44 protein-coding genes (1 of these 44 running past the window's edge) are annotated in these 57671 nt (G+C 58.3%); 15 read left to right on the forward strand and 29 right to left on the reverse strand.

Features of this window, described 5'->3' with window-relative positions; all coding sequences use genetic code 11:
- Positions 1–54: 54 nt before the first annotated feature.
- The 14 genes from GPK42_RS00045 to GPK42_RS00110 form a co-directional block, all read right to left on the reverse strand.
- Positions 55–495 (reverse strand): DUF3990 domain-containing protein, encoded by a 441-nt coding sequence (locus GPK42_RS00045; RefSeq protein ID WP_215692638.1) that lies wholly within the window; start codon positions 493–495, stop codon positions 55–57.
- A gap of 94 nt (positions 496–589) precedes the next feature.
- Complete coding sequence (yihA, locus tag GPK42_RS00050; protein ID WP_215692640.1) at positions 590–1180, reverse strand: ribosome biogenesis GTP-binding protein YihA/YsxC; 591 nt, start codon at positions 1178–1180, stop codon at positions 590–592.
- 38 nt (positions 1181–1218) lie between these two features.
- Positions 1219–1959: a 5'-methylthioadenosine/S-adenosylhomocysteine nucleosidase gene (gene mtnN, locus GPK42_RS00055; protein WP_215692642.1), complete on the reverse strand. Its 741-nt coding sequence runs from the start codon at positions 1957–1959 to the stop codon at positions 1219–1221.
- A gap of 78 nt (positions 1960–2037) precedes the next feature.
- Positions 2038–3156: a serine hydrolase gene (locus GPK42_RS00060; RefSeq protein ID WP_215692644.1), complete on the reverse strand. Its 1119-nt coding sequence runs from the start codon at positions 3154–3156 to the stop codon at positions 2038–2040.
- A 316-nt stretch (positions 3157–3472) separates the two neighbouring features.
- Positions 3473–4291 (reverse strand): pyruvate formate-lyase-activating protein, encoded by an 819-nt coding sequence (pflA, locus tag GPK42_RS00065; protein WP_195362210.1) that lies wholly within the window; start codon positions 4289–4291, stop codon positions 3473–3475.
- A gap of 186 nt (positions 4292–4477) precedes the next feature.
- Positions 4478–5332 carry a DegV family protein gene (locus tag GPK42_RS00070; RefSeq protein ID WP_252199991.1) on the reverse strand — a complete coding sequence of 285 codons (855 nt, stop codon included), beginning with the start codon at positions 5330–5332 and terminating at the stop codon, positions 4478–4480.
- A gap of 276 nt (positions 5333–5608) precedes the next feature.
- A complete protein-coding gene (locus GPK42_RS00075) occupies positions 5609–7051 on the reverse strand; it encodes a glycoside hydrolase family 32 protein (protein WP_215692648.1) in 1443 nt (480 codons plus the stop codon).
- Positions 7052–7152: 101 nt separating this feature from the next.
- Positions 7153–8604 (reverse strand): PTS transporter subunit EIIC, encoded by a 1452-nt coding sequence (locus GPK42_RS00080; RefSeq protein ID WP_040358954.1) that lies wholly within the window; start codon positions 8602–8604, stop codon positions 7153–7155.
- A gap of 45 nt (positions 8605–8649) precedes the next feature.
- On the reverse strand, positions 8650–10032 hold the full coding sequence (locus tag GPK42_RS00085) for a family 43 glycosylhydrolase (RefSeq protein ID WP_215692650.1): 1383 nt from the start codon (positions 10030–10032) through the stop codon (positions 8650–8652).
- A gap of 184 nt (positions 10033–10216) precedes the next feature.
- On the reverse strand, positions 10217–11227 hold the full coding sequence (locus GPK42_RS00090; protein WP_225093894.1) for a LacI family DNA-binding transcriptional regulator: 1011 nt from the start codon (positions 11225–11227) through the stop codon (positions 10217–10219).
- A gap of 411 nt (positions 11228–11638) precedes the next feature.
- Entirely contained in the window at positions 11639–11890 is a 252-nt protein-coding gene (grcA3, locus tag GPK42_RS00095; RefSeq protein ID WP_006234861.1) for an autonomous glycyl radical cofactor GrcA3, read from the reverse strand.
- Between the two features lie 85 nt (positions 11891–11975).
- Positions 11976–14027 carry a formate C-acetyltransferase gene (gene pflB, locus GPK42_RS00100; protein WP_035137643.1) on the reverse strand — a complete coding sequence of 684 codons (2052 nt, stop codon included), beginning with the start codon at positions 14025–14027 and terminating at the stop codon, positions 11976–11978.
- Positions 14028–14494: 467 nt separating this feature from the next.
- A complete protein-coding gene (locus tag GPK42_RS00105; RefSeq protein WP_195240566.1) occupies positions 14495–15511 on the reverse strand; it encodes a 2-keto-3-deoxygluconate permease in 1017 nt (338 codons plus the stop codon).
- A 110-nt stretch (positions 15512–15621) separates the two neighbouring features.
- Complete coding sequence (locus tag GPK42_RS00110; RefSeq protein WP_006234857.1) at positions 15622–16371, reverse strand: SDR family NAD(P)-dependent oxidoreductase; 750 nt, start codon at positions 16369–16371, stop codon at positions 15622–15624.
- 248 nt (positions 16372–16619) lie between these two features.
- On the opposite strand from GPK42_RS00110, the gene GPK42_RS00115 reads away from it, so the two are divergent.
- The 4 genes from GPK42_RS00115 (at position 16620) to GPK42_RS00130 (ending at position 22897) form a co-directional block, all read left to right on the forward strand.
- On the forward strand, positions 16620–17069 hold the full coding sequence (locus tag GPK42_RS00115; protein WP_050766108.1) for a MarR family winged helix-turn-helix transcriptional regulator: 450 nt from the start codon (positions 16620–16622) through the stop codon (positions 17067–17069).
- Entirely contained in the window at positions 17066–19432 is a 2367-nt protein-coding gene (locus tag GPK42_RS00120) for an ABC transporter ATP-binding protein (RefSeq protein WP_215692652.1), read from the forward strand. Before GPK42_RS00115 ends, GPK42_RS00120 begins: the two co-directional genes overlap by 4 nt.
- A complete protein-coding gene (locus GPK42_RS00125) occupies positions 19432–21288 on the forward strand; it encodes an ABC transporter ATP-binding protein (protein ID WP_215692654.1) in 1857 nt (618 codons plus the stop codon). The genes GPK42_RS00120 and GPK42_RS00125 overlap by 1 nt, the downstream gene beginning before the upstream one ends.
- 577 nt (positions 21289–21865) lie before the next feature.
- A complete protein-coding gene (locus tag GPK42_RS00130) occupies positions 21866–22897 on the forward strand; it encodes a 3-deoxy-7-phosphoheptulonate synthase (protein WP_117821377.1) in 1032 nt (343 codons plus the stop codon).
- A 541-nt stretch (positions 22898–23438) separates the two neighbouring features.
- Here the strand turns inward: GPK42_RS00130 and GPK42_RS00135 are convergent.
- Complete coding sequence (locus GPK42_RS00135; RefSeq protein ID WP_215692655.1) at positions 23439–25661, reverse strand: ABC transporter permease; 2223 nt, start codon at positions 25659–25661, stop codon at positions 23439–23441.
- Positions 25651–26436, reverse strand: a complete 786-nt coding sequence (locus GPK42_RS00140) for an ABC transporter ATP-binding protein (RefSeq protein WP_275950409.1) — start codon at positions 26434–26436, stop codon at positions 25651–25653. The genes GPK42_RS00135 and GPK42_RS00140 overlap by 11 nt, the downstream gene beginning before the upstream one ends.
- A gap of 148 nt (positions 26437–26584) precedes the next feature.
- On the opposite strand from GPK42_RS00140, the gene vsr reads away from it, so the two are divergent.
- The gene (gene vsr, locus GPK42_RS00145; protein ID WP_215692657.1) at positions 26585–27574 is read left to right on the forward strand and encodes a DNA mismatch endonuclease Vsr; all 990 of its coding nucleotides are present in this window, start codon (positions 26585–26587) and stop codon (positions 27572–27574) included.
- A gap of 709 nt (positions 27575–28283) precedes the next feature.
- Here the strand turns inward: vsr and GPK42_RS00150 are convergent.
- Positions 28284–29141: a class II fructose-bisphosphate aldolase gene (locus GPK42_RS00150; RefSeq protein ID WP_022095149.1), complete on the reverse strand. Its 858-nt coding sequence runs from the start codon at positions 29139–29141 to the stop codon at positions 28284–28286.
- A 334-nt stretch (positions 29142–29475) separates the two neighbouring features.
- Here GPK42_RS00150 and GPK42_RS00155 point away from each other — a divergent pair, with 334 nt between their 5' ends.
- Positions 29476–30279: a DeoR/GlpR family DNA-binding transcription regulator gene (locus GPK42_RS00155; protein ID WP_215692659.1), complete on the forward strand. Its 804-nt coding sequence runs from the start codon at positions 29476–29478 to the stop codon at positions 30277–30279.
- A gap of 74 nt (positions 30280–30353) precedes the next feature.
- Here GPK42_RS00155 and GPK42_RS00160 read toward each other — a convergent pair whose 3' ends face one another.
- Positions 30354–31514, reverse strand: coding sequence for an FprA family A-type flavoprotein (locus tag GPK42_RS00160; protein WP_252199992.1), 1161 nt, complete (start codon positions 31512–31514; stop codon positions 30354–30356).
- A 129-nt stretch (positions 31515–31643) separates the two neighbouring features.
- Complete coding sequence (locus GPK42_RS00165) at positions 31644–32630, reverse strand: LacI family DNA-binding transcriptional regulator (protein WP_195503300.1); 987 nt, start codon at positions 32628–32630, stop codon at positions 31644–31646.
- A gap of 383 nt (positions 32631–33013) precedes the next feature.
- Between GPK42_RS00165 and GPK42_RS00170 the strand changes: the two genes are divergently transcribed.
- Together GPK42_RS00170 and GPK42_RS00175 are read left to right on the forward strand one after the other, a co-directional pair.
- On the forward strand, positions 33014–34219 hold the full coding sequence (locus GPK42_RS00170; RefSeq protein WP_215692663.1) for a galactokinase: 1206 nt from the start codon (positions 33014–33016) through the stop codon (positions 34217–34219).
- Complete coding sequence (locus GPK42_RS00175; protein WP_252199993.1) at positions 34210–35838, forward strand: UDP-glucose--hexose-1-phosphate uridylyltransferase; 1629 nt, start codon at positions 34210–34212, stop codon at positions 35836–35838. Before GPK42_RS00170 ends, GPK42_RS00175 begins: the two co-directional genes overlap by 10 nt.
- 366 nt (positions 35839–36204) lie before the next feature.
- Here GPK42_RS00175 and GPK42_RS00180 read toward each other — a convergent pair whose 3' ends face one another.
- From GPK42_RS00180 to GPK42_RS00205, 6 genes are all read right to left on the reverse strand, one after another.
- On the reverse strand, positions 36205–37140 hold the full coding sequence (locus tag GPK42_RS00180; protein ID WP_215692665.1) for a hexose kinase: 936 nt from the start codon (positions 37138–37140) through the stop codon (positions 36205–36207).
- A gap of 198 nt (positions 37141–37338) precedes the next feature.
- A complete protein-coding gene (lacB, locus tag GPK42_RS00185) occupies positions 37339–37863 on the reverse strand; it encodes a galactose-6-phosphate isomerase subunit LacB (protein WP_006234831.1) in 525 nt (174 codons plus the stop codon).
- A gap of 63 nt (positions 37864–37926) precedes the next feature.
- The gene (gene lacA, locus GPK42_RS00190) at positions 37927–38355 is read right to left on the reverse strand and encodes a galactose-6-phosphate isomerase subunit LacA (protein ID WP_215692668.1); all 429 of its coding nucleotides are present in this window, start codon (positions 38353–38355) and stop codon (positions 37927–37929) included.
- 307 nt (positions 38356–38662) lie between these two features.
- Complete coding sequence (locus GPK42_RS00195) at positions 38663–39634, reverse strand: hypothetical protein (protein WP_215692670.1); 972 nt, start codon at positions 39632–39634, stop codon at positions 38663–38665.
- Positions 39635–39901: 267 nt separating this feature from the next.
- Positions 39902–40240 (reverse strand): PTS lactose/cellobiose transporter subunit IIA, encoded by a 339-nt coding sequence (locus tag GPK42_RS00200; protein ID WP_055252615.1) that lies wholly within the window; start codon positions 40238–40240, stop codon positions 39902–39904.
- Between the two features lie 214 nt (positions 40241–40454).
- Positions 40455–41459, reverse strand: a complete 1005-nt coding sequence (locus GPK42_RS00205) for a LacI family DNA-binding transcriptional regulator (RefSeq protein ID WP_215692672.1) — start codon at positions 41457–41459, stop codon at positions 40455–40457.
- 357 nt (positions 41460–41816) lie between these two features.
- Between GPK42_RS00205 and GPK42_RS00210 the strand changes: the two genes are divergently transcribed.
- Together GPK42_RS00210 and lacG (GPK42_RS00215) are read left to right on the forward strand one after the other, a co-directional pair.
- Entirely contained in the window at positions 41817–43592 is a 1776-nt protein-coding gene (locus GPK42_RS00210) for a lactose/cellobiose PTS transporter subunit IIB (protein WP_215692674.1), read from the forward strand.
- Between the two features lie 66 nt (positions 43593–43658).
- A complete protein-coding gene (gene lacG / locus GPK42_RS00215; RefSeq protein ID WP_215692676.1) occupies positions 43659–45098 on the forward strand; it encodes a 6-phospho-beta-galactosidase in 1440 nt (479 codons plus the stop codon).
- Between the two features lie 270 nt (positions 45099–45368).
- Here lacG (GPK42_RS00215) and GPK42_RS00220 read toward each other — a convergent pair whose 3' ends face one another.
- Positions 45369–46397 (reverse strand): LacI family DNA-binding transcriptional regulator, encoded by a 1029-nt coding sequence (locus GPK42_RS00220; RefSeq protein ID WP_040358938.1) that lies wholly within the window; start codon positions 46395–46397, stop codon positions 45369–45371.
- Positions 46398–46747: 350 nt separating this feature from the next.
- On the opposite strand from GPK42_RS00220, the gene lacG (GPK42_RS00225) reads away from it, so the two are divergent.
- On the forward strand, positions 46748–48190 hold the full coding sequence (gene lacG, locus GPK42_RS00225) for a 6-phospho-beta-galactosidase (RefSeq protein WP_195361262.1): 1443 nt from the start codon (positions 46748–46750) through the stop codon (positions 48188–48190).
- 176 nt (positions 48191–48366) lie between these two features.
- Positions 48367–50127 carry a PTS lactose transporter subunit IIBC gene (locus tag GPK42_RS00230; RefSeq protein WP_215692680.1) on the forward strand — a complete coding sequence of 587 codons (1761 nt, stop codon included), beginning with the start codon at positions 48367–48369 and terminating at the stop codon, positions 50125–50127.
- Positions 50128–50460: 333 nt separating this feature from the next.
- On the opposite strand, the gene GPK42_RS00235 is transcribed toward GPK42_RS00230, so the two are convergent.
- Positions 50461–51462, reverse strand: a complete 1002-nt coding sequence (locus tag GPK42_RS00235) for a LacI family DNA-binding transcriptional regulator (RefSeq protein ID WP_215692682.1) — start codon at positions 51460–51462, stop codon at positions 50461–50463.
- Positions 51463–51746: 284 nt separating this feature from the next.
- On the opposite strand from GPK42_RS00235, the gene GPK42_RS00240 reads away from it, so the two are divergent.
- The 3 genes from GPK42_RS00240 (at position 51747) to GPK42_RS00250 (ending at position 56621) form a co-directional block, all read left to right on the forward strand.
- On the forward strand, positions 51747–53525 hold the full coding sequence (locus tag GPK42_RS00240) for a PTS lactose transporter subunit IIBC (RefSeq protein WP_161194359.1): 1779 nt from the start codon (positions 51747–51749) through the stop codon (positions 53523–53525).
- 75 nt (positions 53526–53600) lie between these two features.
- On the forward strand, positions 53601–55022 hold the full coding sequence (lacG, locus tag GPK42_RS00245; RefSeq protein ID WP_197032106.1) for a 6-phospho-beta-galactosidase: 1422 nt from the start codon (positions 53601–53603) through the stop codon (positions 55020–55022).
- Positions 55023–55388: 366 nt separating this feature from the next.
- Positions 55389–56621 (forward strand): Fic family protein, encoded by a 1233-nt coding sequence (locus GPK42_RS00250; protein WP_215692684.1) that lies wholly within the window; start codon positions 55389–55391, stop codon positions 56619–56621.
- Here GPK42_RS00250 and GPK42_RS00255 read toward each other — a convergent pair.
- Positions 56618–56998, reverse strand: coding sequence for a sugar phosphate isomerase family (locus GPK42_RS00255; RefSeq protein WP_338404299.1), 381 nt, complete (start codon positions 56996–56998; stop codon positions 56618–56620). The genes GPK42_RS00250 and GPK42_RS00255 overlap by 4 nt on opposite strands.
- A gap of 162 nt (positions 56999–57160) precedes the next feature.
- Positions 57161–57671, reverse strand: partial view of a PTS lactose transporter subunit IIBC gene (locus GPK42_RS00260; RefSeq protein WP_215692686.1) — the end only. Its footprint extends 1184 nt past the window's final position; 511 of the gene's 1695 nt are visible here — the last part of the coding sequence; its start codon lies off the right edge, out of view; its stop codon occupies positions 57161–57163.

Raw genomic sequence — 57671 nt, forward strand, 5'->3', positions numbered from 1 at the left:
TCAGATTCTAGGACGAAGGCCGTTCTTCGTTAAACGGGCGCTAGAGCGTCACCCTTACACCAACATTTTCGACGCGATCCGCCTGAGCGAGATCATGCCGTTGACAAACTGTCTTGCAAACGAGAAATAGGAATCGTCTGCACGATAGCCTCGAATAACGTCATAGGGAGAAATATCAATCAGGCAGTTATCCAGCAGATAACGAAGCCCCTCGCGTGCTACTGGCGTTGAAACATTGAACTCTCTGTTATTCGCCAGAATTGCAAGCCAGTTGAGAATCGAGAACTCACCTGATTCCAAATCCAAAATCGCAAGGCCATCTAAATCAAGCTCATATCGATTGGCAATGCCATCAGACTCGGTCCGACATGCCCACTCCATTGCCATTTCCTCATGCGGTGTGCAATAAAACCCGCGCCCATAGTCATTGAATTGCCTGCATTTATCCAACGATGGATGCTCGACAACAACCTCCGACCCGTGCCAAAGCTCCATATCGACCTCCTAAAAAATATCACCCCAGCGATAGTTTACCAATAACTATCACTGAGGTGATATAGATAGGAGCTTTTGAAGGGCTGCAGCCTGACTAGAGGCAGGCCTCGGCGATGCGCTTTTTTAGTTCGTCGATGCCGGTGCCGGTTTGGGAGCTTGTGATGATTACGTTTTCGGCCGGGACGTTGAGCTGCTTTTTGATGGCTGCTGTCTGGCGGGCCTGCTGGGTGCGGCTGAGCTTGTCGGCCTTGGTGAGGCAGACGATAAAGTTGAACTCGTTGCCCTGTAGGTAGTCGATCATGTCGTGGTCGAGCTTGCTGGGGTCGTGGCGGATATCCACCAGAGAGACGACCAAGTTAAAGCTGCGCTCGGAGTCAAAGAAATCGCCAATGAGCTCGGCCCAACGGTCGCGCTCGGCCTTGGAACGACGGGCGAAACCGTAACCCGGCAGGTCCACGAAATGCACGTCGTCGGCCTCAAAGAAGTTGATGTTGCTCGTCTTGCCCGGCGTGCTGGAAACCTTGACCAGGTTCTTGCGGCCAAAGAGCTTGTTCATAATCGACGACTTGCCCACGTTGGAGCGGCCGACGAAGCTCACCTCGGGACAGGTTGACTCGGGAATCTGCGAAACCTTGCCGTAGCTGGCAACGAACTTGGCAAGCTGATAGTTAATGGAATCGGCCATGGACACTCCTTGGTCGTAGGTTCTTACAAATAGACGCGCTATTGCGCAGCGGCAATGCGGCGGACGATATCGAGCGTGATGTCACTTGCGACACGCGCGTACTCGAACAAATCGAACTCGCGCTCGCAAATTGCATCGTACGCCTCGTCACAATTATCGCTGATAGCGCGCAACACCAGGCAATCGACACCATTTTTGGTTGCGACATGGGCAATTGCCGCGCCCTCCATGCCGACACAATCGGCATGCGTCGCCTCGATAGCGTCGTTGCGCATGGTGACGCCCGTCACAAAGCGGTTACCCGTGGCAATCGTGCCAACCAGGAACTGCTTGGTGCCCTCGTTCGAAGCGACTGCATTTTTCGAAGCGTCAACAAACCCACGCTCAGCAAGCACGTCGGCGGCAATATCGACCAGCGCGGGCGTCGAGCCAAACTCCTCGAGCCCCGGTGCGGACTCGGCGATAAGCGCGGTATCGGTATCCAGATAGCGTAGGCGTTTGCCAATGACCACATCGTCGATATGGAGCTTGGGGTTCAAACCGCCCGCAATGCCCGAAAACACAACAGCCTGCGGAGCATACTTGCTAATGAGGTGCTGTGTTGCAGCGGCGGCGTTCACCGTGCCCATGCCCGCCGTTGTGGCGACAACTGTCAGGCCGTCGAGCTCACCGCTCACAACGGTCAAGCCTGCCTCCCGTGCCTCGCAAACGTCGCTCAGCTCTCCCTTAATCTGCATGATCTCTTTTTCGAGCGCACCGATAATCGCGATGGTAGTCATACCATTCCCCAAACCTATTCGAAATTCTCAACCACGGTATGGTACCAGCATTTTGTTTGACCTCGTCAAACGAACACGCTAAGCCAGTGCAGCTCGCGTATCAAACAGAGCCTTTGCAATCGCAGCCGTAACCTCGCTCGAACGGTCACTCCATGGCATCGATGTCATGACGCTCATGACATAGGTACGGCCATCGATGTCGATGAGGCCTGCATCGCATGTCGAATAGTAACCATCCTCGCTAATCCAGCCTGCCTTGTTGCGCACCAAAACCTGCTCGTCCGCAATGCCATCGCGAATAAACGAGCGCGATGTTGATGCCAGAAGGCCCGACAACCACTGTGAAGTCTCGGTATCCATGCTCAGATACTCGCTCATCTCACGCCATAACCTCGCAGAAGTGCGCGGGCAGTAGGTCGGAAAATCACTCATCGGATCCAGTGCCGTTTCGTCATCAACACCCAGATTGGCAATCCAATCCTCATAGCCATCATGGTCAAACGCCGCGCGTAACGCGATAAACGAATCGTTGTCTGAGTTGACGACGGCATTCTCGATAAGGTCGCGCACCGTCTGCCAGCCCATGCTGTAACCACCATACGTGGCTAAAGGCCCATCGAGCGGCACCTGCCCCGATTCGACCAACGTCTCGCAAATATAGAGCGCATACAGCGCTTTGTAGCTGCTCGCTCCATACACCTCGACATCGGCGTTATACGTCACGCCCTTACCGCTCGACAGGTCGTAAAACACCACGCCCGCATCGCCCAGCTCCTGCGCCTGGTCAAGCGCATTCTGGAGTGCGGCGAGGTTCTCATCCTCCAGGGCGAGGATCTGGTCATCAACCAGTGAGAAGGTCTGCACGGTATCGCCTGAGGGAATATCGTTAAAGTCCGGCTTCGAAAGCCCCGTCTTGAGGTTCGCTGTCGACAGGGTTTGACTTGCGGTGACTTTAGATTCAGGGACCTTTTTGTTTTGCGTCTGTACCGTTGACGCATCTGAATGTGCCATTCGCTCCGACGCGTAGATTTTAGCGGTAATTCCGAGGATAATGACCGCTAACGCTAACATTCCTATGGCGGCAATCTTCGCCCCGCGAATGCGAGCGTCGGCAAGGCCACGCAAAGACGTGCCCTTCGTCTCATATCTGCTGCTATGCTGCGGCACATACTCATCCCGCGATGCGATGTTTCGCACGTGGTCTCCTGACTGCCACCGTTAATATACGAGCAGCATGATACCGAGCAGGCATTTCTTTCCAAAGATATTCAGCGGCGTTTAAGGTGTCTTTAAAGAAACCACAAGCGTATTTATCCAAATGGCACGATTCTGTCGCGCATCTCTACCCAAAACGAAGTTGCGGTGAAATGGTTCCTGTTTGGGCGACATGGGCCTAAAAACAAGAACTATTCCACCGCACCTTGACGGGGCTCTTTAGCAATCAACTAGGTGCCCGGGGGCGCTCATTTAAGTCTGTCCCCAATGAGTGCCCTTGGAGAGCGAAAATGGCTCGCTAGCCGATGGCGTTTTTGAGTTCCGCGCGGCGCTTTTTCATGCCCGTCATGACAGCGTTGCGCAGCTCGGGCATGCGCGCGGTATCCATCTGGGGCACGCCCTCGAGCTTATAGGGAATCCCCAGCTGCTCGTACTTGACGACACCCATCGTGTGATACGGCAGCATTTCCAAGCCCACCACGTTATGCCACGGGGCAATCAGGCGACCGAGTGCCTCGCACTCCTCCACCGTGTCGGTAATGCCCGGCACCACCACGTGACGGATAACGACCTTGATCCTGCGTCGCGCCAGCTCATCGCCAAACGCCAGGATACGTGCAGGATCGCAGCCGGTCAGCTTTTTATGCTCAGCCGGATCGGCATGCTTGATGTCGAGCAGCACCATGTCGGTCTCGTTGAGAACGGCATCGAACTTCTCGGGGTGGTTGGGATCGAACGCATAGCCGCAGCTGTCCAAGCAGGTATGCACGCGGCCATCGGGGTTGTTGTGCATTGCACGGAACAGGTCGGCCAAAAACTCAGGCTGTAGGAGCGGCTCGCCGCCGGACACCGTAATTCCGCCGCTGCGATAGAACTCGTGGTTACTCTGGAACTCATCCATGAGGTGCTCGACGGTCACCATCGTGCCGCCGTTGACCGACCAGGTATCGGGATTGTGGCAATACGCGCAGCGCATGGGGCAGCCCTGAACAAACACCACAAAGCGGATGCCGGGTCCGTCGACCGTTCCCATCGTCTCAATCGAATGTACGCGGCCCAGGGCAAACGCAGAGTCCTCGGGACGAGCGTCCACACCCTCGAGCGTCATCTCAGCCATTCCCGCTACCTTGCCTCTCTTTGGTTTTAGCTACATAAATGCCAGAGACATTCTATCCCATACGCATGATGACAAAACGGTTTAGCGGTCAATTGGGTTGTCCTATTTGACTCCACGCAAAAGCGGCGGGAAGGTTGTCACAACCCGCCCGCCGCCGAGGCAATAGATATCGATAGACGCCAGACCTTATGCCCTAAGCGTGAGCACCGCGCCGAAAGCAGTAGGGCCGCAGTGGCTCGAGATGACGCCGCCGACCTGAGTCCAGGTAACGTCCTTAAAGCCAAGATCGTGTGCATAGACTTCCATGTCGTCGCGCAACTCCTCGGAAAGACCCACCGAATACGCCAGGCCAATATGCGAGTAGTCGATCTCGCCCTTCTCTACCATATGATCAATAAAGGCACGGGCGCACTTAAGCATAGAACCGCGGAACTTCTTGGTCGCCACGAACTTACCACCCGTCACCTCAATGCAGGGCTTAATCTTGAGCAGATGGGCACCGAGGAATGCCACGTTGGACAAACGACCGCCGGCCTTAAGGAAGGCGAGATCGGTTGGGACAAAGCCCAACAGCACGCGGTCCATGACGAAATTCGTAAATGCAAAGATCTCGTCGACGGTGGCATCGGGGTGAGCCTCGATGTATTTGGCGGTCTCGACGACAACGAGCGACTGGCCTACCGAAACAAAGCGCGTGTCCATGGAGTAGACGTAATCGCGACCCTTGGCGGCGATCTTCGATGATTGATGCGAGCAGGTCGTGGCCTCGGAGTACGCAAGATGCAGAATGGTCGCATCGGGCTGCTCGGCATGGATGCGGTCATATACGTGCGCAAAATCCGCAGGCGCGCAGCCACTGGTCTTGGGCATTACGCCAAACTCGTTGCAGCGCGAGTAAATCTCGAGCGGATCGATCGAGCCGTCCTCGACGGTCTCGTCACCAATCGTGACATGCATAGGCACGCGCACGATACCGTAGCGTTCGCAAAGCTCCGGCGTCACATCCGAACCAGACTCAACCACGATTACGTACTTGCTCATTAATATCACGACCCATCTCAACATTGGCTTTTCAATACATGGCACGCGCCGCCGCACTGTTGCACAACAGCGTCCAAGCGCCAAAGAGACGCCGTCCCTTGCACACAACAAAGGACAGCGTCTCCCTGGAAAACTCCGTGCTAATCTGAGATTCTACACGGTTTATTAAGGAGTGTTACTTATTCCGCAAACGGTCACTATACGCGATAAACGGTAGTTGGCCGCGGCAACTGCGACACATTCCGCCCAACAAGTCCAATCGTGCTCCATGCACGGTTAATGAGCGAGGCGGTAGAAATCCATCGACGCCGCACCCTCGGCGTGCAGCGCCATCGCCGGAACCGCCGACGAATAGGTACGGCTCGTAAGTGCCGCCTCACCGCCGTTGGCAAAAATCTCGACCATCGTAGTGTCCGAAAGCACGCGCAGGTCGCGAAGCTCGCCGAGCTCAATCGACCTCTGGTCGCGCCCATAGCCTTCGTCACCCATGTCGAGGGTAAGCATCCCGTCCGCATAGCGCACAAAGACACCCTTGCGAATCTCGAGCTCAACCATCTTGGCGCCCTCACAGGAAACCACGAGATCAAACAGGCGGCCCGGCTCCTCAACGGTTTCACCGCCTGTCGTGCGAACGCAGTCGCCGCGCATCCTCTCAATCTCGTGCGCCGGCTGCTGGCAGAGCTTACCATCGCGCATGCTCAGCTCTCGCGGCACCGTCAACGCGCACTGCCACCCGCGCGCCACCGTCGGGTTTTCCGCCGTCGCATCGGGGCAACCCGACCATCCGATCATCAATCGCCGGCCTGCAGCATCCTCAAAGGACTGCGGAGCATAGAAATCAAAACCGGCATCGACCATCGGGGGCATGCCCTTCCCGACGATTTTAAAGCTCGGCGCCTCCCAATCGGCCTCGATGGGGAACCACACGCACTGATGCGGATTGCGGTAACGCCAACCATCGGCAGGCACACCCTGCGGACAGCAAACGAGAATAAGCTCGCCATCGAGCTCAAACAGATCGGGGCACTCCCACATAAAGCCAAACTTCTCGCCTAACTCAATGCGCGTCGCATAGCTCCAGTTCTCAAGATTGCGCGAGGTATAGACAAGCACGCAGCCACGGTCGTCTTTCGTACGAGCGCCCAGAACCATGTAGTAGATACCGTCGTGTTCAAGGATCTTGGGGTCGCGCACGTGCGTACCGATATCGTCGGGGTAATCGACCGGCCCAACAGCTATGCGCTTCTCGCCCAATTCGTCGGGATTCTCGGCAACCATATGAATCTGGTTTTGCTCACGGCCCGTCAACACGTAGTCGTAATCATCACGGTCAAAATGCTTAACGTTGCCGGTATAGAAGTAGTGAATCTTGCCATCACGTACAAAGGCAGAACCAGAATACGCTCCACTCGAATCCAAATCGGAATCGGGGAACAGCACGGGACCGTGATTCTCGTACGTCACAAAATCCTTTGTCGTCAGATGGTTCCAAAGCACTGGACCGCCATGCGCAGCATCGAACGGATCGTATTGATGATAGATGTGATACGTATCACCAATCTGAACCAAACCATTGGGGTCGTTGAGCCAACCAAGCTCAGGCTCCACATGGAACAAAAGCCTATCGGGGTCGGACGCGATGCGAGCCGCCGTCTCATCCTGTCCGGCACGCCACTGCTCATAGTCCGCACGCATCACCTTGTTTTTTTGATTAAACATCGCCATTGACCTTCTCGTCTATAGGAAAGGACGCTCGACTCACACGAGCCGAACGCCCTTCCCCAAATGGACTTATCCGCACATTACGCTGAACGGCCCAACTAGAAGCTAACGTCGAAGCCAGCGCCAGCGCCCTCTTCATCGGTGGTCGGCACGCCCTTTGCCTTGTTGTAGGCAAAGATCAAGACGATCGGCACGATGAAGGCGATGAGATTGCCAGCCACATACCACACGAGCGTCTCGGGCGTAACGATGAGCAGGCCAAGCACGCCGGTCAGACCCTGACCGATGGCGCGCACCTCAAAGAGCTTGACGAAGGCACCGCCGCAGCCTGCACCGATGCATGCGCAGATGAACGGAATGATCGAGTAGCGCATGTTTGCAGCGAAGATAGCGGGCTCGGAGATTCCGACCAGCGTCGGGATAAAGGACGACATGCAGATGTTGCGCTCTTTGGAATGCTTCTTATGAATGAGGTACATGCCGATGGCGCCTCCACCCTGGGCGATGATGGAAACCGACCAGATGGCCTGGATGTAGTTGAAGCCAGTCGTGGCAACGAGGTTTGCCTCGATACCCTGGATGAACTGATGCGTACCGGTAACGACAAGCGGCTGCAGGAACGCGGCGAAGACAAAGGCACCAAAGACGCCCATCCTGTTGTACAGGATATCGATTACGCCGGCGAGGACGTCGCCGATCAGGTTGCCGAGCGGGCCGAACACGGTGAACAGGGCGACGTTAGCAAGAATCAGGGTAACGGTCGGGACAAAGACGAACGAAACGACCTCGGGGATGTACTTCTGGGCAATCTTCTCGACCTTGGCCATAAACCAGGCAGTCAGGATTGCAGGGAACACGCCGCCCTGGAAAGCAACCATGGGAATGGAGAGCGGACCGAAGTTCCAGTACTCAGCACCCGTCGGGTCCATAACGAACGTGTTACGGTTCATAAGGCTCGGGTGAACCATGACGATACCGACGAGGATGCCCAGGATCGGGTTACCGCCAAAACGCTTGACCGCGCTGTACATAACCAGGACAGGCAGGTAGTCGAAGGTGGTGGCGATAATGGCAAAGAAGCTTGCGAGGTTCTTGAGGAATTCGCTGTGATCGGCGAGGCTGCCCTCCATGCCAAAGAGGCCGTTGGCAACGATCAGCGACTTAAGGCCGATGATGATAGCAGCGCCGACGAAAGCGGGAATGATGGGGATAAAGATGTCCGAGAATACCTTGAGGACCGAGAAGAACTTGCCCTTCTTGTCCGCCTCGGCGCCCTTGACCTCGGAAGCGCTGATCTCCTTAACGCCCGTCAGAGCCATAAACTCATCGTAGACCTTGTTGACGGTACCGGTACCGAAGATGATCATGAGCTGGCCGCTGTTGTACAGCACGCCCTTGACGCCATCGATGTTCTCGAGCTCGGCCTTGTTGTACTTGCTCGTATCCTTGAGCACCAGACGCAGACGCGTAACGCAATGCGTGGCGCCCTCGATGTTCTCCAGACCGCCGACGTTATCGACGACTTGCTGAGACACTACTTTGTAGTCCATGTTCCTCTCCATTCCTTTACGAAATCATAAGACGTTTTGATGCCATTACAGAGACGCGATCGTTGCATTTGCGCACTTAAGCGTACCGTCGGTGACCGTCAGCGCCACACCCTGGCCCTGCTTATTGCAGAATCGAGCGTTAAGCGCAACATCATCGACAAAGATGGTCGCGATATCGTCGTCAACGACCAGGCGCACATGATGAGTGCCCTCGCCCTTAAAGAACAACGGACGCTCGAGGCCCATGTTGTTGACCTGGAACCACGGATACTGGGGGGCCGCCGTAAACTCGAGCTTGCCCTCACGCAGGTTGGCGCGGAACTCATAGGCAAGACCGGACTCGGCGTCCTCGGCAAGCTTCACCGAGAAGCCGGCAGCGTCACCGGCGAGCTCGATGTCGGCATCGAGCATATAGGTGGAACCGGCATCCGCGGCGAGCACCTGCTCGACCTTGCCCGACTCGCAGGAGAGCTCAAAGGTCTCGACTGCCTTAGCCTCGCCAAAGGCGCCAAGCATGCTGTCAGGAAGCTTGGTGCCGAGCGTTCCGTCGGCACGCTGAACGATCTCGAGGGGCATAAAGGTGCCACCCCACAGGTAAGAGCTGGGGTCGCCGCCCTCGTCACGCGTAGGAACCCAACCAAAGAGAACGCGGCGCTCGCCGTCAAATGCGGTACGCGCGGCATAGTACGCGCGGCCATCGAAGGAATCGTCAGCAGGAGTGATCCAAGGACCGTTGATGGAGCGAGACATGCGGTAACGGGTCTTGTTGCCATCACTGTACTCGGAGAACACCAGATACCACCAGTCGCCCATCTTAAAGAGATCAGGCATCTCGAACATGGTGTAAAGGCCCGGATTCCACCAGTCGCCCTGGAACTCCCAGGTATCCAGGTCCTTGGAGGTGAACTTGACCAGACGCCCGGTCATCAGACGCTTGTCCTCGCCCACGCGCGTGCCGAGGATGAGCATGTACTCTTCGTTCTCCTCATCCCAAAGCACAAAGGGATCGCGCCAGTTGCGGTCATCGTAACCTTCCTGGGGCGGAAGCAGCGTCTCGGCGATGTTCTTCTCCCACTTGACGGCGTCGTCACTCGTTGCGTGAAGAAGAACCTGCTTCATCAAGCGTGCGCGGACCTTATCGCGATTGCAACCAGTGTAGAGCGCATGGTACTTGTCGCCCACCTTAAACACCGTGCCGGCATAAACATACTGGTCGACTTCCTCGTCGCCGCCACGCTCAAGGCTCTCGCCAAAGTCTTTGTAATTGACGAAGTCCTTGGTCGTAGCGAGTGCCCAGCCAAACGGCTCTCCGAAAGGTCCGGGGTTACGCGTGTCACGCTGATGATAGAGATAGAACGTGCCGTCCTCGCCGTACGGCATGATGTCGCCTACCCAAATTCCCTCAGGCTGGTAATACACCTTGTGCATCCGAGACTTCCTTTCTCACGAGATACTAACTCGGTACAACTGCAAGATATGTCAATCGTTTTCATATGTCAAACGTTTTCACACCAATACGTCTTTTCGCAGTTCCAGTCGTCGGCAAACGGTTGACATATGCCGGCGAACGGTCATCAGAGGTGTTTGAGGAATTCTTTTGGCACGGGATGAACTACGCGGTTTTACCCTCAATGAGTTCAACGGGGAGCTTGATATTCGATTCGGGCTTTTCGCCGTTAATAAGAGCAATGATGGATTGCGCCGCGAGCTCTCCGATGCGATCGATATCTTGGCGTACGGTTGTTAAGTCAGGCATAAACGTCATAGTGCGGCGGGCACCATCCGCGCCCACGACCTTAATATCGCCCGGAGCGCTCAAGCCGCGCTGCTTCATCACGTTAAGACAGATAGCCGCCATCGTGTCGTCTCCCGCAAAGATGCCGTCAATATCGGGGTTCTCATCGAGGATCTTCGCAACGACCGCGCTCTTTTCGTCGTCGGGCTTAACGAACTCGACCTCACGGACAAGCGCGGGCAAACCGGCCTGCTCAACAACATCGAGGTAGGCATCGGTACGCTTATTGGCAGGCATGCGCATGCGGCTATTGCTGCGCAGGCACAGGATGCGCGAACACCCGTCATCGATCAGGCGACGCGTGGCAAGTTCGCCGATACTATAGCTGTCGCTCGCAATCTGAACAGAGGCCTCGCCAAGGTCGCAGTCGATACCAACCAGACTCAAGCCCATCTCGGCATACGCCTCGGCACCGATATTAAGCGAGTTGACGATGACGCCATCAACCATATTGCGTCGAAGCATGTCGATATAAGAGCGCTCAAGCTCGGGTCGATTGGCGCTATTGCACAGCAGCATCTTAAAACCGTTTTCGGCCAGGGTATGCTCAATGACTTGAACCACTTGGGCATGAAACGGACTGCTGACATAGGGGACGATCATACCGATAAGATTCAGGCGACCGTTGAGCATGGCACGAGCGATATCGTTGGGCGTATAGTTGATGCGCTTCATCGCGGCATGGACCTTATCGCGGGTCTCTTGGCTAATATAGCCACGATTATTAAGCACACGAGATACCGTAGTAGGCGAAACCCCCGCCACCGCCGCAACTTCCTTGATGCCAGGCTTAGCCGTATCCTTAGAACGAGCACTCTCGCGAGCCATAGCACCCTCCCCCATCAACATGTCATACGTTTACATACGAACAAAGCATACCCCAACAAGAGCGGGAAGACGGTAACAGTACAAGTAAGTAAACGACTCATCCAAATAATTAGGAGAGTTCCGCCTAAAGGGTGACTACACAGGACCCCCGCCGGGGCTGTTTGGGCTACCTCCCAAAACATTCCGCAGGACGCAAAGAGGCTCGCCGCACGAAGTGCGCAGCGAGCCTCTTTGCATGTCCGAGGACACCAATTTAATTTAGCGTGGTTCCCTAAAGGACGACAACGCAGGAGACCCGGCAAGGCCGGGAGCACTTTGTCTCGCAAACATTCCGCAGCCGCGAAGCGGCGAGGACGTTTGAGAGGCAAAGTGCGTAGGCCTTACCGGGTCTCCGGTGGGAGTTGAGTCCCTTTAGAACTTGTCGTGGAAGGTACGCGCAATGACCTCGTCCTGCTGCTCCTTGGTGAGCGTGTGGAAGTTCACGGCATAGCCGGAAACGCGGATGGTCAGCTGCGGGTACTTCTCGGGGTGAGCCTGAGCGTCAAGCAGCGTCTCACGGTTGAAGACGTTGATGTTCAGGTGGTGGCCACCCTTCTCGGCGTAAGCGTCGAGCATGTGGACCAGGTTATCGGCCTGGGTCTCGGAAACTTCAGAAACCTTCATAATGTGTCTCCTTCGATTAATAGGCGCCGGCCGAAACCGGCGCGCTAATCAGTAATCGTTATTGTTAGTATAGCACTAACAATAGTTACTCGCCCAGCTGATCAAGGTCGATATCGCCAAAGAACACCTGGTCCTCCTTGCCGAGCGCACTCGGGATGATGGAGAAGGTGTTGGAGATGCCGTCCTGAGCATCGCGGAACGGGAGCTTGGAAACCGAAGACAGCGAAGCGATGGCACCGTGGCTATCGCGCTTGTGCATGGGGTTAGCACCCGGGGCGAACGGCTGGCCAGCCTTGCGGCCGTCGGGCGTGGAGCCGGTCTTCTTACCGTACACGACGTTGGAGGTAATGGTCAGAACCGAGGTCGTGGGCACGGAGTTGCGGTAGGTGTCGTTCATGCGGATGTACTCCATGAACTGGTGCACAACGTCGTGAGCGATCTGGTCGACGCGGTCGTCGTCGTTACCGTACTTGGGGAACTCGCCCTCGGTCTCAAAGTCGACGATGATGCCGTTCTCGTCACGAACGGGGTGGACCTTGGCGTACTTGATGGCGGACAGGGAGTCAGCCACGACGGAAAGGCCAGCGATGCCCGTAGCGAACCAGCGGTGCACGTGCTTGTCGTGCAGAGCCATCTGGATGCGCTCGTAGCAGTACTTGTCGTGCATGTAGTGAATGATGTTCAGCGAGTTGACGTACACGCCAGCGAGCCACTTCATCATGTCGTTGTACTTGGCCACAACGTCGTCGTAATCGAGCGTATCGCCCTCGACGGCGCGATACTTGGGGCCGACCTGCTTCTTGGAGACCTCGTCAACACCGCCGTTGAGTGCGTACAGCAGGCACTTGGCCAGGTTGGCACGGGCGCCGAAGAACTGCATCTCCTTGCCAATGCGCATGGAGGACACGCAGCAGGCGATGCCGTAGTCGTCGCCGTGGTAAACGCGCATGAGGTCGTCGTTCTCGTACTGGATCGAGGAGCTGGCGACAGAAGTCTTGGCGCAGAACTTCTTGAAGTTCTCGGGCAGACGGGTCGACCACAGAACGGTCATGTTGGGCTCGGGGCTGGTGCCCATGTTCTCGAGCGTGTGCAGGTAGCGGTAGCTCATCTTGGTAACGAGCGTACGGCCGTCAACACCCATGCCGCCGATGGACTCGGTGACCCACTGCGGATCGCCAGTAAACAGGGCCTGGTACTCGGGGGTACGGGCAAACTTGACCATGCGGAGCTTCATGATGAAGTGATCCACGAACTCCTGGATCTGCTCCTCGGTGAAGGTACCGTTGGCAAGGTCGCGCTCAGCGTAGATGTCGATGAACGTGGAGGTACGGCCGATGGACATAGCGGCGCCGTTCTGCTCCTTGACGGCAGCGAGGTAGGCGAAGTACATCCACTGGATGGCCTCCTGCGTGTTGGTAGCAGGGTTGGAAATATCGAAACCATAGGTCTCGGCCATCATCTTGAGCTCGCCGAGGGCGCGGATCTGCTCCTGCAGCTCCTCGCGGTCGCGGATGTTGTCGGCGGTCATGACCGTCGGGGTGGAAGCCTTCTGGGCCTCCTTGTCCTTGATCAGGTAGTCGACACCGTACAGGGCGACACGACGGTAGTCGCCGATGATGCGGCCGCGGCCATAGCCATCGGGCAGACCGGTGATGATGTGAGCCGAGCGGCAAGCACGCATCTCGGGGGTGTAAACATCGAAGACGCCGGCGTTGTGGGTCTTGCGCTCGAAGGTGTAGCGCTCGACAACGTTCTCGTCGACCTTATAGCCGTGCTGGCTGGCAGCCTGGCAAGCGATGCGGATACCACCGTTGACGTGCAGCGCGCGCTTAAGCGGCTTGTCGGTCTGAAGACCGACGATGGTCTCCTTCTCGCGGTGGGCGTTATCGATGTAGCCAGCGGGGTGGCTCACGATACCCGTAACGGTCTTGGTGTCCATATCGAGGACACCGCCCTGCTCGCGCTCCTTAAGCAGCAGGTCGAGAACCTCGCCCCACAGCTCCTTGGTACGCTCGGTCGGGCCGACGAGGAACGACTCGTCGCCCTCGTAGGGGGTGTAGTTCTTCTGGATGAAGTCTCGGACGTCAACCTCTCCCGTCCAAATGCCTTCCTTGAAGCCTTCCCATGCCTCCTGCATTGTGTAACCACGCTCCTAGTTACGTGTTATGCGGCGCTCTCTCACACCGCTGCTTATTGAATTCTTGAATGTTCGGCTTGCACTACCGGCTTCTTCCGTTCTTCACCACACGTTGGTGCAGAGAAAAACGTTTGTCCACCTTGGAACTACAACCCAAAACCCAAGATTTCACCCGTTTGAGAAGGATAACATAGCGACCCTCTCCATCTGGGCTGTTATATGTTTCTTTTTTTATATCATAAGGGCGTTTTTTACAAACCCGCAGGAAATGCGAGCGCGGACAGCTACCGTTCACCGATTTGTATGTTATTTTTCCTTGCCTTTGTACGACGTTCGCTCTAGCTGTTATGCCAGCTTTAGCAGGGTAAAGTGTCCCAGAGACCCTACAGAAACTGCAGGGCGGCCACGGGATCCCCCGTGGCCGCCCTGTGGCGTAGCTAGTTTTTAGCTTTGATTGCCGTTTGGCATTAGGCGGCTGAGGCGGCCTTGTCGGTCGTTGCCTTGCCGTTGCTCTGCTGGCCCTCAAAATGCTTGTAGCACCAGCTGGTGACCAGCGGGGTCAAAATGGCCGTCACGATTGCGCAGGCGGCAACCTGTGCCGTAGCCGTCGCGAGCACGGCGCCACCGTACAAGGCCTCGTTGACGCTTGCCATGGCAGCAGGCGTGGCCACATTGGCTCCGGCGCAGCTCGAAATGGCCGCACCTGCGACACCCGTACCGCCCGTGAGCTTATCGACCGCGATAACGGGAATTGCAAAGACCACCGAGCAGATCACGCCGAGCAGAATACCGGGAAGACCGCCATTAATGAGCTGGCCAAAGGTCATGGTCGAGCCCATGGCAAAGAAGACGAGCACGATGACGGCGGAAAGTGCCGGTGCCATCATCTTCTTAAAGCTGGGGAACAGGTTACCTAGAATAATGCCGACGACGATCGGCAGGATGGCACCCACGAGCGACCAGCCGATCGGAGCCTGGCCGGCAGCGCCGAGCACGATCATCGTGACCGGAGGGCCGACAACGAGCGTGGTGATTGCGACAGCGCCACGCTCGGCCTCGTTGCCCATGGTGCCCATCAGTCCAGCGTACATAGCATTGTTGGCGCCGGTGCAAGCCGCCAGCATCACCATGGCAGAGATGCCAAACAGGTTGTCGTTGAACACATAAAGAATGAGCAGCGACACGGCAACGACCACGATTTGCTTGACGGCGATGATGATGGCACCGCGGGCAGCGGCGGCAGGAGCACTCTTAAACGAAATCGTCGTACCGACGATAAGCAAAAAAGCGCCCACGAGCGGGCCTGCACCCTGCTGGGTCATGCCAAGCGTAAAGCTGCCGAGCGTTTTGAACAGGTCGGGGAATAGCGTGTTGAGCAGGCAGCCCAACAAAAGCGGCACCAAAATATTGGCACCCGGGATGGAGGACATCTTAAAGAACGGCTCCTTTGCCGCCGGCGCCTCCACCGCAGTCGATTCACTCATATATATATCTCCTTTGGATGCATGCGAATCGTAGCCGCACGCGCCTATATCAGAAAGAAGGCGACGGTCCCGAGTCGCAGGAGCCGTCGCCGAACAATCGTCGTGGGGTATTACCCGTCCAGGACGATGCCGCCGTCGCAGTCACCGATCTCGCCGTTCACGAAGCTGGCGAGGTCGGAAGCGAAGAACAGCACCATCTGCGCAGGCTCGCTGGCCTGGGCGGCGCGGCCCAGAGGAATACCGTTGATGATGCGCTGAGAGTTCTCGTCAGAGAGAATCGAGGTCATGTCGGTAAGCGTGAGCGACGGGCACACAGCGTTGCAGCGGACGCCGAACTTACCGCCCTCCTTGGCGACCGCCTTGGTAAGGCCATTGACACCGGCCTTGGAGCTCGCGTAGGCCGCGGTGCCGAGCAGGCCGCCACCGATCTTGCCAGCGACAGAGCTCACGTTGACGATAGTGCCGGCATGGGCCGCCTTAAAGTGCGGGTACACGGCGTTCATCATAGTGAAGGTACCGTTGAGGTTGATGTCGATGGTGCGACGCCACTCGGTGTCATCGATCTCGTCGAACTTCTTGGTGCTGATGACGCCAGCGCAGTTGATCAGGATGTTGGTTTGCGGCAGGTCCGTAAAAATCTGCTCGACGGTCTCGCGCGCCTTGGGTGCATCGGCGACATCGAGCTGATAGAACTTGTTGCCCTCGCCAAGCTCGGCCACCGCGGCCTCGCCCTTAGCAGCGTTCCTTGCGATGAGCGCGACGTGTCCGCCGCCCGCAACGATGCCCTTGGCAATCTCGAGGCCAATGCCCTGAGTGCCGCCGGTAACGATCGCGGTTTTGCCCGTGAAGTCAAATGCCATGACTCCAACCCCCTTGATTCAGGTGTCTCCTTGCGGGAAGTTGGAGCATCGCACGTGGCGATAAATGAGTCCCAGTCGTCATGGTGGTGACAACCCCTCGCCTAACCGCGGGAATAATAGTTCTTTGAAACGCTTCAGCGATTGAATTTTTTACTCTTTATGCGCTCTTTATATTGCCCACTGCATGAGACCCGAATACGCGGGTATCATCTTTCACCGAAAATAGTTTCTAGTGTTAGGGGTTTTCGGTGGAAGATACCGATTTCCATGAGCTTGGGCGTCAGCTCTTTACCGAGTTTGGCAGCATGCACCAGCGCGTTTCGCGCTTTGCCGACCAGGCTCTGGGTGGCGAGATGGCCGTCATGCGCGCCCTCATGCGCGCCGGCGGCTCGCTCACGCCGAGCGAACTCGCCGATCGTGCCTGGGTCTCGAGCGCCCGTATCGCCAATATCCTGCGCGCCCTCGAGGCCAAGGGTTGGGTCGAGCGCGAGCACTCAAAGACCGACCGTCGTCGCGTACACGTCACGGTGACCGACAAGGGATTCCAGGTCATCGAAATCAAACGCCGGGAATTCGAGGACCGCACCGCGGCCTTCCTCGAGCAGCTCGGCGAAACAGATACCCAGGAGATGGTGCGCCTTCTAAGACGTGCCAACGAAATTATCGACCGCAATCAAGAAAGGAGAGATGCCGAGTGAGGATTCTCAAGCTCTTTAAAAAACATATCCTGGCACTGTTCGCAGCTATCGTACTTATCGTAATCAGCTGCAACGCCGATCTGGCGCTGCCTACCTATATGAGCGACATCGTCGACGTGGGCGTGCAGCAAGGCGGCATCGCCTCGCCCGTGCCCGACACCATTCGCGCCGAATCGCTCGACGACCTCGAACTCTTCATGAGCTCCAAGGACGCCAAGGCTGTGGAGGCCGTGTTTAGCAAGGCGGACAATAACGGCATTCGAACGTACAAGGGCACCGAGGAGGAGCGTGCCGACGGCGGCAAGATTGCCGACATCATGAGCCTGCCCGAGACTGTCGTCCTTTCGTTCAACCAGGGTATTGACGCCAACTCCATGGGTGACATGATGGGCACGTCCGGTGAGAAAGACAACAGCGGCGCCCAGGCCATGCCCACGCCCGAGCAGATGGCGGCGATGACGCCCGAGCAACTCGCCGAGATGCAGCAGAAGGCCGCTGCGGCGCAGAACATGCAAAAACAGATTGATGCCGACGGTGGCAAGATCACCATGAAGAGCCTGCGCCTGGGTGTCGAGGGCGGTCTGGTAGACCAAAGCAAGCTCGTCGAGGGCGCCAACCAAATGGCGGACAAAATGGGCTCCATGTCGGGCTCCATCGTCACCCAGCGCGCCGTGAGCTATGTACAGGACGAGTACAAGGCACAGGGCATCGACCCCGCCGACGTGCAGAACGCCTACCTGAGCCACATGGCGACCACGATGTTTGGGCTGTGCCTGGTGTCGCTCGTCGCCACCATTCTGACCGGTGCCGTGGCGTCGCGCACCGCCTGCTCCATCGCCCGCGACCTGCGTCGCGAGACCTTCAACAAGGTTATGCACTTCTCGCCGGCCGAGGTGGGCAAGTTTAGCCAGGCCTCGCTCATCACCCGCTGCACCAACGATATTCAGCAGATCCAGATGGCCGCAACCCTGTTTATCCGCATGTGCCTGATGGCCCCCGTCATGGGCATCGTCGCCGTCATGCGCGTCCTGGCCAACCACACCGGTCTGGAGTGGACCATCGCCGTGGCCATCATCGCGGTTTCGGCCGTTGTCGGCGTGCTCATGGGCCTCACCATGCCCAAGTTCAAAAAGATGCAGAGCTTTGTGGACCGCGTGAACCTTACCGCCCGCGAGCTGCTCGACGGCCTTATGCCCATCCGCTCGTTCAACCGCGAGGAACATGAGCTCGAGCGTTTTGACAAGGCTTCGCTCGACCTGATGACCACGCAGCTCTACACCAACCGCGCCATGAGCTTTATGATGCCGCTCATGATGCTTGTCATGAACTGCATCACCGTGCTTATCGTCTGGTTTGGCGCGCAGGGCGTGTCCGACGGCGTGATGCAGGTCGGCAACATGATGGCGTTTATCTCCTACACCATGCAGATCGTCATGGCGTTTATGATCCTCACCATGGTTTCGGTCATCCTGCCCCGTGCCGAGGTCGCAGCCGAGCGCGTGGAAGAGGTCATCACCTGCCCCACGAGCATCAACGACCCCGCCTCGCCCAAACTGCCCGCGGCCAGCGCGCCGCGCGGTGAGCTCACCTTCCGCGACGTGAGCTTCCAGTATCCCGATGCCCGCGCCGATGTCATCAGCGGCGTGAACTTCACCACGCATGCCGGTCAGATGCTCGGCATCATTGGCTCCACGGGCTCGGGCAAGTCCACGCTCGTGCAGCTGATTCCGCGCCTGTACGACGTCACGGGCGGCAGCATTTCGCTCGACGGCATCGACGTGCGCGACATGACCCTTTCCGAGCTACGCCGACGCATCGGTTATATTCCGCAGCAGGGTCGTCTATTCTCGGGTACCGTCGAGAGCAACCTCAAGTTTGCCGGCGACATGGTGAGTGACGAGGATATGCGCCAGGCAGCACGCGTCGCCCAGGCGGAGGACTTTATCGCCGAGCGCGAGGACGGGTACGACTCCCCTATCAGCCAGGGCGGCTCCAATGTTTCGGGTGGTCAGCGCCAGCGTCTGGCCATCGCCCGCGCGTTGGCCAAAAAGCCCGAGGTCGTGGTGTTCGATGACTCGTTTAGTGCCCTCGACTACAAGACCGACGCGCGCCTACGCGAGGAGCTGGCCAAAAACGTTACCGACGCCGCGCTCGTGGTCGTGGCCCAGCGCATCGCGACCATCATGCACGCCGACCAGATCATCGTGCTCGACGACGGCCACGTAGTGGGCACCGGCACGCACGAGGAGCTGCTGCGCAGCTGCCCGGCGTACCTGGAGATCGCACAGTCGCAGCTTTCCGCCGAGGAGCTGGGGCTTACCCAAGAAGAAATTGCAGCCGTCATGGAAGGAGGCGAGCGCTAATGGCAGACGAGACCAAGGCTCAGATTCCCAAGCCCACCCGCCAGCGTGGTCCCATGGGCCGCATGGGCGGCATGCGTCGCGGCGAAAAGGCCAAGGACTTTAAGGGCACCATGAGGCAGCTGCTCGGCTATATCGGCCAGCACAAGATTGCCGTGTTTGCCGCCGTCGCCTTTGCCGTGTGCTCGGTCATCTTTAATATTGTGGGACCCAAGATGCTCGGTCAGGTTACCACCAAGCTGTTCGAGGGCCTGGTTGCCAAGGTCAACGGCACCGGCGATGTCGACTTTAACTGGATCGCTAAGACGCTCGGCTTTTTGCTCTGCCTGTATCTGGCGAGCTCTGCCTGCAGCCTGATCCAGGGCTGGCTCATGACCGGTGTCACGCAAAAGATCTGCTACCGCATGCGCAAGGAGATCGCCGCCAAGATCGCCGTCGTGCCGATGAGCTACTTTAACGGACACAGCAAGGGCGATGTGCTCAGCCGCATCACCAACGACGTCGATACACTCGGCCAGTCGCTCAACCAGAGCGTGACGCAGCTTATTACGTCCGTCACGCAGATTATCGGCGTGCTCGTCATGATGCTTTCGATCAGCCTGCCGCTCACCGGCGTCACCGTGCTCACGCTGCCGGCCGCCGCGATTATCTTGATGGTGATGATTCACTTCTCGCAGCCGTACTTCCGCGAGCAGCAGCAGGTTCTGGGCGCCGTCAACGGCATTATCGAGGAGGATTTTGCCGGCCAGAACGTCATTCAGGTGTTCGACCGCGCCGAGGCTTCGATCGAGGAGTTCGACCGTCAAAACGACCGCCTGTTTATTAGTGGCTGGCGCTCGCAGTTCCTGTCGGGCCTGATGATGCCGCTTATGAGCCTGGTGGGCAACATGGGTTACGTGGGCGTTGTCGTAGTGGGCGCGCAGCTCGCGCTGACCGGCAATGCCACGCCCGGCGACATCCAGAGCTTTATCCAGTACGTGCGCAACTTTACGCAGCCGGTGCAGCAGCTGGGCAACGTGAGCAACACGATGCAGTCGATGGCCGCTGCCACCGAGCGCGTCTTTGAGTTCCTGGCCGCGCCCGAGGAGGAGCAGAAGGCCGACGCGCAGATCCCCGAGAAGCGCCCCGGTCACGTGGAGTTTGACCATGTGAAGTTTGGCTATACGCCCGACAAGACCATCATCCATGACTTTAGCTGCGAAGCGCAGCCCGGCCAGACCATCGCCATCGTCGGCCCCACCGGCGCCGGCAAGACCACGCTCATTAAGCTGCTGCAGCGCTTCTACGATGTGGACGGCGGTTCGCTGCGTGTCGAGGGCGTCGACGTGCGCGATTGGGACCGCGCGGCACTTCGCGGCGAGTTTGCCATGGTGCTGCAGGATACCTGGCTGTTTAACGGCACGATCCGCGAGAACATCCGCTACGGACGCCCCGATGCAAGCGATGCCGAAGTCGAGGCCGCCGCACGCGCCGCACGCTGCGACCACTTTATCCATACGCTCGCCGGCGGTTACGACTTTATGATCAACGAGGAGGGCACCAACCTGTCGCAGGGTCAGCGCCAGCTCGTGACCATCGCCCGCGCCATTTTGGCCGACCGTCCGGCGCTAATTCTCGACGAGGCGACCTCCAACGTTGACACTCGTACCGAGGAGCTTATTCAGCGTGCCATGGATGCGCTGATGCAAGGCCGCACCAGCTTTGTTATCGCACATCGCCTGTCCACGATTCGCAACGCCGACGTGATCTTGGTGATCCGCGACGGCGACATCGTCGAGAAGGGCACACACGACGAGTTGCTCGCCCAGGGTGGCTTCTACGCCGACCTGTACAACTCGCAGTTCGACGAGGCGGCGTAAATTCTGCCGCAGGGAACGAATAACGCCCGAGAACGGGGGCGCAGGACAACCTGCGCCCCCGTTTTTGTTCTACGGCCCTTGAGCCGCCTCCCCTGGGACCTGATTGACAGCCCCTTCGAAGCCCTGTGGGCAAAAAATGGCAAATATGAGTACTGTTACCTTTTTGGTAACAGCCAAAACCGCCTCAAACGACCTCCTTGCGGCCTCTATACGCCTTCAAATTAATCAAAACGCCCGTTAGCGGGCTTCTGTGTGCCAACGTTAATGAACATATTTTTCACTTTGTCTATTATCTTGCTAGACTGATATGTTACTAGGTTAGCAACCGTACTCATATTTGGCATTTTTTGCCCACAGGGTGTTTCCTGGGGAACCGACAACAGCCTTAGGGTCGCGCGCGGTGCCACTCCCTCCCGACATCCGCCGACGTTTACCCAGATAAAACCTGCCAAAATAAACCTGTCCCTTTTGGCAGGTTTCGGGGTGGCAAGGGCTTGCACTTTAGCGTGCGACAGCGGATAATGCCGAACACTCGACAATACGCTTATTGCTCTTTCTATAGATTGAGGAGGCCCCTATGGCCATGGAATTCAAACGCAGGCTGCCGATCCCCATGGAGATCCGCGAGGAAATGCCGCTTTCTGCCGAGCTTACCGCCAAAAAGCAGGCATTTGACGCCGAGGTCGCCAAAGTCTTTACCGGCGAGGACGCACGCAAGGTGCTCATCATCGGCCCGTGCTCTGCCGACCGCGAGGATTCGGTCCTCGAGTACATGAACCGACTGGCCAAGACCGCCGAGGAGGTCAAGGACAAGCTCATCATCATTCCGCGCGTCTACACCAATAAGCCGCGCACCAAGGGCACCGGCTACAAGGGCCTGCTGCACAACCCCAACCCCGAGGCTCCCGACGACCTGCTCGAGGGCGTCAAGGCCATCCGCCATATGCACCTGCGCGTTATTAAGGAAACAGGCTTCTTCACCGCCGACGAGATGCTCTATCCGTCCAACTACCAGTACCTCGTTGACCTGCTGAGCTATGTTGCCGTGGGCGCACGCTCGGTCGAGAACCAGGAGCATCGCCTGGTGTCGAGCGGCATTTCGGTGCCCGTCGGCATGAAGAATCCCACTGCCGGCTCTACCACCGTTATGCTCAACTCCATTTACGCCGCGCAGGCGCACCAGAGCTTTATCTTCCGCAACTGGGAGGTCGAGTGCGACGGCAACCCGCTCGCACACGCCGTCATGCGTGGCTACATCGGTCTCGATGGGCGCACCTACCCCAACTACCACTACGAGCACCTGGAGCGCCTGGCCGAGCGCTATACCGAGCATGCCGGCTACGCCAATCCGGCAGCGGTTATCGACTGCAACCATGACAACTCGGGCAAGCGTCCGCTGGAGCAGTACCGCATCTGCAAGGAGGTACTCGACAGCTGCCGCCGCAACGAGTCCATCTCCAAGCTGGTCAAGGGCTTTATGATCGAGTCCTACCTTGAGGACGGCAACCAGCCGGTCGATGGCGGCGTCTTTGGCAAGTCGATCACCGATCCGTGCCTGGGCTGGGAAAAGACCGACTACCTCATCCACGAGATCGCAGAGCGTATTTAGAGTTACGGCGTTTTACCAAACCGCGTAACGACTCGACGCTGCAAGCCCGTCAGAGCGGCAATCTGCCTTTCAGCTTCGACGGCATGGCCAGAAGGTCAATGCCGCCTCGCTTCAAGGCACCTTGCTCGCTCTGGCGGGCTTTCGCTGACTTTTGCTCTACCTGCGGTGTTGGCGGGGCAGCTAATTTAGGATGGGGCTCTTTTAGCTACCCGCAAAGTAGTCGTTGGGGACGTTCTTGTTTGACTAGTCGTTTAAGAACGTCCCCAACGACTACCCGGGGGAGTTGCCTTCCCTCGTGGCGGTCTTCTAGCAGAAAAACCAAGTGAGTAGGCTTTTTGCAGGAGGGCAAGCACGCCCCAAAACGCCACAGTTCTGACCTGCGGTTTTATAGATCATTTGTCGCGATGTGCTCGGCAGGTTCAAAAAAGTCTACTCACTTGTATCTGAGACGCACCAGATTGGCAAAAACCGCCGCGAAAGGGCCCCTGGTCCCTTCGCGGCGGTCATACGCCTCTGATTTTGCGACGATTTTGCCCGCTTGTTACTCGCTGTAGCGGGTGGCGATGGCGGCTTGTACCATGCCGGTGCTCATGAGGTAGGTCACCAGGAAGTAGCCGCCGTAGGCTGCCAGGAAGATTGCACAGGTGAGGCCCACGGTGCCACCGATGCTCATATTTCCGAATATGCTCACCAGCTCGATGATCACCTTAAGTGCCACAAAGGAGTGCGCCAGGCCCAATGCCAGCGGGAACAGGAAGAATACCGCTTGCTGTGCCATCACCGAATGGCGAATCTGGCGGTCGTCGCAGCCGATCTGTGCCAGCACACGATAGCTGCGGCTGCCGTCGGCCACATTGGAGAGCTGCTGGATCGACAGTATCGCCGCGCATGCAACGACCAATACAAAGCCGATGTAGATGGCTAGGTAGCTAATAAGACCGTTCATTTGCGCTGCCTGCGTGTACATCTCGGAGCGTGTGATGAAGGTTCCCCACGACCCCGACTCCTTGCCGTCAACGAGCAGATTGTCGAGCACAGTGTATTTAATGCTCTCGTCTGCCTCGGTTGTATCCATCCCCTGTTTGTAGTTAACGAGCAGGCTACTGGAATACGGCTGCAGATTAAGTTGGGACAACAGCTCGTCGGCAACGACGACGGTGCCCGGATTACTACCCATCGCCGAGTTGGCGATGGCCGCCGTATCTTCGTCCGACTTATCGGCTGCGGGCTTGAGCGTATGCCCGCCCAAGGTAAGGGCATGGCCGCCAGCCATATACTTGGTGTACAGGTCGACCAGCTCGCCGCCCATATCACACGTGAGCAGATACTGGTCGCGACCGATGTGCACCGGCTCCTCGCCCATCATCTGGCGCAGTTTGTTGTACTGGCTCGCCGGCGTCACAAACAGACCCATCGCATCGGCATTGCTACCCCCGAACGCCTTGGGAAGCTTTTCGCCCATGGTCTTGCACATCTCACTTGGAATCACCGAAGGATTCGAGCCGCCAAGCGGGTAACTCAGATACGAATCGATCTGCACATGCTCACCGGCAACATCGGCGATATTGACCTTCTTGCCGATCTCGTCGTTGTTGTCCGCCGACTTGCCCTTACGATCGCCGTGCCATGTATCGCCGTGCCATGCGGAGTACAAATCGACCGTACTATCGGCCAGCACCATGCGATCGGCCTCAGACGGATTGAAAGACTCTTTGTAGAAGTCGAGCGTATCGGGCGTGTAATAGACATACGTCTGAGACACATCAACAGGGTTATAGCGCTCCAGGTTTTCGTTCATCACGTTGGCAATCGACATACCGCACGTCACCGAGGTGATGGCCAAAAACAGGAGCATCGCGATGACGCCCATCGAAAAGCACACCGTGTTGACCTTGGCCGCAAGCTGGCGCACGGTAAACATGTTGAGGCCGCGCCAATACACGCCGCGCAGGCTCTGCAGCAGCTTGATGAGCATGCCCGAGAGTCCCCAGAACAGGGCAAAGGTGCCCACGGTAACCATAGCGGTCGTAATACCAAACTGGTTCATGGCCTCTTGCAGCTTGCTGTCCGTCGCGGTTAGCGGGAACCCATCACGTAGCAGACGGTAATAGGCCACGCCCACAAGCACCACGCCCACAGCAAAAATGGCAATCGCGATCCAGGGGTTGCGCGTCTTGATGCTCTCGTTGCGACGCTCGGCACCCATAAGCTCGATGAGTTTGGTACGACGCACGGCGCGAAGGTTCAGCAGTAGCGTGAGCACAAACATTACGAGCATGCAGGCAAGGGTAAGATTGAACGCATGCACCGAGAAAAAGAAGTGGAAATTGGCGATCTGTGTCTTAAAGAGCGAGGCCGTAAAGAACGTCATGAGCTGGGAGAGTCCCACACCCAGCACAATGCCGGCGACAAAGGCCACGACCGATACTATCACGGTCTCGAGCGCCATGATCGTGGCGACGCGCCCGCGCCCCATGCCGAGCACCTGGTACAGGCCAAACTCCTTCTTGCGGCGTTTCATGATGAAGTTATTGGCATACACCATCAAAAAGGCCATGACACCGGCCAAAAAGTACGTCAGGTCGCCGAGCATGCTGCCCATAACCTGCGCCAAGCCCTCTTCATCGATTCCGGCGATGTCGACCTGCATCGAGATGGTGTTGAAGGCATAGAAGACCGTGACGCCCAGGGTGAGCGTCAAAAGGTAGACGAGGTAGTCGCGGCCGGCACGGCGGACGTTGCCCCAAGCGAGTTTACAGAGCATCGGAGCCCTCACCGCCCATCATGGCAACGACCTCCATAATGCGGTCGAAGAATTCTCGGCGGTCGGTGTCGCCGCGGCGCAGCTCGGTGAAAATCTTGCCGTCTCGGATAAACAGCACACGGCTCGTGTAGCTGGCGGCAAAGCTGTCGTGCGTGACCATGAGCACGGTGGCGCGTAGGCGGCGGTTAAGGGCCTCCAGGCTCTCGAGCAGCAGGCGAGCGCTCTTGGAATCGAGGGCGCCGGTGGGCTCGTCGGCCATGATCATGGTGGGGTCGGTGACGAGCGCGCGAGCCGCGGCAACGCGCTGCTGCTGACCGCCGGACATCTGGTAGGGATACTTGCCGAGCACCTGACTGATGGACAGGCGCGCTGCCACATCCTGCACGCGGGTCGAGATCTCTGCCGAGTTTGTGCGGGCGATGGTGAGCGGCAGGGCGATGTTCTCGCGTGCCGTGAGCGTATCGAGCAGATTGGAGTCCTGGAAGATAAAGCCGAGCTCCTCGCGGCGGAACTGCGAAAGCTTAGCCTGCTTCATGCGTGTTACGTCCTGCCCGTTGATGCGGATGGTGCCGCTCGTGGCGCTATCGATGGTCGAAACGCAGTTGAGCAACGTCGACTTGCCCGAACCCGAAGCGCCCATGATGCCAACAAATTCGCCGCGGTTGACGGTAAAGCTGACGTCGTTGAGCGCGCGGGTCACATTGCCCAGCGCCCCATATACCTTTTCGAGATGCGCGACCTCCAGTACCGGGGTCGCCATGTGCGTGGTTTGCATACCGAGTCCTTTCTTGCGATTAGTTTACGGCATCTATAGTCGCAAGAAGACGAGTCGGCTACCATCGATATGGCTTACGCTTGCCTTACCGTTGTGTAAGGTACGGGTAGCTAACCTGCCGCGTGTTGATGTTGAGAGAGGACTCCTGTTGAAGACTGTTCATGTTGCCGCTGGGATCATTCGCAAGGAAGGATCTGACGAGCTGCTTGCCGTGCAGCGCGGCTATGGCGACATGCTGGGACTTTGGGAGTTCCCCGGTGGCAAGCTCATGCGCGGCGAGACACCCGAGGACGCCGTACGCCGCGAGCTCATGGAAGAGCTGCAGGTAAAAGTCACCAACCTGCGCGATTTTTACACCGTTGAGTATGACTACCCCGATTTTCATCTCTCCATGGAGTGCTACTACTGCTCGCTGGCTAAAGAATCCGATGAGCCTCAGAAGCACGACCGCCAGCTCGATATCCGCTGGATTCCACGCACCTCGCTTGCCACTGTTGAGTGGATGCCCGCCGACAAGGGGCTCATTGATGCCCTGATTGAACTGAAGGAAGATCGGCTTGAGGCCAACGGCGCCGCCAACGACGCCGAGGCCGCCACGACCGACGAGCCCGCCACCAAACCCAAGCGCGCACCTAAGCGCCGCAGCAAAAAACGTCCCAAGCCCGGTCTGCTCGACGGTATCGACACCTCGGACCTTTCCGCTGACGAGCGCGAACTGGTGCGCCGTCGCGCCGCCATCAAAAAGTCCATGAAGGGCAACAAGCGCGCCAACACCAAGCCCGAGCTGCTCGTTCGCCAGCGCTTGCGCGCAGCGGGGCTCACAGGCTATCGCCTAGAATGGAAGGTCCCCGGCAAGCCCGACATCGCCTTCCCCGGCCGCAAGATCGCCATCTTCGTCAATGGCTGCTTTTGGCACCGTTGCCCCAAATGCAATCCCAGTCAGCCCAAACGCAATGTTGAGTTTTGGGAAGCAAAATTCCGTCGCAACGTCGAGCGCGATCGCGCCGCGGTGGCAGCGCTCACTCAAATGGGCTGGACACCCATAACCATCTGGGAATGCGAACTCAAAAAAGACCGCATCGACGCCACCATGGAAAAGGCCATCGAGCAGGTGCGCGCCGCAGAGCCACAGCGCTAACAGCGAGCATTCACACGCTCCGCACGTCCGCGCCACATCCGCGTCACAAACCTTAGAAAGCCCTTAAGTCCAAAACCTTTCAAGAGTGTTACTCGATAGCTTTAACCTGCGGTTTCATCGTAATTGCAAACCTCATTAAGCCTTTCTTTAGCGCTTCTTTGCGACGTCCGCGGCATAATACTGCCAACGCACGGGACCTAGCAGCACACCCCGTGCGCTATCTTTTGGTGGACATCGAGGAGGCCGCATAAGCATGCATTCTTCCAATGACGCAGCACAGCAGCCATCCCTAAAACATGCAGACCTTTTCTCCTTCCCCCCGACACAGAGAAACGGCCTCCTCGACTCCCCCACCACAAAAGCCAAACGCTCAACCGACCAGAGCCTCAACTTGCGAGCATCGTTCGAAAAGCTCCAAGCATCCCTAAACAAGTCATTCCCCAACCAAGCCCGGGCATACTAACCCCTCATCAGCAAAGAAGCCCTGACGCCCCACCCATTTCCGCCCCAACGCCACAAGGGCGATCGAGCAGGACGGCTTGGGCGGGTCCCCGTACTTAGTTTCCAAAATCATTCCGCAGCGCGAAGGCCCCCGTTGCCAACGCTTCGTAGAAGCGAGGCAACGGGGGCCTTCATGCGCGAGGACGTTTTGGAAACTAAGTACGAGGACCCGCCCAAGCCGTCCGGTGGGATCAGAGTACCCTTGCTGTTACTCTGCTTTGCCCACAGAGTTAAGGTTGGTCATGCGGATCTTAACCAGCTCGGTGATCTCACGCATACCCTCCTTAGCCGGCTTCTTGGGATCGAAGCAGGCGGGGTTCTCGGCCATGTAGGCCATGAAGCCCTTGGTGTAGGCCTGACGCAGCTCGGTAGCGTAGTTAACCTTGCAGATGCCGTTCTTCACAGCCTCGGCAACCTGCTCATCGGGCACACCGGAGGTGCCGTGCAGAACCAGCGGCACGTCGACGGCGTCGCGAATGGCCTTGACCACGGACTGCTCGATGTGCGGATCGCTCGTGTACACACCGTGGCTGGTGCCAACGCCAATAGCGAGGGAGGTGCAGCCGGTACGCTCGACGAACTCCTTGGCCTCGGCCGGATCGGTGTAGGGGCTCTCGCCCTCAACCGCGGGACCGTCGTCCTCCTTGCCGCCAACCTTACCGAGCTCAGCCTCGACGGGCACGCCCATGGCGCGGCCAGCATCGGCGACGGACTTGGTCAGGGCGATGTTGTCCTCGAAGGACTCGTGCGAGCCGTCAATCATGACAGAGGTGTAGCCCGTGCGGAAAGCCTGCATGCAGCGGTCATAGCCATCGCCGTGATCGAGGTGCAGAGCGACGGGCACGGAAGCGCGCTCGGCAGCAGCCTTGACCATGCCGTAGAAGTAGTCCAGACCAGCGGTCTTGATGGTGCCCGGGGTGGTCTGCATGATGACGGGGGACTTGGTCTCCTCGGCAGCGGCCAGAACGGCCATAACAAACTCGAGGTTCTCGACGTTGAACGCGCCGACGGCGTAGTGGCCGGCCTGAGCGTCCTTGAGCATCTTTTCGGTGGTAACAAGTGCCATGAGCGTTTGCTCCTCTCCCTCGCCCGCATCTGGACATCGGGCGTAGTTGTTCACAAGGCGTTTTACCTTGCGTTTTACTGCGTTCATTGTATGAAATTCAGCGGCTTTGCACGTGCGAGATATTGAGCCCATGCAGGTCAATACCGTCGTTTTTGAAAAGTAAACGGAAGGAATTTGAGCCGAGTGGACATGTTCGATATTGAATTTTGGGCGTTCAGTGTCTTTCTTTTATAGAAAAGATAAGTAATCGAAAGGTGTTTTCTTACTCAAAAAGAAAATGAACGAAAATAGAGTCAACACAATTCCTGCAAATTTAGCCGAGAATGGAGCAAGCATGGCCCAAGCCACCAACCGCGCTTTTGCCGACGAACGCCGTGCCGCCATTATGGAAATGCTCGATCATAATGCCTCGGTGCAGGTAGCAGAAATCGCCCAGACCTTTGGCGTGTCCTCCGTCACCGCCCGCGCCGACCTGGACGCGCTCGCCGAAGCAGGCAAGCTGCGCCGCACGCACGGCGGTGCCGTATCACTCCACAAACGTCTGACCGTCTCCACGCAGGATCGCCGCATCAATGTCAACGTCGCCGCCAAGCAGGCCATCGCGCAAAGCGCCATCGAGCTCGTCAATGACGGCGACACGCTGCTCGTCGACTCGGGCACCACGGCGCTCGAGTTCGTCCGGCTCCTCGATCAGCGCGACGGTATCACCGTCATCACGGCCGACATTACCATTGCCGATTACATCGACGAGAGCATGCCCTCAGTCGATGTCGTCATGCTGGGCGGGGCGCTGCGCAAAGGCCATCGTTATTTGTACGGACCGCTCACTATGCAGGCGCTCCAAATGGTCCATGCCGATCTGGCCGTCATGTGCCCCGGCGCCTTTGTCTCCAGCTGCGGCTTTACGACCGACTTTCCCCAGATGGCCGAGACCAAAACGGCTATGATCGCCGCGGCCCATCAAAGCGTCGCCCTCATGGACGCCAGCAAGGTTAGCGGACGCGGCATGTACCGCTTTGCCGAGCTGACCGATGTCGACACCATCGTGATGGACCGTGACCCCGATCATGCCGTCGCCACTTCAATCGCCGAGGCCACCGACAGCGCACGTCCAGCCCTCATCATCGCCGGCGCTTAAACAAAAACCACCACAAAGGTGCCTGTCCCCTTTGTGGTGGTTGTGATGGTTGAGCGTCAAAAGTGAACGTGTCGTTACTTGGACAGCTCGTCGGCGAGGGCCTCGATCTGGGCGCGCGAGGCGTCGTTGAGCGAGCCCAGCACGGTCACCTTGTTCTGCGCTAGGGTGATGTCCTTCATGCCCTCGAGCTCCTTGGTCATAACCTTGGCAGCTGCGGGCGCCCAGGAACCGGACTCGACAAGCGCCACGGTGCGGTTCTGGTAGGCATGCTCGGCGAGCGTGTGGATAAAGGTGCTCATGCACGGGAAGATCTCGCCCTGATAGGTAATGGAGGCGAGCACCAGACGGTCGTAGCGGAACGCATCCTCAACGGCCTCGGCCATATCGTCGCGAGCCAGGTCAAAGACGGAGACCTTCTGGCCGCGGGCCTCGAGCGCAGATGCGAGCTCCTCGACGGCCGTCTTCAGATGGCCATACACGCTCGCATATGCGATCGTGATGCCCTCGTCCTCGGGCTGATAGCTCGACCAGGTGTTATAGGTGTCGAGGTAGTAGCCCAGGTTCTCGGTCAGCACGGGGCCGTGGAGCGGGCAGATGATCTGGATATCCAGGTCGGCGGCCTTCTTGAGGACGGCCTGCACGAACTTGCCGAACTTACCGACGATGCCAAAGTAGTAGCGGCGAGCCTCGCAGGCCCAGCCCTCGGGATCCTCGACGTCGTTGGCGCCAAACTTGCCAAAGCCGTCGGCACTAAAGAGCACCTTGTCGGTGGCCTCGTAGGAGAAAATCACCTCGGGCCAGTGAACGTTGGGGGCGCCGATAAAGGTCAAGCTGTGGCCGCCCAGGTCGAGCACGTCGCCCTCTTTGACGACCATCTTGCGCTCGGGGAAGTCGGTGCCAAAGTAGTTGACCATCATGCGGAAGGCACCCATGCTAGCCACAATCTGGGCCTGGGGGTAGCGCTCCATAAAGGCAGCGATGCCGGCGGAGTGATCGGGCTCCATGTGATGGACGACCAGGTAGTCGGGCGTACGGCCATCGAGCACGGCCTCGAGGTTGCCGAGCCACTCGTCGACAAAGTCAGCGTCAACCGAATCGGCGACGGCGATCTTGTCGCCCAAGATAACGTAGCTGTTGTATGCCATACCGTTCTCGGACACGTCGTACTGGCCCTCGAACAGGTCAATGTCGTGATCGTCGACGCCAATGTAGCGGATATCCTTGGTGATCTCCATCAGGCAAAGCCTCCTAGATAGACAAAAGAGCCCGTCTATCATAACACTCGCCTTCATAGCCACGGCTATCTGTCAGCATCCTTACCGATTGTTTTTGAGGCGGAATATACCGCCGTTCACCTGCACAAACTATACGTGAGGCGCTGCCGTGGTATGTCGAACGATAAGCTGACCGGGAATGCGAATGGCGACGGTTTTATCCGTTGCCCCCGCCTCGGGAACCGCATGCTCGAATACCTCGCGTCCGCGCTGATGCAAATCGAATCGAACGGTCGTGAGCTCGTTATGCGCGACAAAGTCGTCGAGCGAGTCATCGACGCCCACCACGCTTACGTCCTCGGGCACGCGCAAGCCGCTATCGCGCAGCGCTGCAATTGCGCCATTTGCCATCTGATCGTTTGCCGCGTAAATCGCCGTCATGGTGCGGTCGTGTTCGGCCAGATACCTACCGGCCTCGTAACCGCTGTTGGCAGACCAGTCTCCCTCGAGCGGCTCTGCCGGCTCGATGTGTTTACGCTCGAGTGCATCCTGCCAACCGGCGCGACGAAATTGTTCGTCAACCGAGAACGACGGGCCGCCAATATAGCGAATTTGCTCGTGCCCCAGCTCAAACAGGTGGTCCATAAGCAATAGCGAGCAGCCGTAATGGTCGGAATCGACCGTGGTCACCCGCGGATGCGCGTACATGGTAACGATGACCGTACCAATGCCCGGCAGTGGATCAAACGTCTCAAAATCGGGCGCCATGCGACTCATGCCGATAATGATGCCGTCCACGGGCAGTGCGGCCATGCGACGCGTTGCCTCGGCAAGCGAAAACTCCTCGGTCTTGGACATCTCGACCAGCGTGATGGCGCAATTATGCTCGCGAGCAGCGCTGGCGATGCCGTCGATCATTGAGAGGTTGCCAAACTTGGTGACATCGTTGACGCACAGGCCGACCGAATGGTAACGGCCGTCGCGCAGCGAGCGACCGGCATAACTCGGACGAAAGCCGAGCTCTTGCATGGCGGCCTGCACGCGTTGGCGCGTCTGCTCGTTCACGTTGGGCAAGCCGTTTGCGACGCGCGAAACCGTCTGCTGTGAAACGCCAGCAGCGCGGGCGACGTCGGCCATGGAGACCGGACGCGTGCCTGTATCGTTGGACGGGCGCCTTGCCACAGAATCACCTTCACCCTTGCGAGATCTGAATAGCGTGAATGCCGGCCGAGCAAAAATACACCCCGCGCCGAGGACCGCTATCGTCGGACGCATGTTAACGTACTCTACTTTTTCTATCTGCATCTCTTCTGCTTTATAAGTCCATACAGCCACACCGTTCACGGCCGAAAATCTACCGATTACCAGATTCTCAAAAATAGATATGCGTTGTGTTATGAGTACGTTAACATACCCATTAACGTGCGGCACCGCGACCGTCTGGTTTGTGGTGCTCAAAATTGTTAACGTACTCATAATGACACGGACCAGTCTCTCCCGCGTCAAGGAAAGGACCCCCCATGACCACCCCCGACAAAAAGACACTCGCCACGCTCACCAAGCTGTTCGAGGAGGAGTTTGGCCCCATCGGCGACCGCCAGGTGCTCTACGTGCACGCGCCCGGCCGCTCCGAGATCAGCGGCAACCACACTGACCACGAGGGTGGCCACGTTATCGCCGGCTCGCTCGATGTCGCCGTCGACGGCATCGCCGTGGCAACCGATTCCAACAAGGTTCGCGTAGCCGACGAGGGCTATCCCACGTTTGAAATCGCGCTCGACACGCTAGACGTTCAGGAGTCCGAGAAGGGCACGTCCGCGAGCCTCGTCCGCGGCATGGCCCACGAAATCGCTGCTCTGGGCGTTGAGCCCCAGGGCTTCGACTTTGCCTTCACCTGCTCCGTCCCCTCGGGCGGCGGTCTTTCGAGCTCCGCTGCTGTCGAGGCGGCATACGGTCGCGCCATGGAGACGCTCTGGGACGCACCCGCCATCGAGCCCGTCGCGCTCGCCCAGATGAGCCAGCGCACCGAGAACAACTATTACGGCAAGCCCTGCGGTCTGATGGACCAGGCCGCCGTTTGCTTGGGCGGCCTCGCCTACATGGACTTTGAGGATCAGGCTCAGCCTAAAACCCAGAAGCTCGAGCTCAACTTTGAGGATCACGGTTATGCGCTCGTGCTCGTTAAGGTCGGTGCCGACCACGTGGCCGCCACCGACGACTACGCCGCCGTTCCGCGCGAGATGCAGGACGTCGCTGCCGAGTTTGGCAAGGCACGCCTGTGCGAGGTAAACGTGGCGGACTTTGACGCCAAGCTCCCCGAGCTGCGCGCCAAGCTGGGCGACCGCGCCTGCCTGCGCGCCGTTCACTACTGGTACGAAAACGGCCTGGTCGATAAGCGCTGGGCTGCCCTGAACGCCGGCGACATCGATCAGTTCCTGGTCCTGACGCGCGAGTCCGGCGCCAGCTCTGCCATGTACCTGCAGAATGTCGTTGCCAAGCTGGGCTCCGAGCAGCCTTCGATGTATGCCCTGGCACTGGCCGAGCACGTGCTCGACGGCCGTGGCGCCGTCCGTATCCACGGTGGCGGCTTTGGTGGCACCATCCAGGCCTTCGTGCCGCTCGACCTGGTCGACACCTTTATCACCAAGATGAACGGCTGGCTGGGCGAGGGCTCTGCCCGCCACTACGCAATTTCTGACAAGGGGGCTTACGCGGCATGGCTGTAATGACTGACGTGCGCGAGGCCGCGCAGAACCTGATCGAGTACGCTATCCACCGATCGATGATCGGCCAGGACGATCGCATCTGGGCGTATAACACCATTCTCGAGTGCATCGGCGCTACGGGCCCGGCGCTCGACATGGCCTGGGCGCTGCAGACCGAGAAGCTCTCGCTCTTGCACCCCGATACCCTCCCCGACTTTGACCTTGAAGGCACGCTTGCCGCGCTTTCCGAGACTGCCGTTGCCAACGGTGCCGCCGAGGACACGGCGTCGGGCCGCGACCGCATCGCCATGCGCATCATGGGCATGCTCATGCCGAGGCCTTCGGTTGTAAACGAGGAGTTCAACGGACGCATGGGCGTCAACGAGCCCCGCGCCGCGACTGACTGGTTCTACGGCCTGTGCTGCGACGCCGGCTACGTGCGCCGTGCCGCCATCGCGCGCAACATCAAATGGAGCACTTCCACCAACTGGGGCGACCTGGAGATCACTATCAACCTGTCAAAGCCCGAGAAGGACCCGCGCGATATTGCCGCGGCCGGTGCCGCCAAAAACACGGGCGAGAAGTATCCCGCCTGCCAGCTCTGCATCGAAAACGAGGGGTATCCCGGACGCTCCGCCGCAGCCGACGGCGGTGCCCATCCCGCCCGTCAGAACCTGCGAGTTATCCCTATCCAGCTCGACGGCGAGCGCTGGGGCTTCCAGTACAGCCCGTACGCGTACTTTAACGAGCACTGCATTGCTATGAGCTCCGAGCATCGTCCGATGCACGTCGACCGCAAGGGTCTGACCTGCCTGCTCGATTTTGTGGACCTGTTCCCGCACTACTTCATCGGCTCTAACGCCGACCTGCCCATCGTGGGCGGCTCGATCTTGTCGCACGACCACTTCCAGGGCGGCGCGCACGAGTTCCCCATGATGCATGCCGCCGAGGTCTCGCAGTTTAGCGTGCCCGGTTTTGACCAGGTCAGCGGTACCGTGCTGCAGTGGCCGCTCTCGGTGCTGCGCCTGCGCTCGCATGACCGCGCTCAGCTGCTCGACGCCGCCGAGAAGATTATCCTGGCATGGCGGGAGTGGACCGATGAGTCGGTTGGCGTCGTCGCGCACACAGCCGATGGCGTGGCGCACAACACCGTGACGCCCGTCATCCGCCGCGTCGACTCCCGCGGCAATGCCGGCGGCGAAATCTACGAGGCCTACCTGGCGCTTCGCTGCAACATCACGACTGACGAGCATCCGCTGGGCGTATTCCACCCGCATGCCGAGTACCACCACATTAAGAAGGAGAACATCGGCCTGATCGAGGTCATGGGCCTGGCCATTTTGCCGCCGCGCCTGGTTCCCGAGCTCGGCGCTGTCCGCGAGCACCTGCTGGCGGCCAAGGTCGATGCCAGCTACGACCTTGCTAGCGCGCTCGAGGGCGATGATCTTTGTCGCAGCCATGCCGCGTGGGCCGAGGACGTCTTTGCTCGCCGCGCCGACGAGCTTACAGCCGACAACGCCATCGATATCCTGCACGAGGAGGTCGGCGTGGTGTTTGGCCACGTGCTCGACAACGCCGGCGTCTTTAAGTGGGACGAGGCGGGACGTGCCGCCCAGCAGCGCTTTATCGACTCGCTGTAGAGCACAGACCCGGTCGCTCAACGGCAGCCCGCACAGCATAGACACCCACACGACAACGGCGCTCGCCGGCAACATCGCCGACGGGCGCCGTTTTATTGGCTAGTCGTTGGGGACTTTCTTAAACGACTAGTCGTTCGGGACGTTCTTGTTTGACTAGTCATTTAAGAACGTCCCCAACGACTACTTGCGACCAGGGCAACGTCGATGTTTTGGCAACGACAGCGAAAACCCGCCAGAGCGAGCAAGGTGCCTTGAAACAAGGCGGCATTGACCTTCTGGTCATGCCGCCGCGGTTGAAAGGCAGATTGCCGCTCTGGCGGGTTTGCAGCGTCGAGCCGTTACGCGGTTTGGTAAAACCGCGTAACCCTACAGTTCAGTCACGACAACACTGTTGTAGATCTCGTCCCAGCGATCCATGACCAGGTGGCCGGTCTTGGGATCCATGGCGTTGAGCTTGCCGCAGGTATTGGCGGTCTTGAGCACCGTGACGTCGTCGGCACCAGCAGCAATGGCATGCGCAAAGCCGGCGATGGTCGAGTCGCCGGAACCCGTCGCGTTCACAGCCGCAATCGCGGGCGTCTTGGCGCGGAACGCGCGACCCTCATGGAAGCCCACCGAACCGGCAGCGCCCATCGAAACGACAACCCAGGGAATACCGGCAAAGCGGCCATCGGCGGCAAGCGCCTCGCGCAGGGCATCGACATCATCGGTCGTAAAGGACGTACCCAGCAGGCCGTTAATCTCGGTCAGGTTGGGCTTTACGAGCTCGGGCTTAGCGTCGGACTCCAGCGCGGCTTCCAGCGATGCACCCGAGGTGTCGAGCAGCACCTTGGCGCCCGCCTCCTCGGCAATCTTGACGAGCTCGGCATAGTAGCCGGCATCGACGCCGCGCGGCAGCGAGCCCGAAAGCGTCACAACGTCCGCTTTCGCTGCAAGCTCGGCGAACTTGGCCGTAAAGGCCTCGAGCTCGGCCGGGGCGATCTGCGGGCCGCTCTCCAAAAGCTCGGTCTGGTTGCCCTCGTGCAGAATATTCAGGCAAATGCGCGTCTCACCGGCGATGGGCACAAAGTCGTTCTTGACGCCGTCGGCATCCATAAGCTCGGCCATATAGGCACCCATGTGTCCGCCGAGCAGACCGGTCGCGAGCACATCGTCGCCCAACTGCAGCAGCACACGGCTCACGTTGAGGCCCTTGCCGCCAGCGGTCTTTTCGGGCGTCACACGGTTCACGTCGTCGATGATCAGCTTGTCGAGCTGATAGCGCGTATCAATCGACGGGTTCATGGTAACGGTCAGAATCATATTGAACTCCTGTTTAGAAAACCGGCCCGCGCCCCATTACAGAAACGCGAGCCGTCAATTAAAAAGCTGCAGAATACCAGGTACCGCCAAAACGAAGCACACAAGCTCAGCAAGCAAAAGTGTTATCAGAGCAACTCGCCCGCCAGATGGCTTCGCAGCGTCGACTGGTCTGGCGTTCGGTAGAACGCCGGAACCTCCTTAGTCGTGGTATTCGCCGCGGTCCCACTTCTCGAGGAACTCGTCAAAGAAGTGCGGGTCGGCCTGAGCCTCGGCGTCGGCCTTGTTGCAGGCATCGATCTTGGCGATCAGGGCATCGTGCTCGGGAGTCTTCTCGTAGGGCTCCTCCAGGAAGGCAAGCATGATATCGGCCATCAGGAACTCGCCGGTGATCTTGCCGCCAAAGCCCACGATGTTGGCGTTGAGCTCGCGACGGGCATACAGGGCAGAGGTCATGTCGCGAACCAGGGCGCAGCGGGCGCCGGGAACCTTGTTGACGGCGTTGGTGATGCCGATGCCGGTGCCGCACAGGGCCACGCCAAAGTCGGCCTTGCCGCTGGCAACAGCCTCGCCCACGGCCTTACCGTAGATGGGATAGTGCGTACGGGTGTGGCTGTAGGTGCCGCAGTCGAGCACCTTGTAGCCAGCCTGCTCCAGGCGGTCGGCCAGATAGATCTTCTCGTCCGTAACGATATGGTCGCAACCGATTGCGATGGTCTTCTTCATCAGAACGTCCTTTCGTCTGAATTCACAAGTTGAGGTAGAAGTTCGAGTTCTCGGTGGCTCTCGTTAGGCCATCTTGTTGAGCATGTCGACACGGATCTGGTGACGGCCGCCGGCGTACTGGGCGCGCAGGAACTCGTGGGCGATCTTCTTGGCGACCTCGGTGCCCACAACGCCCGGGCCCATGGTGACCATGCGCGAGCCGTTGTGCTCGCGGGTCATGTAGGCGGAACGCTCGTCGGAAATATTGGCGACGACCATGCCCTTAATCTTGACGGCGGCCATATAGGAGCCGACTCCGTACTTATCGAATGCGAAGCCCTGGGAATCCTTGTGCTCCAGCAGGTCCTTGGCAACGGCGGTCGCGGAATCGACAAAGTCCGCGGCAGGGGTCTCGGAATAGTCGACGACCTCGTGACCGTCGGCGATGAGCATCTCCTTGATGGACTCCTTCATCGACATACCGTCGGCATCGGAAGCGATTACAACCCTCATGACATCCTCCTTGAGAGATACGCAGGTGCGTAGTTTCTGTTTGGAAGTGTTGAATCGCGTTCAGGTCCGGGCATCTGAATGTGCGGTTCTTCACTGTTCATGTTTATTTGAACACATTCGAACATCAACTGCAAGAATTATTTGTTTATCTTTGTTCTTTTTTGAACAAATATCGTTTACGGATGATTGCCGACCGTCTGGACCCGGCGCGGACGTAGCGACCGCGTATTCAACAAACAAAAGGGCGGCCGAGAACGTGTCTCGGCCGCCCTTCTTACAGTTGATCTTCCAAAAAACGCTTTGCCGCCTACTCAGACTGCCTGCCCTTCTTGGCGTGCTTGGACGGAGCACTCAGAAAGCGGCCCGTCAAATAGTTCGCCGGGCTGGAAATATCAATCCCCAGTAGCGTGTGTCCCAGCCATAGAAACGCCGCGAGCACCAGCAGCGGGATAACGCACGAGGTCACGATCATCACAATGACGCCTTCGATGAGATCGGTCACTTGCTGCACAATTTCATCGGTCATCTGCTTGGCGCCGCTGGTCACCGACGTGACGAGGCCCGAGGCACCGTCGGCAAGCTGCTCGAGCACGCTCTTGGACTCTGCTGACTCGGTCTTTTTCTTGCTTGTTTTGGAGCTATCGCTATCTGCCGCACTCGCAGCGTCGGCCGCCTTTTGCTCGGCCGCCTCGATGCTAACGCGATACGTTTCGTCGACCTTCTGCGACACCCAAACGCTTGCAGGCACCAACGCCATGCCAATTATGGCGACCACCAGCACACGCGTTGCCACGCGGCGAATGACCGCGCTCGTGCTCCAGCGCCCGTGAATGCCGAGCGACACCGCAAAGAGCACCAACGAAAACGGGATTAAGATGCCCAAGCCAACCGACCACAAAATCGTGAGCAAATATTTCTCCAGGTATAGCACGGCAAGCACGATACCAAGGTTGCCTGAAAGCTGTGCGAGCTGCTCGGCAACCGGCGTTCCCGTATCACCCGGCAGCGCGGTAATGCCCGCAGACAGCGCCACGCACGAGGTCGTGAGCGCCAGTACGTTACCCTTCTTTTGATCGATGACCTCGATGGTGGAGTCCCAAGTTTTGGTATCGGCGAAATGCGGACGAGCTACAAAGCCCGACAGCAGCGCCAGTACCACGAGCGCAACGATAAAGCCAATCTGCAGCTTTTTGTTTGCGCACACGACATCGGACAGACTGGGCTGCAGCTCGGTTACCGTCGTGTGCTCGGCTATCTGGACAGGACGCCCATGAGCCATCTCGTGCGCGTCTCTTTTTTGTATTGACCCGTTATCCGGCATTTGGATACCTCCTCAGTCCGGCGTTTAATGCGAAAGGAAGTATACCCACCGAGCAAAAATCGAACGGGAGGACGAACGGAGCGCACCAAGACTGTCCCCAATGACTAGTCGTTTAAGAACGTCCCCAATGACTATCTCGGGATGAGTTGCGGGGAGGGGGACAGAAAAAGCCCTGCCGCGGGTAGCGGCAGAGCTTTTGGAAGGGGACTTGATTGTGCGGACTCGTTAGGCGAGCTTGGCCTCGAGCTCGGCGATGCGCTTGTAGGCATCGATGGTAAAGCGGGCCTGCTTCTCCAGAATCATAGTGGTCATGAGAGTGTCCTGAGCGTGAGCCATGATGAAGGTCATCTCCATCTCGCCACCGCCGGCCTCCTGCGAAAGCAACTTGGTCTGCGTGTCGTGGGCACCGATGAGCGCATCGCTGGCATCCTTGTGCAGCTGTTCGGCCTTCTCAAAGTCACCCTCGCGAGCAGCATCGAGCGCTGCAAGCAGATCGGTCTGGGCGTCACCTGCATATGCGACAATCTCGAATCCAACCATCGAGATTTCTTCTTTGGTTGCCATATTGCGTTCCTTTCACATATGAACCAATGGAGAGCATCGCGTCCGGGCATACGCGCTGCGTTGTGTATGACAGAAACAATAACATTCAAACAAAAAAGAACAGCGCAAAACGTAATTTCGAACTATGAACGGTCACTTTTCGCCCGTGAACGGTTTTTAAACCAATCTGAACAATATCGAACACAGTTAGCGGCAACCCAAACAGGACCGCACCCTAACGCAAATCGCGCACCGTATCGCCCTCTACGAGCTCACCGGGAATCAGCATGTGCTCCACGCCAGACGCACCCCCATCGGCGCCGGCAATCTTGTCGACCGCCCACATGCCGACGCGCTTGTTGTCAAAGCGCACCGTGGTCAGGCGACGGTCGGGCACGATGTCGCCCAGGCTGTCATCAACACCCGCCACGCTCACGTCCTCGGGCACGCGCTTTCCGCGCGATTCGAGCCCGCGAATGCAGCCGTAGGCCATGGCATCGTTGGAAGCATAGATGGCAGTACAGGTCGGATCGTCCGCTAGAGCCTGACCGGCAGCATATCCGCTCTGTGCCGTCCAATCGCCACGGACGAGTCGCGGCGGCTCAATACCATGTGCGCGCAATGTCTCACGCCAGCCTTCCTCGCGCTGCATGCCCGAAAGCGAGCGCTCGGGGCATGAGATAAAGTGCACGGTCTTGTGCCCCTGCTCCAACAAGTACTCGACCACCTGGCGCGAGCAATCGAACTGGTCGTTATCGACCGTTGAACAGAGCGGGTGCTCCAGCATGGTAACGAGCACCGTCTGCATACCGGGCAGCGGCTCGAAGGTGCCAAAGTCCGCCGGCATGCGATTCATGATCACAACCATGCCATCCACCGGAAGTGCGCTCATGCGCGACGATGCACTCTCGAGGGTATACGGATGCCCGTCTACTTTAGTGAGAGTGATGGCATAGCCGTGTTTGTCGGCCGCAGCGGTAAAGCCCTCCATACGGTCGAGGTTGCCGGTGCCGGAAATGTTGAACATGGCGACACCGACGGTCTTAAACTTGCCGCGGCGCAGCGATCGACCGGCAAAATTGGGACGATACCCCAGCTCGCGCATGGCGGCACGCACGCGCTCCTTGGTCTCGGGGCGCACGCTGGGCGAATCGTGCACGGTGCGCGAGACCGTCTGCTCCGAGACGCCCGCGAGACGCGCCACGTCCTTAACGGAAACCGATTTTTTAACAGCGGCCATAGGTCGATCTTTCTATGTCAACGATGCCATTGGCGGCACCCTACGCAGTCAAATGAACGCCTTCAAGTATATCCAACACCTCCCCCCACAATACGTTTACCACCCAAAACCTACCGTTCACCGACAATCTTGCTTCCCCGAACGGCTTTTGTCGCCCGAATGTTAACGTTGCCATTGCGCAAACACAGAGCCACCGGGCGGCTCAAACGTTTACGCATAAGGAATCGATGGTTCGCAGGCACAGGAACCACTGGTTCGCGTCTTTTTTTGTGTCGCAAAATGGCAACGTCAACATTTTGGCAACCGAACGCCAACAGCTACCATCGTTGCCAACCCACCGACTCTTAGGAGCATTGCATGGAGCAACTCATCGCCATCATCGAAAAGGGCCAGCCCTTTTTCAACGCGATCGCCCGCAACAAGTACCTCAAGGCGATCCGCGACGGCTTTATCTCCGTCATCCCCATCATCATCTTCTCGTCCATCTTCTGCCTGGTAGCCTCGGTCCCCAACATCTGGGGCTTCTACTGGCCCGATGACATCAACAACGCCCTGTGGAAGTGCTACAACTACTCCATGGGCATCCTGGCCATCGCCTGTGCCGCCACCACGGCCAAGCACTTCGCCGACGCCCAGAACCGCGACCTGCCCAAGAACAACCAGATCAACTTTATCTCGTGCATGTGCGCGGCCATCATCGGCTTCCTGCTCCTTTCGAGCGACACGATCGCCACGGACGCTGCCAGCGGCTTCAACACGACCTACCTTGGTTCCAAGGGCCTGCTGACCGCCTTTATCGCTGCGTTTGTGACCGGCATCATCTACAAGTTCTTCATTAAGCGCAACATCACCGTCAAGATGCCCGAGCAGGTTCCGCCCAACATCTCGCAGACCTTTAAGGACATCATCCCCTTCTCCGTCTGCATCACCGTCTTTTGGGTCTTTGACATCGTCTTCCGCGCTGCCTTTGGCTTCTGCTTTGCCCAGGGCGTCATCCAGGTGTTCCAGCCCCTGTTCACCGCTGCCGACGGCTACATCGGCCTCGCTGTAATCTACGGCGCCATGAGCCTCTTCTGGTTCGTGGGCGTCCACGGCCCTTCGATCGTCGAGCCCGCCATCGCCGCTGCTCTCGTTGCCAACATGACCGACAACCTGGCTGCGTTCCAGGCCGGCCAGCACGCTTCCGCTGTCCTGACCCAGGGTGCCCAGTACTTCGTCGTCTGCATGGGCGGCACCGGCGCCACGCTCGTCCTGGTCTTTATGTTCTGCTTCCTGGCCAAATCCCAGGAGATGCGTGCCGTCGGTAAGGCAGCCATCGTCCCCGTGTGCTTTGCTGTCAACGAGCCGCTGCTGTTCGCCGCGCCCATCGTGCTCAACCCCGTCTTCTTTGTCCCGTTTGTCTTTGCCCCGATCGCCAACATCTGGATCCTCAAGATCTTTATCGACTTCTTGGGCATGAACGGCTTTATGTACACCCTGCCTTGGACTGTCCCCGGCCCCATCGGCACCATCATGGGCTTGGGCTTCCAGCCGCTCGCCTTTGTGATGCTCGCCCTTATCTTGGTCGTCGACTTTGTCCTGTACTATCCGTTCTTCCGTGCCTATGACGCCCAGAAGTGCGCCGAGGAGGCCGAGATCTCCCAGGAGGAGCTCGCCGCCAAGAACGCCGAGAAGGCCGCCAAGCTCAACGACGCCTTCCAGGGCAAGGCCGATGCCAAGAGCGTTGCCGCCGGTGCCGCAGCCGAGGCCGTGAAGGCCGACGCCCCCACCGCTTCCGCAGCACCCGCTGCCGAGGCTACGACCGCCAGCGACCTCAACGGCAAGCGCGTGCTCGTGCTCTGCCAGGGTGGCGGAACCTCGGGCCTGCTCGCCAACGCGCTGGCCAAGGCTGCCAAGGAGCGCGGCATCAATCTGGAGACCGCTGCCGAGGCCTATGGCAACCACGTCGACATGCTCCCCGACTTTGACCTGGTCGTCCTGGCCCCGCAGGCAGCCAGCTACCTGGCCGACCTGCAGAAGGACTGCGAGCGCGTGGGCAACAAGTGCGTCGCTTGCCGCGGTAAGCAGTACATCGAGCTCTCCCAGAACGGCGACAAGTCTCTCACCTTCGTGAGCGAGCAACTGTCGAAGTAAGTAACGCTTAGGGCCAGCCGACCATCCAAGACCGGCTGGCCCTTCGATTTAGACGATTGGATCATCATGTCCGTTAACCCTGCTAGCGTCACCAACCCGCCCGCGCAGTTTCCCGAGGACTTTGTCTTTGGCGGCGCCACCGCTGCCTACCAGGTAGAGGGCGAGACCCGCACTCATGGTAAGGGCAAGGTTGCCTGGGACGACTTTCTGGAGGCCCAGGGGCGTTTCTCTCCCGATCCCGCTTCGGACTTCTACAACCAGTACCCCGTCGACCTGGAGCTGTGCGAGGAGTTTGGCATCAACGGCATCCGCCTCTCCATTGCCTGGAGCCGCATCTTCCCCAACGGCACCGGCGAAATCAACCCCGAGGGTGTCCAGTTCTACCACGACCTCTTTGCCGAGTGCCACAAGCACCACGTTGAGCCGTTTGTCACGCTGCATCACTTTGACACGCCGCTGCCCCTCTTTGAGAAGGGCGACTTCCTCAACCGCGAGACCATCGACGCCTTTGTGAACTTTGCCACCTTCTGCTTTAAGGAGTACGCCGACCAGGTGACCTATTGGTTCACCTTTAACGAGATCTGGGCGGACGCCTCCAACACCTACATCGAGGGCACCTTCCCCGGTGGCGTCAAAGCTCATCTGGCCGAGGCCTTTCAGTGCGAGCACAACATGATGCTCGCCCACGCCAAGGCTGTGCTGGCCTTCCACAACGGCGGCTTTAAGGGCAAGATTGGCGTCATCCAGTCGCTGGAGTTTAAGTACCCACTCAACGAGAACGACCCCGCTGACATCAAGGCCGCCAACAACGAGCACGTGCTGCAGAACCAGTTCTTGCTCGACGCCACCTTCCGCGGCGACTACGCGCCCGACACCCTCGAGTGCGCCAACCGCCTGGCGGCCATCTCGGGCGGCACCATCGAGATCCTGGACGAGGACCTCGAGATTATGCGCGAGGCCGCGCTCTACAACGACTACTTGGGCGTTAACAACTACCAGTGCCGCTTCCTCAAGGCTTACGATGGCGAGAACGACCTGCACCACAACGGTACGGGCGAGAAGGGCACCGGCCGCTGGCGCGTCAAGGGCATCGGCGAGCATGTGAACAAGCCCGGCATCCCCACCACCGACTGGGACTGGATCATCTATCCCGAGGGTCTGTTCGATCTGCTCATCTACATTAAGCAGCGCTACCCCAACTACAAGCAGATCTTCATCACCGAGAACGGCATGGGCTACAAGGACCCCTACAAGGACGGTTTTGTGGATGACCAGCCGCGCATCGACTACATCGAGCAGCACCTGCGTTGGCTGCTCAAGGCTATGGAGGTGGGCGTCAACGTGGGCGGCTACTTCCTGTGGAGCCTGCAGGATCAGTTCTCCTGGACCAATGGCTACAACAAGCGTTACGGCTTCTTCTACGTTGACTTTGAAACCCAGAAGCGCACGCCCAAGGCAAGCGCCTACTGGTACAAGCACGTGGCGCAGACCCGTCGTCTGGACTAAAGACTAGCGGGGTTGCCTGCCCACATAACCTGTCCCCATTTCTCAGCCGGGGGGGGCGGCACGTCACACGGCGCGCCGCCCCTGGCCTTTTTGTTTTTGGGCTGGTCAGGAACCGTTTGTCTCGATCTGTAACATCTAACTGAGATTTTCGGCCCTAGCTGTTACAGATTGAGACGAACAGGATTGCTCTTTCCGAAGAATCTAAATCTGTAACACGTAGCCCGCTTTTGACCGTCTACCTGTTACAAATCAAGACAAACGGAGTAGGACCTAACCCCGTATGTCCCTAACAGTCGAGCGTTCGACCAGCGTGCTCGGCACATGAATCGCCTCGATAGACGAGCTCTCTCCAATCGCCGCCTCAAACGCAAGCTTACCGACACCGCGCAAATCAAATCGCAGCGTCGTCAGCCGATTGTGAGGAACAAGTCCCTCGAGTGCGTCGTCGATACCAACCACGCTCACGTCGTCGGGCACGGACAGGCCCGCGTTCTCGAGCGCGGCGATAACGCCCAGCGCCATCTGGTCATTTGCCGCAAGCACGGCAGTCGGCGCCTGCGACCCGCCGGCAAGCACCTCGGCCGCAATCCGCTCGCCCATGGCGTACCCACTGTCCGCACTCCAATCGCCACGCAGCATCGGAGCGGCATCGACATGAGCACGACCCAGCGTATCGCGCCAACCGGCCTCACGAAAACGCGAGGAAATCGAGTTTTCCGGACCCGCCACAAACCGCATATTCGAGTGACCATGTTCCAGCAGATAATTGGTCAACAGCTCGCACGAACCATACTGGTCGGAGTCGATCGTCGTGCAGCGCGGATGCGCATACATGGACAGGATGACCGTTCGCACTCCCGGCTGGGGAACAAACTCCTCAAAATCGGGAGCCATGCGGTTCATGTTGAGAATCATGCCGTCGACGGGTCGCTCGACCATGCGGCGCGAGGCATCGGCAAGTGCATAGGGCTTGTCGCCGCCCATCTCGATCATAGTGACGGCAAAATCGTGCTCGCGCGCCGCTTGCATGATACCCTCGAGCGTCGCCAGGTTACCGACACGTGTGATGTTGTACATGCACAGGCCAATAGAACGATACGACCCGCCGCGCAACGCCGCTCCAGCAAAATTGGGACGAAAGCCCAGCTCTTCCATGGCGGCCAGCACACGCTTGCGCGTCTTTTCCGTCACGTTGGGCATACCGTTGACCACGCGAGACACAGTCTGGCGGCTCACGCCAGCGAGCGCCGCAACCTCTGCCGCGCTCGCCGAACGACCATTCCTTGTCTGCTGATCCATGCCTTCCACGCTAACCTGCTTCCCAACTATTCCCCGCGCCCATGGCGCATCGTACATACATTGATAACGTGCTCATGATACCCGAGCCATATACCACAACATGAAAACTTCTGTCAATCAAAACCGCTTACCGAACAAATACAACCGTTCGCGGCTGTTTGAAGTTGTTTTGTTTCTATACATCCCAGCCGGATGTTAACGTGCTCATTGTCAAATATTCACGTGCTCATTTTGGTTCTAATCATTTTAAGATAGTGTTTATCGGGCTTTTTCACCGCTGAACGCTAACCAGGGAGCCTCCTGAGCGCAAACGCACAATATCGAACAGCGAGACGAGAGGGTGTATGCATATGTCTTTGCTAAACCGCGTACAGCAGCTGCCGAAGGGCTTTGTTTGGGGCGCCGCAACCGCCGCGTACCAAACGGAAGGTTCCACGAAGGTGGCAGGCAAGGGTAAGACCATGTGGGACGATTACCTTGTCGCCCAGGGTCGCTTTTTGCCCGACCCGGCCAGTGATTTCTACAACCGCTACGAGGAGGATATCCGCCTTTCTGCCGAGCATGGACTCAACGCCATTCGTGTGTCCATCGCCTGGACCCGCATCTTCCCCAACGGCGACGATGCCGAACCCCTCGCCGAGGGCGTTAAGCACTACCACGAGCTGTTCGCCTGCTGCAAAAAGTATGGCGTCGAGCCCTATGTGTCCCTACATCACTTTGACTCCCCCGCCGCCCTGTTCAACCCGGGCGACTGGCTCAACCGCAAGACCGTCGACGCCTATGTGCGCTATGCCGAGTTCTGCTTCCGCGAGTTCCGCGAGGTCAAGAATTGGTTCACCATCAACGAGCTCATCAGCCTCTCGCACTCCCAATACATCCAAGGCAACTTCCCGCCCAACCATCACTTTGATGTGACGAGCGGCATCCAGAGCCAGCACAACGAGCTCGTTGCCCACGCCCGCGCCGTCAACCTGTATAAGGATCTTGACGAGACCGAGCACCTGGGCGGACGCATTGGCATGGTCAACGTCCTGACGCCGGCATATCCTGCCACCGACTCGCCCGCCGACCAGCACGCCGCCGACCTGTACAACGCCTTCTACACCGACTTCATCATGGACGGCGCCTTCCTGGGTCACTACTCCGCGCGCACCCTCTCACTCATCAACGAGATTCTGCGTGCCAACAACGCCACACTTACGGTTGAGGACAGCGACATGGAGGAGCTCGCCAAGGCGGCGCCCCGCAACGATATGTTCGGCCTCAACTACTATCAGTCGGCGTTTATCGCCGCCTACGATGGCGAGTCCACCAACAGCTTTAACGGCACCGGAGACAAGGGCACCTCGTGCTTTAAGTTTAAGGGCGTCGGGCAGCAGGTCGATATGCCGGGTATCCCCACCACCGACTGGGATTGGCTCATCTACCCGCAAGGCCTCTACGACACGCTCAAGCACATCAGCGCCACCTATCCCAACCTCCCCGTCATCTATATCACCGAAAACGGCCTGGGCCACAAGGACCCCGAGCCCGACGCAAACGGCATCGTCGCCGATCCCGAGCGCATCGACTTTGTCGACCAGCACATGGAGAAGGTGCTCCAGGCGCGCGCCGAGGGCGTCGACGTCCAGGGCTACTTTATCTGGAGCCTGCAGGACCAGTTCTCGTGGGCCAATGGCTATAACAAGCGCTACGGCCTGTTCTACATCGACTTCGACACGCAAAAACGCTACATCAAGCAGTCGGCACTCTGGTACAAGGAGCTCGCCGACACTATGGCGGACGCGCAGTAGCGCATCGCCTCGCTTTCCCCCGAGAAGGGAGCGGCCCTATGCGATACAAACCCAGCCGCTCCCCTCTCTCCCCCTGGGACCGACCCCGCCTGCACCCGGGCTTTTAGCAAGCGGGAGACCATATAGGTTTTCAACGTCCATGCCATTAAGATTTCATGCAAAGAGGAGCGTGAACTATGGAATCGATCGTTAAGTTCTTGGAGAAAGGTCAGCCGTACTTCGACAAGGTCTCTAAGAACATCTACCTTCAGGCCATTAAAGACGGCTTTTTGGCAGCAATGCCCATCATCCTGTCTTCTTCTGTCTTCCTGCTTATTTCGACCCTGCCGGGCGTTGTCGCCACGGTCGGCGGCTTTACGCTGCCCGACTGGTGGAACGTCGACGTCGTGAACTTCTGCAACAAGGTTTACAACTTCACGATGGGCGTCGTGGGCATCATGGTCGCCGGCACCACCGCAAGCGCGCTGACCGGCTCCAAGAACCGCCGCATGCCTGCCGGCAAGGCCATCAACGCCACGAGCACCATGGTCGCCGCCATGTGCGCTATGCTCATCTTGGCCGTTACCCAGACGAGTGCCAAGATCGACGGCGCCGATGTCTCGGTGTTCTTTACCGACAACATGGGCACCAAGGGCCTGCTGAGCTCCTTTGTCGCCGCATTTGCCACGGTCAACATCTATGCCTTCTGCATTAAGCGAGACATCACCATCAAGCTGCCCAAAGAAGTCCCCGGCGCCATCGCCCAGAACTTCCGCGACATCTTCGCCTTCAGCTTCTCCATCCTGTTTGTCGCCGTCATCGACGTTATCTGCCGCACCTGCTTGGCCGTCCCGTTTGCCAACGTCATCTCCACGCTGGTGAGCCCGCTGTTCGCCGCTGCCGATTCCTACGCCGGCCTCGCCCTCATCTGGTTCATGATCCCGCTGTTCTGGTTCATGGGCATCCACGGCCCCTCGGTCGTTAAGCCTGCCCTCAACGCCGCGCTGTTTGGCAACATCACCACCAACCTCGCCACGCTGCAGGCCGGCGGTCACCCCGCCCTCGCCCTGACCGAGAACTTCGGTAACTACATCGGCGAACTCGGCGGCACCGGCGCCACGTTCATTGTCCCGATCATCTTCCTGCTCTTTATGCGCTCCAAGCAGCTCAAGGCCGTCGGCAAAGCCTCTGTCGTACCCGTGATGTTCGCCGTCAACGAGCCGCTGCTGTTCGCCGCGCCCATCATCCTCAACCCGTACTTCCTGATCCCGTTCCTGTTTGCCCCCGTGGCCAACGTCCTCATTGGTAAGTTCTTCATCGACTTTTTGGGCATGAACGGCTTTATCTATGCCATGCCGTGGGCACTCCCCGGACCGATCGGCACCTTCATCGACACCAACTTCCAGCCGATCTCTCTGGTCCTGGTTGTCGTCCTGCTGGTCGTTGACTTCTTGATCTACTACCCGTTCTGCAAGGCCTACGACAACGTCCTGTGCAAGCAGGAGGCCGAGACCCTGGCCGAAGAAGAGGCCGAGGAGACCAAGGCCGTCAAGACCGCTGCCGCCCCCGCCGTTGAGGCTCCTGTTGTCGAGACCGCTTCTGCCACTGAGGCCTCCGCAGCTCCGTCCGCCCTTAAGGGCAAGGATCTGAGGGTTCTGGTTCTGTGCGCTGGCGCCGGCACCTCTGCACTGCTCGCCAACGCGCTTAAGGAAGGCGCCGACGAGCTGGGCATCGACATTACCGCCAACGCCGGTGCCTACGGCAGCCACTACGCCATCATGGACCAGTACAACGTCATCGTCCTGGCTCCGCAGGTTCGCACCTATTACAACGAGATGAAGGTCGACACCGACCGCCTGGGCATCACGCTGCTGTCGCCCAAGGGCAAACAGTACATCGACCTCACTAAGGATCCCAAGGGCGCCGTCGCCTGGATCGAGGAAAACCTCGAGGCATAAGACGCTGACACCACCTGCCGCTTGCAGACAATAAATGGCCCGTGCATCGATGTGTGATGCGCGGGCCATTTTGTTTAGACCGCACCCGTCCTCCTGTTCATCTCAATCTGTAACATCTAGCCGAGTTTTTCGGTCCTAGCTGTTACAGATCGAGATGAACGCACAGGCCAAGCCGAAAATCTCAATCTGTAACATGTAGACCACTTTTGACCGCTTAGACGTTACAGATCGAGACAAACGGAATATACCGGACCGAATTGTCTAAATCTGTAACAACTAGCTGAGATTTTCGGCCCTACCTGTTACAGATTTAGACGAACAGGCCGAGCACGTCTACGCCCGCAGGTCCTTTACGCTGGAACGCTCGACCAGCACACCCGAGACAAGCGTACGGCTTCTGGAGCTCGGAGCTTCTAGGCCCGCAACGACCTCGTTGAGCGCACGGATGCCCAGCTCGCGGTGGCGAAACTTCACCGACGTCAGAATCGAGTTGGGAATCGTCTTGTAGAGCTCATCGTCGAAGCCGATCACGGACACGTCGTCGGGCACACTGAGTCCCTTGTCACGTAGAGCCATCATCACGCCGTTTGCCATGCAGTCGTTAGCAGCGAGGACCGCCGTGCAATCGGGTTTATCGGCAAGCACAAGGCCCGCGGCATAGCCACTATCCGCATTCCAATCGCCTTGCAGAGGCTCGGGCGGCTCGATGCCATGCGTCTCGAGCGCCGCACGCCAACCTTTCATACGGCACTGGCTCGACAGCGACTCTTTCTTACCAGAGACGAAGTACACGTTCTTGTGCCCGTGATCTAAGAAGTACTTGCACGCCATGCGCGCGCCACCCTCTTGGTCGTCACTGACGGTGGAGCAGGTAGGATGCTCCATCGGCGTGATAATCACCGTCTTGAGGTCCTTCGGTGCCTCAAAGGTATCAAAGTCATCGACCATCTGGCGCAGGTTGAAGATCATGCCATCAACAGGCAGCTGCGACATCCTACGCGCCGCTTCGGCAAGGGTCATCTTCTCCCCCGCCCGCTTTTTGATCATCGTGAGAGCAAAGCCTCGCTCTTCGGCGGCATCGGCGATACCGTCAATCATGTCCACGGCACCGCCCGACAAGTGGAACATCACCACGCCGATGCACCCGTAACGGCCCAACTTGAGTGAACGCGCGGCAAAGTTGGTTCGAAACCCGAGCGCCTCCATTGCCGAATGGACCTTATCGCGTGTCGACTCTCGCACGCTATCGGGCTCGTTGATCACACGCGACACCGTCTTGAGAGAAACACCTGCGGCAATCGCCACATCGTTCATCGAGACGTTTTTCTTGTCCATCGTTGCCACTGCTTCTCCAGTCGGTTTTGCATCGCTTGTTTTTTGTGTTCTAGCATACACTACCTGCCCGACTGACAAATCAGCCGTTTATCGGACAATATCGACCGTTCACCCGTAAATCCTTGTTGCTCTTCCAAAAATGTCTTACGTTGTCATTAACGAAATGACAACGTTGTCATTTGGCAATGCCTTCCTTAAGCAGGAAGGTTTCCGGGCAGTCCTGACCATCCATCGACGACCAGTTCCATCCACATGCGTCGCGCATTAAGTAGCAAAGGAGCTCTATGGACGCCATCGTAAAGATGCTCGAAAAGCATCAACCGTTCTTTGAGAAGATCTCGAGGAACGTCTACCTCCAGGCCATTAAGGACGGATTCCTTGGGTGCATGCCCATCGTCCTCACCTCTTCGATCTTCCTGCTGATCGCCACCCTTCCCGGCGTAGTCGGCATCACGCTGCCCCAGCCGCTTATCGACTGGTGCAACAAGCTGTACAACTTCACCATGGGCGTTATGGGCATCATGGTTGCTGGCACCACTGCCAAGAACTTCACGGCTTCCATGAACCGTCGCATGCCCGCCGGCAAAGTGCTCAACGACGGTTCCACCATGGTGGCCGCCCAGTGCAGCATGCTGCTGCTCGCCGTTACGCAGTTCACCACCAAGTTCAACGGCTCCGAACTTTCGGTCTTCGATTGCACCAGCATGGGCACGCGCGGTCTGTTCTCGGCCTATATCGCCGCGTTCATCACCGTGTGGGTCTACAAATTCTGCGTCTCGCGCGATCTGACCATTAAGCTGCCCAAGGAGGTCCCGGGCGCCATCGCTCAGAACTTCCGCGACATTATCCCCTTTGGCGGCGCCGTCATCATCTGCGGCATCATCGATGTCGTCGTGCGCAACCTCATGGGCGTTCCGTTCTCCGAGCTGCTTATCAAACTGCTCTCCCCGCTCTTTACCGCTGCAGAAACCTATCCTGGCCTTATCCTTATCCAGGCAGCCACCGCGTTCTTCTGGTTCATCGGCGTCCACGGCCCCTCGATCGTCCAGCCGGGCATCGACCCCATCCGTCTTGCCAACCAGGCCGAGAACCTGCAGGTTCTGCTGGCAGGCGGCCACCCCGCCCACTCCCTCACCTTTAACATGTCGCTCGTGGGTGAGTTCGGCGGCACCGGCGCCACGTTCATCGTGCCGCTTCTGCTGATTCTCTTCATGAAGTCCAAGCAGCTCAAAGCCGTCGGTAAGGCCTCGATTGTCCCTGTTGCCTTCGCCGTCAACGAACCGCTGCTCTTTGGCGCGCCGATGATCCTTAACCCCTACATGCTCATCCCCTTTGTTGCCGCCGGCTGCGTCAACGTGAGTGTTGCCAAGTTCTTTATCGACAATGTGGGTATGAACGGCTTCTCCTTCGTGGTGCCTTGGGCTACCCCTGCCCCCATCGGCATCTTCATCACCACGAACTTCCAGCTTATCGCCCTGGTATTTGTCGCGATCATCATCTTGCTGGACGCCATCATCTACCTGCCGTTCTTGAAGGCATACGATAAGCTGCTCTGCGACCAGGAGGCCGAGCGCGCCGCCGAGCTGGGACTCGAGTCCGATGGTGCCGCTTCCGTCGCCGCCAACGCCTCTACGCCCGCTGTCGAGCAGGCCACCGCTTCCGTCGAGACGACCGTTGCCGCCGCCGACAGCAAGCCTGTCGCCGATCAGCCCGAGCCCGCTGCCGATGCATCCGCCAAGAAGGATGTCGATGGCCTGAAGGTCCTCGTCCTGTGCGCCGGCGCCGGCACCTCTGCCATGCTTGCCAACGCCATCAAGGAAGGTGCCGCACAGACCGGAGAGAACATCGCTTCCTCCGCAGGCGCCTATGGCCAGCACACTGCCATCATGGATCAGTACGACGTCATCGTGCTCGCTCCGCAGGTTCGTAGCTACTACAACGACATGAAGGCCGACACCGATCGTCTGGGCATTAAGCTGCTCGCCCCGCGCGGTAAGGAATATATCGACCTTACTCGCGACCCCGCTGGCGCCATCAAGTGGCTCCGCGAGAACCTCGACTAGTTCCTCCCTCTGTTGGTGCCCGGATCCCCAGTTCGGGCACCTCTCCCTATTCGTATCCCACAGAAAGGATGACTCATGACCAACCCCATGCAGTTCCCCGACGGCTTTGTGTTTGGCGGCGCCACCGCCGCTTACCAGGTTGAGGGCGAGACCCGCACGCACGGCAAGGGCAAAGTGCCCTGGGACGATTTCCTGGCTGCTCAGGGTCGCTTCTCCCCCGACCCCGCAAGCGACTTCTACAACAAATATCCGGTCGATATCGACTTGTGCCAGCGCTTCGGCATTAACGGCATTCGCGTCTCCATCGCTTGGAGCCGCATCTTCCCCAGTGGCACCGGCGAGATTAACCCCGAGGGTGTCGCTTTCTATCACGAGCTTTTCGCCACCTGCAACAAAGCTGGCGTTATCCCCTATGTCACGCTCGATCACTTCGATACGCCCGAGGCCTTTTACCAGAACGGCGGCGAGGGTTTCCTGACGCGCACGACCATCGACGCCTTCGTCGAGTACGCCAAGTTCTGCTTTGCCGAGTTCACCGAGGTCAAGCACTGGTTTACCTTTAACGAGATTCCCGCAACCGCCGAGGGCAGCTTTATCGTCGGCAACTGGCCGCACGGCGAGAAGTACCGCCTGGACAAGGCCTTCCAGCTCATGCACAACATGATGGTGGCCCACGCCAAGGCTGTCGTCGCCTTCCATGAGGGCGGCTTTGAGGGCGAGATCGGCATTGTCCAGAACCTGGAGCCCAAGTATCCCCTCGATCCCAACAGCGCTGCCGACTGCGAGGCGGCTCGTATGGCCGACGTCATCAACAACCGCTGGGTACTCGACGCCACCTTCCGCGGCCACTATGCAGCCGACACCATGGAGGCCGCGACCAAGCTGGCCCATATCGCCGGCGGCGAGCTCGACGTCCGCGACGAGGACATCGCCGCGCTGACCGCCGCGCTCCCCTACAACGATTGCCTGGGCGTCAACACCTACAAGTGCCAGTTCCTGCGTGCCGCCGAGGGCGAAAACGACATCAACCACAATGGCACCGGCGACAAGGGCTCCTCGCGCTGGTTCCTCAAGGGCGTGGGCGAGTCATGCGTGCGCGAAGGCGTACCCACCACCGATTGGGACTGGATCATCTATCCCGAGGGCCTCTACGACCTGCTGCTCCGCATTAAGAACGATTACCCCAACTACAAGAAGATCTACATCACCGAGAACGGCATGGGCTATAAGGACGACTTCGAGGACGGCTTTATCGACGACGCCCCTCGCATCGACTACATGCGCCAGCATCTCGCATGGATCCTCAAGGCAATCGACGGCGGCGTAAACGTCGACGGTTACTTTGTGTGGTCGCTGCAGGACCAGTTCTCCTGGACCAACGGCTACAACAAGCGCTACGGCCTGTTCTACATCGACTTCGAGACCCAGAAGCGCTATCCCAAGGCGAGCGCGTACTGGTACAAGAACGTCGCGGAGACCGGCCTGCTCATGGCCTAATTCAAGCCGCATACCCCCTGTCGGCCGCATGCGAATCCCTCCACGGGTTCGCATGCGGCCGATTTTTTTGGCTCGGCCCGAGCAGGCCGTTTGTCTCGATCTGTAACATCTAGCAGGGATTTTCAATCCTAACTGTTATAGATTTAGACGAACGGGCGACCAGGGCTGAAAGATCTCAATCTGTAACACGTAGCCCACTTTTAACCGTCTAACTGTTACAGATCGAGACAATAAGATAGTCAAATCCGAACTTTCCAAGCAGTTATGAACCATGGTTTCCAGTTTTCGGTATCACGAACATACTTTCGGTATCATTTAATGGTATTATGATATCGAAAGTATGTTCGTGATACCGAAAGGAGCCGCATGCGCCAGTTCGATTACACCACAGTCCCAGCGGAACTCGAAGCAACTCCAATCACCAACCTCCTCCTCTCGATACGCGAGCATAAAGGCCGTCAGCTTGCTCTGAGTCAAGTCAAACCCGAGCTTCTATCGTCCCTAATGGAGGAGGCTAAGATCCAAAGCACCCGATCCTCCAACGGACTTGAAGGAATTGTTACCACCCAAAAAAGACTCAAAGCGATCATGGCGTATTCCGCCAAGCCAAGCTCCCGCGCAGAGGAAGAAATCGCTGGATACCGAGATGTGCTGTCGCTTATTCACGAGCAACACGATTCCATTCCCGTAACGCCATCGGTCATTCTGCAGTTGCATCGTGACCTCATGGCGCACACGGCAATCTCGTATGGAGGCCATTGGAAAGATGGCGATAACGAAATCGTCTCCATTGACGATCAAGGTAATCGATTTGTGCGCTTTAGGCCCCCTTCGGCTCTAGCAACCCCGGGACTTATTAAAGAAGCCTGCCAGTCCCTCAACGATGCTTTATCTCGCCAAGTTTGCGATCCCCTCCTTATATCGCTCCGCTTTATCTTCGATTTTGTTAGCATTCATCCCTTCAACGATGGCAATGGCAGGATGAGCCGGCTCCTTACAACGCTGCTGCTCGAAAAGACTGGATACGATGTTGCGCGTTACATCAGCATCGAACGACTTATTGAAGACAACAAAGCGCTTTACTACAACGCCCTCGCTGCAAGCTCCACTGGATGGAATGAAAATCAAAACACCGAAGTACCCTTTATCCGTTTCATGCTCGGAACAACCCTGGCCGCCTACCGACAGCTCGAGCAGCGTACCTTAATTGAATCAAGCACTCGTCCCATGTCGAAGCAAGCGCGCATCGCTGTTCTATTTCAACAGAGACCCGGCGTCATTAAGAAATCCGACATCCGGTCCAGCTGCCCCGATATCAGCGAGGTAACCGTTAAACGAGCCCTCGGCCAGCTTGTTAGTTGCAGCGCAATCGAAAAAACAGGAGCGGGTCGTTCGACGGGCTACATACTCAAAGACGTCCATGCTCTAGAACTATTCTTGCAAGCCACAATACCCGATGGCGAGGCCGCAATAACAAAAGAGGCTTCAAAGGATAAGCTCCTTGAACGTGTAAACCACGCCGAGGATGAAAGCAGAGAAGGGCTCTATGAAGACTACGATTCATTCTCAAGGGACATAAAGACGAGATACGGAGTCTAGTCATATCTCAGAATAGCCTCATCCTTGTTGCTCAAAGTTATTTGCGCGTCATTGTAAAGCGGTACCCCCGCGCCGGCAGGGGGGCAGATGTATCGCCTGCCGATCCTGCTGGAGTCGGCAATCAGATAGCGCGTATCGACCTTGCTAAAGGTGAGCTGCTGGATGCGGCCCTCGTCCATGTTGGACGTGGACACGTCGCCGTCCAGAATACCGTTGGCGCCGATAAACGCCGCATCGATGCCCAGCGCGCGCAGGGTATCCTCGGCCGTGGGCCCCACAAAGGCGGCGGTGCGGCGGCGGTACATGCCGCCCACCAGGCACAGCTCGCAATCCTCGCGCGCCTCGAGCAGGCTAAAGGCCGAAAGCGAATTGGTCACATAGATGAAAGTCAGCTTGTCGGTGACTCGGAGAGCGCCAATGCGATCTCACGACGGTTGCGCGCATTGTCTCAATTAGATACTCAACGAAATACGGCCCCGCAGCTCAATAAGCTGCGGGGCCGTACCATACACCGACGAATCAACGACGAAGTGCATCCACTATTTGGCCAGCTCCTGAACGATCCAGTCAATTGCACCTTCGGGATCGTTGGTAAGGTCGATATACTCCTTGCCCCTTGTGGTGAGCAGTTTAATTCCAAGGCGATCGGTATCGACCTTCATAGCGTCATAGTACATGCGTGCCTGGGGTGCCAGAACAATCACGTTGTACTGATCCATCGTCTCATAGTGGCTTCCGTACGCACCGGACTGAGAAACCAGATCGATACCCTTAGCAGCGGCACCTTCGCGAAGAGCATTTGCCAAGAGAGTCGAAGTGCCGGCACCCTGGCAAAGCACAAGCACGCGGATCTGCTCCGCCTTGTCCTTTACCGCCTCGAGAGCTTTTGCGACATTTTCCTGCGCGGCAATAGCATCTGCATCCGAGTTTCCTGCAGTCTCCTTTGCAGACTCTTCCAAACAAAGCTGATGGTCATACGCCTTGCAGAACGGATAGTAAATCACAAAGTCAACGACCAACAGCACTGCCATCAATACGAGAGAACGCAGG

The sequence above is a fragment of the Collinsella aerofaciens genome, assembly GCF_018785265.1.
Lineage (GTDB): Bacteria > Actinomycetota > Coriobacteriia > Coriobacteriales > Coriobacteriaceae > Collinsella > Collinsella aerofaciens_AI.

Bases quoted from the DNA above. Each gene is read 5' to 3' on its own strand.
- GPK42_RS00045 (WP_215692638.1), bottom strand. From the start codon at position 495: ATGGAGCTTTGGCACGGGTCGGAGGTTGTTGTCGAGCATCCATCGTTG.
- yihA (WP_215692640.1), bottom strand. From the start codon at position 1,180: ATGGCCGATTCCATTAACTATCAGCTTGCCAAGTTCGTTGCCAGCTAC.
- mtnN (WP_215692642.1), bottom strand. From the start codon at position 1,959: ATGACTACCATCGCGATTATCGGTGCGCTCGAAAAAGAGATCATGCAG.
- pflA (WP_195362210.1), bottom strand. From the start codon at position 4,291: ATGGCTGAGATGACGCTCGAGGGTGTGGACGCTCGTCCCGAGGACTCT.
- GPK42_RS00070 (WP_252199991.1), bottom strand. From the start codon at position 5,332: ATGAGCAAGTACGTAATCGTGGTTGAGTCTGGTTCGGATGTGACGCCG.
- GPK42_RS00075 (WP_215692648.1), bottom strand. From the start codon at position 7,051: ATGTTTAATCAAAAAAACAAGGTGATGCGTGCGGACTATGAGCAGTGG.
- GPK42_RS00080 (WP_040358954.1), bottom strand. From the start codon at position 8,604: ATGGACTACAAAGTAGTGTCTCAGCAAGTCGTCGATAACGTCGGCGGT.
- GPK42_RS00085 (WP_215692650.1), bottom strand. From the start codon at position 10,032: ATGCACAAGGTGTATTACCAGCCTGAGGGAATTTGGGTAGGCGACATC.
- GPK42_RS00090 (WP_225093894.1), bottom strand. From the start codon at position 11,227: ATGGCTCGCGAGAGTGCTCGTTCTAAGGATACGGCTAAGCCTGGCATC.
- grcA3 (WP_006234861.1), bottom strand. From the start codon at position 11,890: ATGAAGGTTTCTGAAGTTTCCGAGACCCAGGCCGATAACCTGGTCCAC.
- pflB (WP_035137643.1), bottom strand. From the start codon at position 14,027: ATGCAGGAGGCATGGGAAGGCTTCAAGGAAGGCATTTGGACGGGAGAG.
- GPK42_RS00105 (WP_195240566.1), bottom strand. From the start codon at position 15,511: ATGAGTGAATCGACTGCGGTGGAGGCGCCGGCGGCAAAGGAGCCGTTC.
- GPK42_RS00110 (WP_006234857.1), bottom strand. From the start codon at position 16,371: ATGGCATTTGACTTCACGGGCAAAACCGCGATCGTTACCGGCGGCACT.
- GPK42_RS00125 (WP_215692654.1), top strand. From the start codon at position 19,432: ATGGCAGACGAGACCAAGGCTCAGATTCCCAAGCCCACCCGCCAGCGT.
- GPK42_RS00130 (WP_117821377.1), top strand. From the start codon at position 21,866: ATGGCCATGGAATTCAAACGCAGGCTGCCGATCCCCATGGAGATCCGC.
- GPK42_RS00135 (WP_215692655.1), bottom strand. From the start codon at position 25,661: ATGCTCTGTAAACTCGCTTGGGGCAACGTCCGCCGTGCCGGCCGCGAC.
- GPK42_RS00140 (WP_275950409.1), bottom strand. From the start codon at position 26,436: ATGCAAACCACGCACATGGCGACCCCGGTACTGGAGGTCGCGCATCTC.
- GPK42_RS00150 (WP_022095149.1), bottom strand. From the start codon at position 29,141: ATGGCACTTGTTACCACCGAAAAGATGCTCAAGGACGCTCAGGCCGGC.
- GPK42_RS00155 (WP_215692659.1), top strand. From the start codon at position 29,476: ATGGCCCAAGCCACCAACCGCGCTTTTGCCGACGAACGCCGTGCCGCC.
- GPK42_RS00160 (WP_252199992.1), bottom strand. From the start codon at position 31,514: ATGGAGATCACCAAGGATATCCGCTACATTGGCGTCGACGATCACGAC.
- GPK42_RS00165 (WP_195503300.1), bottom strand. From the start codon at position 32,630: ATGGCCGACGTCGCCCGCGCTGCTGGCGTTTCACAGCAGACGGTTTCG.
- GPK42_RS00170 (WP_215692663.1), top strand. From the start codon at position 33,014: ATGACCACCCCCGACAAAAAGACACTCGCCACGCTCACCAAGCTGTTC.
- GPK42_RS00175 (WP_252199993.1), top strand. From the start codon at position 34,210: ATGGCTGTAATGACTGACGTGCGCGAGGCCGCGCAGAACCTGATCGAG.
- GPK42_RS00180 (WP_215692665.1), bottom strand. From the start codon at position 37,140: ATGATTCTGACCGTTACCATGAACCCGTCGATTGATACGCGCTATCAG.
- lacB (WP_006234831.1), bottom strand. From the start codon at position 37,863: ATGAAGAAGACCATCGCAATCGGTTGCGACCATATCGTTACGGACGAG.
- lacA (WP_215692668.1), bottom strand. From the start codon at position 38,355: ATGAGGGTTGTAATCGCTTCCGATGCCGACGGTATGTCGATGAAGGAG.
- GPK42_RS00195 (WP_215692670.1), bottom strand. From the start codon at position 39,634: ATGGCTCATGGGCGTCCTGTCCAGATAGCCGAGCACACGACGGTAACC.
- GPK42_RS00200 (WP_055252615.1), bottom strand. From the start codon at position 40,240: ATGGCAACCAAAGAAGAAATCTCGATGGTTGGATTCGAGATTGTCGCA.
- GPK42_RS00205 (WP_215692672.1), bottom strand. From the start codon at position 41,459: ATGGCCGCTGTTAAAAAATCGGTTTCCGTTAAGGACGTGGCGCGTCTC.
- GPK42_RS00210 (WP_215692674.1), top strand. From the start codon at position 41,817: ATGGAGCAACTCATCGCCATCATCGAAAAGGGCCAGCCCTTTTTCAAC.
- lacG (WP_215692676.1), top strand. From the start codon at position 43,659: ATGTCCGTTAACCCTGCTAGCGTCACCAACCCGCCCGCGCAGTTTCCC.
- GPK42_RS00220 (WP_040358938.1), bottom strand. From the start codon at position 46,397: ATGGATCAGCAGACAAGGAATGGTCGTTCGGCGAGCGCGGCAGAGGTT.
- lacG (WP_195361262.1), top strand. From the start codon at position 46,748: ATGTCTTTGCTAAACCGCGTACAGCAGCTGCCGAAGGGCTTTGTTTGG.
- GPK42_RS00230 (WP_215692680.1), top strand. From the start codon at position 48,367: ATGGAATCGATCGTTAAGTTCTTGGAGAAAGGTCAGCCGTACTTCGAC.
- GPK42_RS00235 (WP_215692682.1), bottom strand. From the start codon at position 51,462: ATGGACAAGAAAAACGTCTCGATGAACGATGTGGCGATTGCCGCAGGT.
- GPK42_RS00240 (WP_161194359.1), top strand. From the start codon at position 51,747: ATGGACGCCATCGTAAAGATGCTCGAAAAGCATCAACCGTTCTTTGAG.
- lacG (WP_197032106.1), top strand. From the start codon at position 53,601: ATGACCAACCCCATGCAGTTCCCCGACGGCTTTGTGTTTGGCGGCGCC.
- GPK42_RS00250 (WP_215692684.1), top strand. From the start codon at position 55,389: ATGCGCCAGTTCGATTACACCACAGTCCCAGCGGAACTCGAAGCAACT.